Origin of the sequence: Streptomyces sp. NPDC057694, assembly GCF_042799415.1 — a bacterium.
Taxonomy (GTDB): Bacteria; Actinomycetota; Actinomycetes; order Streptomycetales; family Streptomycetaceae; genus Streptomyces.
The window spans coordinates 1-50,678 of the sequence record NZ_JBHVIX010000041.1 but is presented as its reverse complement, the minus strand read 5'-3'; the positions used below and the strand labels follow the sequence as shown (position 1 = coordinate 50,678).

Annotated in this window: 47 protein-coding genes and 1 riboswitch; of the genes, 22 read left to right on the top strand and 25 right to left on the bottom strand. The window is 71.4% G+C overall.

Annotation, left to right across the window (positions count from 1 at the left end; all coding sequences use genetic code 11):
• Positions 1–221: 221 nt before the first annotated feature.
• Entirely contained in the window at positions 222–1,172 is a 951-nt protein-coding gene (locus ACFVDP_RS42275; RefSeq protein WP_383502713.1) for a carbohydrate-binding protein, read from the top strand.
• 16 nt (positions 1,173–1,188) lie between these two features.
• On the opposite strand, the gene ACFVDP_RS42270 is transcribed toward ACFVDP_RS42275, so the two are convergent.
• From ACFVDP_RS42270 to ACFVDP_RS42260, 3 genes are all read right to left on the bottom strand, one after another.
• Positions 1,189–2,118 (bottom strand): 1-phosphofructokinase family hexose kinase, encoded by a 930-nt coding sequence (locus ACFVDP_RS42270; protein ID WP_383502710.1) that lies wholly within the window; start codon positions 2,116–2,118, stop codon positions 1,189–1,191.
• Between the two features lie 122 nt (positions 2,119–2,240).
• Positions 2,241–3,377: an N-acetylglucosamine-6-phosphate deacetylase gene (gene nagA, locus ACFVDP_RS42265; protein WP_383502707.1), complete on the bottom strand. Its 1,137-nt coding sequence runs from the start codon at positions 3,375–3,377 to the stop codon at positions 2,241–2,243.
• Positions 3,377–4,330, bottom strand: coding sequence for an ROK family protein (locus ACFVDP_RS42260; protein ID WP_383502704.1), 954 nt, complete (start codon positions 4,328–4,330; stop codon positions 3,377–3,379). The genes nagA and ACFVDP_RS42260 overlap by 1 nt, the downstream gene beginning before the upstream one ends.
• Before the next feature lie 218 nt (positions 4,331–4,548).
• Between ACFVDP_RS42260 and ACFVDP_RS42255 the strand changes: the two genes are divergently transcribed.
• From ACFVDP_RS42255 to otsB, 3 genes are read left to right on the top strand one after another with little or no spacing between them, the layout of a single operon-like run.
• On the top strand, positions 4,549–5,763 hold the full coding sequence (locus ACFVDP_RS42255; RefSeq protein WP_383502725.1) for an ABC transporter substrate-binding protein: 1,215 nt from the start codon (positions 4,549–4,551) through the stop codon (positions 5,761–5,763).
• Between the two features lie 10 nt (positions 5,764–5,773).
• Complete coding sequence (locus ACFVDP_RS42250; protein WP_383502701.1) at positions 5,774–6,010, top strand: DUF3263 domain-containing protein; 237 nt, start codon at positions 5,774–5,776, stop codon at positions 6,008–6,010.
• A 20-nt stretch (positions 6,011–6,030) separates the two neighbouring features.
• On the top strand, positions 6,031–6,858 hold the full coding sequence (otsB, locus tag ACFVDP_RS42245) for a trehalose-phosphatase (protein ID WP_383502698.1): 828 nt from the start codon (positions 6,031–6,033) through the stop codon (positions 6,856–6,858).
• Positions 6,859–7,096: 238 nt separating this feature from the next.
• On the opposite strand, the gene ACFVDP_RS42240 is transcribed toward otsB, so the two are convergent.
• The 3 genes from ACFVDP_RS42240 to ACFVDP_RS42230 form a co-directional block, all read right to left on the bottom strand.
• Positions 7,097–8,476, bottom strand: coding sequence for a trehalose-6-phosphate synthase (locus ACFVDP_RS42240; protein WP_383502696.1), 1,380 nt, complete (start codon positions 8,474–8,476; stop codon positions 7,097–7,099).
• Positions 8,477–8,565: 89 nt separating this feature from the next.
• Positions 8,566–10,575, bottom strand: a complete 2,010-nt coding sequence (locus tag ACFVDP_RS42235) for a hypothetical protein (RefSeq protein ID WP_383502693.1) — start codon at positions 10,573–10,575, stop codon at positions 8,566–8,568.
• 38 nt (positions 10,576–10,613) lie between these two features.
• Positions 10,614–11,561: a glucosyl-3-phosphoglycerate synthase gene (locus ACFVDP_RS42230; RefSeq protein WP_383502689.1), complete on the bottom strand. Its 948-nt coding sequence runs from the start codon at positions 11,559–11,561 to the stop codon at positions 10,614–10,616.
• 150 nt (positions 11,562–11,711) lie between these two features.
• Positions 11,712–11,867: riboswitch (SAM riboswitch) on the top strand.
• 18 nt (positions 11,868–11,885) lie between these two features.
• On the opposite strand from ACFVDP_RS42230, the gene thrC reads away from it, so the two are divergent.
• From thrC to groL, 4 genes are all read left to right on the top strand, one after another.
• Positions 11,886–13,181 carry a threonine synthase gene (thrC, locus tag ACFVDP_RS42225; RefSeq protein ID WP_383502686.1) on the top strand — a complete coding sequence of 432 codons (1,296 nt, stop codon included), beginning with the start codon at positions 11,886–11,888 and terminating at the stop codon, positions 13,179–13,181.
• Between the two features lie 95 nt (positions 13,182–13,276).
• Positions 13,277–13,552 (top strand): MoaD/ThiS family protein, encoded by a 276-nt coding sequence (locus ACFVDP_RS42220; protein WP_383502683.1) that lies wholly within the window; start codon positions 13,277–13,279, stop codon positions 13,550–13,552.
• A gap of 419 nt (positions 13,553–13,971) precedes the next feature.
• Positions 13,972–14,178 carry a cold-shock protein gene (locus tag ACFVDP_RS42215; protein WP_005486335.1) on the top strand — a complete coding sequence of 69 codons (207 nt, stop codon included), beginning with the start codon at positions 13,972–13,974 and terminating at the stop codon, positions 14,176–14,178.
• 317 nt (positions 14,179–14,495) lie between these two features.
• Positions 14,496–16,121, top strand: a complete 1,626-nt coding sequence (groL, locus tag ACFVDP_RS42210; protein WP_383502680.1) for a chaperonin GroEL — start codon at positions 14,496–14,498, stop codon at positions 16,119–16,121.
• A 129-nt stretch (positions 16,122–16,250) separates the two neighbouring features.
• Here groL and ACFVDP_RS42205 read toward each other — a convergent pair whose 3' ends face one another.
• The gene (locus ACFVDP_RS42205; RefSeq protein ID WP_383502678.1) at positions 16,251–16,502 is read right to left on the bottom strand and encodes a type II toxin-antitoxin system Phd/YefM family antitoxin; all 252 of its coding nucleotides are present in this window, start codon (positions 16,500–16,502) and stop codon (positions 16,251–16,253) included.
• Positions 16,503–16,609: 107 nt separating this feature from the next.
• On the opposite strand from ACFVDP_RS42205, the gene ACFVDP_RS42200 reads away from it, so the two are divergent.
• The gene (locus tag ACFVDP_RS42200) at positions 16,610–17,350 is read left to right on the top strand and encodes a DUF6215 domain-containing protein (RefSeq protein ID WP_383502675.1); all 741 of its coding nucleotides are present in this window, start codon (positions 16,610–16,612) and stop codon (positions 17,348–17,350) included.
• On the opposite strand, the gene ACFVDP_RS42195 is transcribed toward ACFVDP_RS42200, so the two are convergent.
• Positions 17,329–17,616: a hypothetical protein gene (locus ACFVDP_RS42195; RefSeq protein WP_383502672.1), complete on the bottom strand. Its 288-nt coding sequence runs from the start codon at positions 17,614–17,616 to the stop codon at positions 17,329–17,331. The genes ACFVDP_RS42200 and ACFVDP_RS42195 overlap by 22 nt on opposite strands.
• A gap of 82 nt (positions 17,617–17,698) precedes the next feature.
• On the bottom strand, positions 17,699–19,147 hold the full coding sequence (locus ACFVDP_RS42190) for an MFS transporter (protein WP_383502669.1): 1,449 nt from the start codon (positions 19,145–19,147) through the stop codon (positions 17,699–17,701).
• A gap of 204 nt (positions 19,148–19,351) precedes the next feature.
• Between ACFVDP_RS42190 and ACFVDP_RS42185 the strand changes: the two genes are divergently transcribed.
• On the top strand, positions 19,352–19,999 hold the full coding sequence (locus ACFVDP_RS42185) for a TetR/AcrR family transcriptional regulator (protein ID WP_383502722.1): 648 nt from the start codon (positions 19,352–19,354) through the stop codon (positions 19,997–19,999).
• Between the two features lie 22 nt (positions 20,000–20,021).
• On the opposite strand, the gene ACFVDP_RS42180 is transcribed toward ACFVDP_RS42185, so the two are convergent.
• Complete coding sequence (locus ACFVDP_RS42180) at positions 20,022–21,884, bottom strand: GAF domain-containing SpoIIE family protein phosphatase (protein WP_383502666.1); 1,863 nt, start codon at positions 21,882–21,884, stop codon at positions 20,022–20,024.
• Between the two features lie 404 nt (positions 21,885–22,288).
• Between ACFVDP_RS42180 and ACFVDP_RS42175 the strand changes: the two genes are divergently transcribed.
• Positions 22,289–23,215 (top strand): calcium-binding protein, encoded by a 927-nt coding sequence (locus ACFVDP_RS42175; RefSeq protein WP_383502664.1) that lies wholly within the window; start codon positions 22,289–22,291, stop codon positions 23,213–23,215.
• A 33-nt stretch (positions 23,216–23,248) separates the two neighbouring features.
• Here the strand turns inward: ACFVDP_RS42175 and ACFVDP_RS42170 are convergent, their stop codons facing one another.
• From ACFVDP_RS42170 to ACFVDP_RS42160, 3 genes are all read right to left on the bottom strand, one after another.
• The gene (locus tag ACFVDP_RS42170; protein WP_383502661.1) at positions 23,249–24,160 is read right to left on the bottom strand and encodes a hypothetical protein; all 912 of its coding nucleotides are present in this window, start codon (positions 24,158–24,160) and stop codon (positions 23,249–23,251) included.
• Between the two features lie 227 nt (positions 24,161–24,387).
• On the bottom strand, positions 24,388–24,600 hold the full coding sequence (locus ACFVDP_RS42165; RefSeq protein ID WP_383502659.1) for a DUF397 domain-containing protein: 213 nt from the start codon (positions 24,598–24,600) through the stop codon (positions 24,388–24,390).
• Positions 24,575–25,420 carry a helix-turn-helix domain-containing protein gene (locus ACFVDP_RS42160; protein WP_383502656.1) on the bottom strand — a complete coding sequence of 282 codons (846 nt, stop codon included), beginning with the start codon at positions 25,418–25,420 and terminating at the stop codon, positions 24,575–24,577. The genes ACFVDP_RS42165 and ACFVDP_RS42160 overlap by 26 nt, the downstream gene beginning before the upstream one ends.
• On the opposite strand from ACFVDP_RS42160, the gene ACFVDP_RS42155 reads away from it, so the two are divergent.
• Both ACFVDP_RS42155 and ACFVDP_RS42150 read left to right on the top strand, forming a co-directional pair.
• Complete coding sequence (locus ACFVDP_RS42155; RefSeq protein WP_383502653.1) at positions 25,419–25,760, top strand: hypothetical protein; 342 nt, start codon at positions 25,419–25,421, stop codon at positions 25,758–25,760. The two genes, ACFVDP_RS42160 and ACFVDP_RS42155, sit on opposite strands and share 2 nt — an antisense overlap.
• A complete protein-coding gene (locus ACFVDP_RS42150; RefSeq protein WP_383502650.1) occupies positions 25,757–25,963 on the top strand; it encodes a hypothetical protein in 207 nt (68 codons plus the stop codon). Before ACFVDP_RS42155 ends, ACFVDP_RS42150 begins: the two co-directional genes overlap by 4 nt.
• A 54-nt stretch (positions 25,964–26,017) precedes the next feature.
• On the opposite strand, the gene ACFVDP_RS42145 is transcribed toward ACFVDP_RS42150, so the two are convergent.
• On the bottom strand, positions 26,018–26,596 hold the full coding sequence (locus ACFVDP_RS42145; RefSeq protein WP_383502647.1) for a TetR/AcrR family transcriptional regulator: 579 nt from the start codon (positions 26,594–26,596) through the stop codon (positions 26,018–26,020).
• Between the two features lie 91 nt (positions 26,597–26,687).
• On the opposite strand from ACFVDP_RS42145, the gene ACFVDP_RS42140 reads away from it, so the two are divergent.
• Together ACFVDP_RS42140 and ACFVDP_RS42135 are read left to right on the top strand one after the other, a co-directional pair.
• Positions 26,688–27,134, top strand: a complete 447-nt coding sequence (locus tag ACFVDP_RS42140) for an anthrone oxygenase family protein (RefSeq protein ID WP_383502645.1) — start codon at positions 26,688–26,690, stop codon at positions 27,132–27,134.
• 45 nt (positions 27,135–27,179) lie between these two features.
• The gene (locus ACFVDP_RS42135; protein WP_383502642.1) at positions 27,180–27,617 is read left to right on the top strand and encodes a DUF4267 domain-containing protein; all 438 of its coding nucleotides are present in this window, start codon (positions 27,180–27,182) and stop codon (positions 27,615–27,617) included.
• A gap of 171 nt (positions 27,618–27,788) precedes the next feature.
• Here the strand turns inward: ACFVDP_RS42135 and ACFVDP_RS42130 are convergent, their stop codons facing one another.
• From ACFVDP_RS42130 to ACFVDP_RS42115, 4 genes are all read right to left on the bottom strand, one after another.
• Complete coding sequence (locus ACFVDP_RS42130) at positions 27,789–28,370, bottom strand: CGNR zinc finger domain-containing protein (protein WP_383502639.1); 582 nt, start codon at positions 28,368–28,370, stop codon at positions 27,789–27,791.
• Between the two features lie 235 nt (positions 28,371–28,605).
• A complete protein-coding gene (locus ACFVDP_RS42125; protein WP_383502636.1) occupies positions 28,606–30,096 on the bottom strand; it encodes a PTS transporter subunit EIIC in 1,491 nt (496 codons plus the stop codon).
• A gap of 48 nt (positions 30,097–30,144) precedes the next feature.
• Positions 30,145–31,089, bottom strand: a complete 945-nt coding sequence (gene murQ, locus ACFVDP_RS42120; RefSeq protein WP_383502633.1) for an N-acetylmuramic acid 6-phosphate etherase — start codon at positions 31,087–31,089, stop codon at positions 30,145–30,147.
• Positions 31,090–31,364: 275 nt separating this feature from the next.
• Positions 31,365–32,294, bottom strand: coding sequence for a MurR/RpiR family transcriptional regulator (locus ACFVDP_RS42115; protein WP_383502630.1), 930 nt, complete (start codon positions 32,292–32,294; stop codon positions 31,365–31,367).
• A 103-nt stretch (positions 32,295–32,397) separates the two neighbouring features.
• Here ACFVDP_RS42115 and ACFVDP_RS42110 point away from each other — a divergent pair, with 103 nt between their 5' ends.
• Together ACFVDP_RS42110 and ACFVDP_RS42105 are read left to right on the top strand one after the other, a co-directional pair.
• Positions 32,398–32,778 (top strand): hypothetical protein, encoded by a 381-nt coding sequence (locus tag ACFVDP_RS42110; RefSeq protein WP_383502627.1) that lies wholly within the window; start codon positions 32,398–32,400, stop codon positions 32,776–32,778.
• Positions 32,775–33,044, top strand: a complete 270-nt coding sequence (locus tag ACFVDP_RS42105; RefSeq protein ID WP_383502624.1) for a DUF4031 domain-containing protein — start codon at positions 32,775–32,777, stop codon at positions 33,042–33,044. Before ACFVDP_RS42110 ends, ACFVDP_RS42105 begins: the two co-directional genes overlap by 4 nt.
• Here ACFVDP_RS42105 and ACFVDP_RS42100 read toward each other — a convergent pair.
• Positions 32,998–34,266, bottom strand: a complete 1,269-nt coding sequence (locus ACFVDP_RS42100; RefSeq protein ID WP_383502719.1) for a Cmx/CmrA family chloramphenicol efflux MFS transporter — start codon at positions 34,264–34,266, stop codon at positions 32,998–33,000. The genes ACFVDP_RS42105 and ACFVDP_RS42100 overlap by 47 nt on opposite strands.
• Before the next feature lie 154 nt (positions 34,267–34,420).
• Positions 34,421–35,059, bottom strand: a complete 639-nt coding sequence (locus ACFVDP_RS42095; RefSeq protein ID WP_383502621.1) for a hypothetical protein — start codon at positions 35,057–35,059, stop codon at positions 34,421–34,423.
• A gap of 40 nt (positions 35,060–35,099) precedes the next feature.
• On the opposite strand from ACFVDP_RS42095, the gene ACFVDP_RS42090 reads away from it, so the two are divergent.
• Positions 35,100–35,774: a maleylpyruvate isomerase family mycothiol-dependent enzyme gene (locus tag ACFVDP_RS42090; protein ID WP_383502618.1), complete on the top strand. Its 675-nt coding sequence runs from the start codon at positions 35,100–35,102 to the stop codon at positions 35,772–35,774.
• Between the two features lie 17 nt (positions 35,775–35,791).
• Here ACFVDP_RS42090 and ACFVDP_RS42085 read toward each other — a convergent pair whose 3' ends face one another.
• On the bottom strand, positions 35,792–35,914 hold the full coding sequence (locus ACFVDP_RS42085) for a hypothetical protein (RefSeq protein WP_383502615.1): 123 nt from the start codon (positions 35,912–35,914) through the stop codon (positions 35,792–35,794).
• A gap of 341 nt (positions 35,915–36,255) precedes the next feature.
• Here ACFVDP_RS42085 and ACFVDP_RS42080 point away from each other — a divergent pair, with 341 nt between their 5' ends.
• Positions 36,256–38,229 carry a HelD family protein gene (locus ACFVDP_RS42080; protein ID WP_383502716.1) on the top strand — a complete coding sequence of 658 codons (1,974 nt, stop codon included), beginning with the start codon at positions 36,256–36,258 and terminating at the stop codon, positions 38,227–38,229.
• A gap of 696 nt (positions 38,230–38,925) precedes the next feature.
• On the opposite strand, the gene ACFVDP_RS42075 is transcribed toward ACFVDP_RS42080, so the two are convergent.
• On the bottom strand, positions 38,926–39,621 hold the full coding sequence (locus tag ACFVDP_RS42075; protein WP_383502612.1) for a copper homeostasis protein CutC: 696 nt from the start codon (positions 39,619–39,621) through the stop codon (positions 38,926–38,928).
• 230 nt (positions 39,622–39,851) lie between these two features.
• Here ACFVDP_RS42075 and ACFVDP_RS42070 point away from each other — a divergent pair, with 230 nt between their 5' ends.
• Entirely contained in the window at positions 39,852–42,104 is a 2,253-nt protein-coding gene (locus ACFVDP_RS42070; RefSeq protein WP_383502609.1) for a heavy metal translocating P-type ATPase, read from the top strand.
• Positions 42,105–42,645: 541 nt separating this feature from the next.
• Positions 42,646–43,788: a glycosyltransferase 87 family protein gene (locus ACFVDP_RS42065; RefSeq protein WP_383502606.1), complete on the top strand. Its 1,143-nt coding sequence runs from the start codon at positions 42,646–42,648 to the stop codon at positions 43,786–43,788.
• Here ACFVDP_RS42065 and ACFVDP_RS42060 read toward each other — a convergent pair.
• Together ACFVDP_RS42060 and ACFVDP_RS42055 are read right to left on the bottom strand one after the other, a co-directional pair.
• Positions 43,740–45,383: a DNA repair helicase XPB gene (locus ACFVDP_RS42060; protein WP_383502603.1), complete on the bottom strand. Its 1,644-nt coding sequence runs from the start codon at positions 45,381–45,383 to the stop codon at positions 43,740–43,742. The genes ACFVDP_RS42065 and ACFVDP_RS42060 overlap by 49 nt on opposite strands.
• 359 nt (positions 45,384–45,742) lie before the next feature.
• Complete coding sequence (locus ACFVDP_RS42055) at positions 45,743–48,193, bottom strand: helicase-associated domain-containing protein (protein ID WP_383502600.1); 2,451 nt, start codon at positions 48,191–48,193, stop codon at positions 45,743–45,745.
• Between the two features lie 167 nt (positions 48,194–48,360).
• Between ACFVDP_RS42055 and ACFVDP_RS42050 the strand changes: the two genes are divergently transcribed.
• Entirely contained in the window at positions 48,361–49,401 is a 1,041-nt protein-coding gene (locus tag ACFVDP_RS42050; RefSeq protein ID WP_383502597.1) for a hypothetical protein, read from the top strand.
• 3 nt (positions 49,402–49,404) lie between these two features.
• On the opposite strand, the gene ACFVDP_RS42045 is transcribed toward ACFVDP_RS42050, so the two are convergent.
• The gene (locus tag ACFVDP_RS42045; RefSeq protein WP_383502594.1) at positions 49,405–50,388 is read right to left on the bottom strand and encodes an ABC transporter substrate-binding protein; all 984 of its coding nucleotides are present in this window, start codon (positions 50,386–50,388) and stop codon (positions 49,405–49,407) included.
• Positions 50,389–50,678: the final 290 nt, after the last annotated feature.

The following is a 50,678-nucleotide window of genomic DNA, read 5'->3' as shown; positions in this document are numbered from 1 at the left end:
TCGGCTGGGCGCACTGCGGGATGACCGCCGAAGAAGTGCTGCAATCCGCTGACCAGCGGATGTACGTAGAGAAAAGATCACGTGCCAAGCAGCACCGGCGGGCGGGCTGAGCTGCACGACGCCCGAATTCTCATGTACCGGTGAGGTCAAGGCCACTCCTTGGGGTCACTCGCAGCGGGTACGCTCGCCCGGGTAAGCAAACGTGTAGGGAGTGATCTGGGATGGCGCCCGGCAACAACGGCGCGAGCACCACGCCCGAGGACGATGATCCGTTCGGCTATCTGTACGCCGACGGACAGGCGGCCGGGGCGACCCCGCCGAACGGCGGGGGCGGCTACGGCTACCCGAACTCCCGCTCCTTCCATCAGGTCCGCCCGGTCGGTGAGCGTCAGTACGGGCAGCAGCAGGTGCCGCCGCAGCAGACCCAGCCCACCCAGGCGTACCACCAGCCGAACACGCACTACCAGGCACCGGAGACGATGCCCGGCGGCGGCGCGCCCACGCAGCCGGGCCCGCCGCGCTCCTCGCGCGGCGGCGGTGGCGGCCGCGGTCCCAACACCAAGGCGCTGCTGATCGGCGCGGTCGCCGTCGTGGCCGCCGTGGTGATCGGCATCAGCGTCGCCATGCTGAGCAACGGCTCGGACGACGACAAGAACGCGGACGCGGGCAAGCCGTCCGGCGACTCCCAGACGGTGAAGCCCAGCGAGACGGCGTCGCCGTCCGCCTCGGCCTCCGAGGCCGCGGCCGACCTGCCGAAGACCGACGCGAAGTCCGTGACGCTGGGCGGCGGCACGGCCGTCGCCGCGGACGTGGACGGCGCGAAGGCCGCCGACGGCCAGTACGTCGCGGGCTTCAACAAGGTGGGCGCGACGATCACCTGGACCGTCAACAACATCCCGGACGACGGCGAGTACCGGCTGTATGTGAACTACGGCGTGCCCGGCAAGGCCCAGAACGCCACGATCGACGTCAACGGCAAGAAGCAGTCCCGCCCCCTGAACATGGGGAACTTCGCCAAGGCGAAGGAGGGCGACTGGGAGCACGGCTGGACGAACACCTGGGCGTCCGTCCAGCTCACCAAGGGGACGAACGCGATCACGGTGTCCTGCCAGGACGGCAACCAGTGCGACGCGAACTTCGACCAGTTCTGGCTGACCGGCAAGAACGGCTGACCCGCCCGGGGCGGTCCTAGGCCGCCCCGGCCCGCTGCGACACCGTCACCCGTCCCACCAGACGCTCGTACGTCGCCCGGTCGAACTCCCCGGCCACCGGGGCCACCACCGTCGCCGCCGACAGCGCCACGGCGCGGGCCAGGCGCTGGGGCCACGGCAGGTGCTCGGCCTGGGCCGAGAGCAGGCCCGCCACCGCCGAGTCGCCCGCGCCCGTGGGGTTGCCTGACAGGCGGTCGGGGGCCGGAGCACGCCAGGTGCCGTCCGGGGTGAGGGCGCACAGGCCCTCGGCGCCGAGTGAGGCGACCACGGCGTGGGCGCCGCGTCTGCGGGTGTCCTTCATGGCCTGCAACGGCTCGTGGGAGCCGGTGAGTTCGGCCAGCTCGTCCGCGTTCGGCTTGACGATGTCGGGGCGGGCGGCGACGCCCCTGCGCAGCGGTTCGCCGCTGGTGTCCAGGAGGACGGGGACGGAGGCGGCCCGCGCGGCGCGGACCAGGGTCGCGTAGGCGCCCACCGGGACGCCGGGCGGCAGGCTGCCGCACAGGGCCACCGCGGAGGCGGTGCCGAGCAGATCCTCGTACGCCTCCTGGAAGGCCGCCCACTCGGCGGGAGTGACCTGCGGGCCCGGTTCGTTCAGCTGCGTCGTGTCGCCCGTGGAGGCGTCCACGACGGCGATCGTGCGACGGGTCGAACCGCTGACGGGCACCAGGGCGTCACAAACCCCTTCCGCGTCCAGGAGTTGGTCCTGGAGCGTGCGTCCCGTCGCGCCGCCCGCGAAGCCCGTGACGGTCGCCTCGTGGCCGAGGGCGGCGAGCACCCGCGCCACGTTCAGCCCCTTGCCGCCGGGGCGTTCGGTGACCTCGGTGACCCGGTGCGAGGCGTGCGGGCGCAGGGAGCGCACCCGGTAGGTGATGTCGAGTGCGGTGTTCAGCGTGACCGTGAGGATCACAGGACCTCACCACCCCCCGATACGGCTGTGTGCGTACGTACTTTCAGTAACGGGGGTCGATCATGCCAAAGTCAAGGCGGTTGGCCCAGACCTCCGGCCAACCGCCTTGATCGTGCGACGAGTTACGGCGCGACGAGCCACTCGCCCTTGCGCATCACGCCCTTGACCTCGAACTCCTCGTCCAGGACCACGAGATCGGCGTCCTTGCCGGGCTCCAGCGAGCCGACCCTGTCGTAGACGCCGAGCAGGCGCGCCGGGTTGGCGGAGATGGCCCGTACGACGTCCTCGACCGGCAGCTTGTCGACGGTGACGGCCCGCTTGAACGCGCGGTCCAGGGTCAGCGTCGAGCCCGCGATGGAGCCGCCCTCCACCAGACGCGCGACCGAGTCCTTCACCTCGACCTCCATCGGGCCGAGCATGTAGCGCCCGTCGCCGAATCCGGCCGCGTCCATCGCGTCGGTGATGAACGCGACCTTGTCACCGCCCTTGTGGTGGAAGGCCAGTTCGAGGGCGGCGGGGTGCAGATGCGTGCCGTCGTTGATCAGCTCGACCGTGATGCGCTCGTCCTCCAGGAGCGCGGCGATCGGGCCCGGCGCGCGGTGGCCGAGCGTCGGCATCGCGTTGAACAGGTGGGTCGCGACCGTGGCGCCCGCGTCGATCGCCTCCACCGTCTGCTCGTACGTGGCGTCGGTGTGGCCGATCGCGGCGATCACCCCGTGCTCGGCCAGCAGGCGTACGGAGTCGACGCCGCCGGGCAGCTCGGTGGCGAGCGTGACCATCTTCGCGCGGCCGCGGGCGGCGTCGATCAGCTTGCGCACGTCGGCCGGGTCGGGGTCGCGCAGCAGCGTCTCGTCGTGGGCGCCCTTGCGGCACGGCGAGATGAACGGGCCCTCGAAGTGGATGCCCGCGATCTCGCCCTGTTCGGCGAGTTCGGAGAGCAGGCCCGCGCGCTGGACGAGGAAGTCCATGTCGCCGGTGACGAAGGACGGGACGACGGTCGTCGTGCCGTGCAGCCGGTGGGTGTGGATGCCCTTGAGGATCTCGTCGACCGTGCCGGACGTGAAGGACGCGCCGCCACCGCCGTGGTTGTGCATGTCGACGAAGCCGGGCACCACCCAGTGGCCGGTGAGGTCGAGGGCTTCCGCGTCCGCGGGAGCGCTCCCGGCGATCTGCGTGCCGTCGACGATGACGCGGCCGTCGGTGACGGTCCCGGTGGGCAGTACCACCCGGGCACCGGCGAGCACCTTTGCTGTGGCCATCAGGCGGTTACCTCCGAGGATCCAGTGGCTGCGGTGTGGTCGAGCAGGTCCCAGGCGAGCAGTCCCGCGCCCAGGCACCCGGCGCTGTCCCCGAGGACGGCCGGGACGATTTCGGGCAGCGACTGGAACGTCACGCGCTCGGCGACGGCCGCCCGCAGGGGTGTGAACAAGGTTTCCCCGGCCTCGGCCAGACCGCCACCGATGATCAGGGTGCGCGGGTCCAGCAGAGTGAGCGCCATGACCAGACCGTCGGCGAGCGCGTCCACCGCGTCCTGCCAGACCCGGACGGCCCGGGGGTCCCCGGCGTCGACGGCCTTCGCGCAGTCCGCGGCGGTCGCCGTGGCGTCGCCGGTGGCGTCCTGCCAGGCGAGGGTGACGGCGCTCGCGGACGCGTACCGCTCCAGGCAGCCGCGCTGGCCGCAGCCGCAGTCGATCCCGCCGGGCCGCACGACCACATGGCCGATCTCGCCCGCCGAGCCGTGCGCGCCGGGCTCGATGCGTCCGTCGATGCCGATGGCGCCGGCGATCCCGGTGCCCAGCGGCAGGAACAGGAAGCGGTCGGCGTCCTTGCCCGCGCCGAGCCGCCCCTCGCCGAGGCCGCCGGTGCGCACGTCGTGGCCGAGGGCGACGGGAACGGTGCCGAGCCGCTCGCTGAGCAGCGCCCGCATGGGCACGTCGCGCCAGCCCAGATTGGCGGCGAACAGCGCGATGCCGGCCGCTTCGTCGACGACGCCGGGGACGGCGACCCCGGCGGCCGCGGCGGGCTCCCCGAGGTGCTCCTCGCCCCAGGCCCGCAGCTCGGCGGCGAAGCCGAGTATCGACTCGACGACCGCGTCGGCGCCCCGCTCGCGCTCCGTCGCCCGGCGCGCCTGATGCAGCAGGGTGCCGTCCGCCCCGACCAGGGCGGCCTTCATTCCGGTGCCGCCCACGTCCAGGGCGATGACATGTCTCACGGGGCACAGTGTCGCGCGTCGACCCGCAACAGGTCTAGTCCACTTGCAGGGATCTTGTGACGCTGAACCCTTCTGGCCCCCCTGACCGGCCTTGTTGCCGATACGAGATCTAGGTGGTGTAGACCTTGTGTCCGACTAGCGGATTCCCGAGTGCGAGGGTGGGACACACGGTGCAGCGGCACATCACCGGTCTGATCGCGGCTGCTGCCGCACTGGGCATGGCGGGCACGCTCACCGCGTGCGGCGCCGGCGGATCGGACGACGTCACCCTCAAGCTCGTCGCCGCCGACTACGGCGACTCCGCGGCCAACAGCTCGCAGAAGTACTGGGACCAGCTGGCCGGCGCCTACGAGAAGGACCACCCGGGCGTCAAGGTGGACGTCGACGTCTACAACTGGAAGGTCGTCGACGCCAAGGTCAAGAAGCTCGTCGACTCCGGCCACGCCCCCGACATGGCGCAGATCGGCGCGTACGCCGACTACGCGGCCGCCGGGAAGCTCTACCCGGTCGGCAATCTGCTCAACGTGCCGACCCAGGCCGACTTCCTGCCGCAGCTCTCCGACGCCGGACAGGTCGACAGCGTTCAGTACGGCATGCCGTTCGCCGCCTCCACGCGTCTGCTCTTCTACAACAAGAAGCTCTTCAAGGACGCCGGTCTCACCCCGCCCACCACCTGGGCCGAGCTGGCCGCCGACGCGAGCGCGCTCAAGGCCAAGGGCGTGAAGATCCCGTACGCGCTGCCGCTCGGCCGGGAAGAGGCGCAGGCCGAGACCATGATCTGGATGCTCAGCGGCGGCGACGGCTACACCGACGACGTCGGCTCGTACACCCTCGACTCCAAGCAGAACATCACGACGTTCAACTGGCTGCGCGACGACCTCGTCGGCAAGGGCCTGACCGGTTCCACCGCGCCCGCGAAGCTCAACCGCGCCGACGCCTTCGCGGCCTTCGCCAAGGGCGACGTCGGCATGCTCAACGGCCACCCGACGCTGATGCAGATGGCCGCCGCCAAGGGCGTCGACTACGGCACCGTGCGGCTGCCGGGCCCGGACGGTCCCGCCAAGTCCACGATGGGCGTCGCCGACTGGATGATGGCGTTCAAGCAGAACGGGCACGCCAAGCAGACCGGCGAGTTCCTGAACTACGTGTACAGCGAGAAGAACGTGCTCGACTTCTCCCGCGAGTACGACCTGCTGCCCGTCACCAGCAGCGCCTCGGACACCATGGAGTCGGCCGGCGAGGACAAGAAGCTCTGGCCGTTCCTCAAGAGCCTGGGCGACTCGGAGTTGTATCCCGTCGGCAACACGTCCTGGGCGAGCGTCAGCGAGGGCATCAAGCAGGAGATCGGCTCCGCCGTCTCCCCGCACGGCAGCCCGGCCGCCGTGCTCGGCCGGCTCCAGAGCGAGGCGGCGGCCGCCGAGTCCGCCGAGTAGCGTGGCGGGCATGGACGCGCAGCCCCCTCTCGGTGACCGTGAACGTGCCGTGCTCGCCTTCGAGGGCCGTTCCTTCGCATCCCCCGGCGCCAAGGAGCGGGCCGTCCGCGAGGAGCTGGACATGGCGCCCGTGCGCTACTTCCAGCTCCTGAACGCGCTGATCGACGATCCCCGGGCGCTCGAAGCCGCACCGGTCACCGTGAACAGGCTGCGCAGGGTTCGCGAGGCCAAGCGCCGGGAGCACTGAGGATCGTTAAGGTCGGTCCTATGGACGCCATCAGGACCGCCGCCGGCCGGGACGGACTGGCCGCGATAGTCGCCCGTCCCTCCCGGGCCGTGATCGCCCTCGACTTCGACGGGACGCTCGCTCCGCTCGTCCCCGATCCTGAACAGGCCCGCGCGCATCCCGGCGCCGTACCGGCTCTCGCCGCGCTCGCGCCCGAGGTGGCCTCCGTCGCCGTGGTCACCGGGCGGCCCGCCGGGGTGGCCGTCCGGCTCGGTGGCTTCGCGGGGGTGGCCGGGCTCGAACATCTCGTCGTCCTCGGGCACTACGGGGCCGAGCGCTGGGACGCCGTCACCGGCACCGTGCACGCGCCCGCGCCGCATCCCGGGGTTGCCGCCGTGCGCTCCGCGTTGCCCGGGGTGCTTGCCGAGGTGGGGCTGTGGCACGACACGTACGTCGAGGAGAAGGGGCGCGCGGTCGCCGTGCACACCCGGCGGGCGACCGATCCTCAGGGGGCCTTCGAGGCGCTGAAGGGGCCGTTGAGCGACCTCGCCGCCCGGCACGGGCTGGTGGTCGAGCCCGGGCGGCTCGTGCTGGAACTGCGTCCGCCCGGGGTCGACAAGGGGGTGGCGCTCACCGAGTACCTCCGGGAGGTGGGTGCCGAGTCGGTTCTCTACGCAGGTGACGACCTCGGGGATCTTCCGGCGTTCGCCGCCGTGGAAAAGCTCCGCTCGGACGGGCTGGCCGGGATCCTGGTGTGCAGCGGCACCGGGGTCCCCGACCTCTCGTCCCGCGCCGACCTGACCCTCCCCGGCCCCGCCGAGGTGACCGCCTTCCTCTCGGACCTCTCCCACAAGGTGTCCACCACCTGACGCCCGGTGGGGGCTGGTCGCGCAGTTCCCCGCGCCCCTGGAGATGCGCACTTCGTGCGCTGTCTCCATCAAGGCGCGCCACCCACCCATGGCGGAGGCGCAGCCTCCGAGGGGAGGCGGCGCGAAGCGCCTGCCTCAGGGGCGCGGGGAACTGCGCGAGAAGCCCCACCGGGCCGCGGACGAAGGACTACCCTGCGCGATCAGCCACGACGAGAGTCGCGCGGGGAGGACGGCGCTCTCAGTCGTCGAGGGCCTGCAACTGGTCCAGGAACCAGGCGCCGGGCGGCAAGGCGGTGGCTGCTGCCGACAGGCGTTTGGTGCGTTCGGCGCGTTCGTCCGACGGCATCGTCAAGGCGTCCGCCAGCGCCGACGCCGTCGCGGAGATGTCGTACGGGTTCACCACAAGCGCGTCCTCGCCCAGCTCCTCGAAGGCCCCGGCCTCCCGCGAAAGCACCAGCACGCACCCGTCGTCGGAGACCACCGGCACCTCCTTCGCCACGAGGTTCATCCCGTCCCGGATCGGATTCACCAGCGCCACGTCGGCCAGACGGTACGCGGCGAGCGAGCGCGCGAAGTCGTCCTTCACGTGGAGGACCACCGGAGTCCAACCCTCGGTGCCGAAGCGCGCGTTCACGGCGTCGGCGACCCGCGAGACCTCGGCGGTGTAGTCGCGGTACACGGCCAGGTCCTGCCGCGAGGGGTAGGCGAACGCCACGTGGACCACCTTTTCGCGCCACTCGGGGTGCGTCTCCAGGAGGAGTTCGTACGCGCGCAGGCCCCGCACGATGTTCTTCGACAGCTCGGTGCGGTCCACCCGGACCACGGCCTTGCGCCCGGGGCCGATCTGCTCGCGCAGCGCGGCGAGGCGTTCCTCCACGTCCGCCCGGTGCGAGCGCTCGCGCAGGAAGTCGGCGTCGGCGCCGAGCCCGTGCACCCCGATCCGGGTCCCGGACGTGCCCCCGATGATCCGCGTACAGCACTCGGTGAACGCGTCCGCCCAGCGGCGCGTCAGGAAGGCCAGCCGGTCCGCGCCGAGCATCCCGCGCAGCAGCTGCTCGGCGATGTCGTCGGGCAGCATCCGGAAGTAGTCCACGGGCGCCCAGGGCGTGTGCGAGAAGTGCCCGATGCGCAGGTCCTCGCGCAGCTCGCGGAGCATCCCCGGGACCAGGGCGAGGTGGTAGTCCTGGACGATCACGGTGGCGTCCGGCGCGGCCTCCTCGGCCAGCGCCTCGGCGAAGGCCCGGTTGTACGCCTCGTAGGACGCCCACTGGCGGCGGAACTCCGGGCCGAACGACGGCTCCAGAGGCGTCTGGTAGAGCATGTGGTGCACGAACCACAGCACCGAGTTCGCGATCCCGTTGTACGCGTCGGCGTGGACGTCCGCGTCGATGTCGAGCATGCGCACGCCGGGTTCGGAGATCCCCTGGCGCACCGCCGCCCGGTCGCCGTCGTCGAGGGCCGCGCACACCCAGAGTTTGTCCTCGACGACGCTGAGCGCGGAGACGAGGCCGCCACCCCCGCGCTTCGTCTCGATCGAGCCGTCGTCCCCGACGACGTAACTGACCGGGCCGCGGTTGGACGCGACGAGAACCTCAGCAGCACCATGCGTGGAAGCCATAAGGCGAAACTAGCCCGCCCCCCGAACCCTCAAACGTACGGCCGGGCCCCAGCGGGGGCCCGGCCGTATACAACGCCCTCGGGGCTGGATCAGTCCTTGCTCCTGCGGACCGCCGAGAGGATCAGCGCGCCGAGCCCGCACAGGGCCAGGGCGAGCCCGCCGTAGAGCAGGACGGGCACGTCCGAGCCGGTCGCGGCCAGCTCGGGACCGTGCGGGTGGTGGGCGGGCGGGGGCGGCGGCGTGGGCCGGGCCTGGACGCGGCCCACGGTGAAGGTGATCGTGCACTGCGGGGCGGTGCTGCCCGCCGCGCAGACGCTGTGCGGGATCACCAGGTGGCGTACGACCTTCTGGCCCGGGGTGTGGGGCACCTTGATGCGCAGCGGCACCTTGATCTGACCGTGCGCCGGGACGGTCAGGCGGCTGACGGTGCCGTCCTCGTCCTTGATCTCGGTCTCCTGCGGGACGGACGCCGGGTTGCGGATGACGACGGGGACGACGACCTCGCCCGGCGGCGGGTTGTCCGGCAGGTCGGGGATCGTGACGACCAGCTGCGGCGGGGCCGGCGGCTTCTCGATCACCGGCGTGACGCCGCAGTTCGGGTCGTTCGAGTCCGTGTCGCAGTTGGTGCGCGGGGTGTCGGCGGTGACGTTGTTGGTGAGCTTGCCGTCGCCGTCGAGCGGGTCGTGCAGGGTGACGCTGTAGGTGATCGTCGCCGTCCCGCCCTCGGGCACCGTGCCGGTCCAGGAGAGTCTGGGGCGGCTGTAGGAGACCGTGCCGGTGCTCGCCTTCGCGTTGTTGTCGTACGTCGCGTCGTCGAGCACGTCGGACAGGTCGTCGGAGAGGCTCGCGTTCGGGTAGTCGACGCCGCCGATGTTCTTGGCGGTGATCGTGTACGTCACCTTGCCGCCCGGCTTCACCGTCTTCGGCGACGCGGTCTTGGTGACCTCCAGGTCGGGCACCGGCACCGAGAACGCCAGCGCGGACGGCACATAGGTGTCGCCGCGGGTGCGGAAGGTCAGGTCCGCGGAGGTCGCGCCCTCCGGGATGACGCCCGCCGGGATCGTCGCGGTCTTGGCGTCGATGCTGAAGTTGTTGCCCTCGCACGGGTCGAGGCAGCCCTCGGCGCGGCTGTTGAAGAAGTTGTTGGTGCCGGAGTCGCTGTCCGGATCGGCGATCCGGGTGCCGTTGACCAGGAACGCGTCACCCGCGACGTTCGCGTCGCCCTCGTACGCGGTGACGCTCGCCCGTACGTCCTTGGTGCCCGCGCGGTAGAAGCCGTCGATGCCGATCGTGGTGTCCGGGTCCTTGGACTGCTGCACCACGTGGCCGCCGTAGAGGTAGACGTGGCGGCGGGTCGGCGCGTACTGCGCGTTGGGGGAGTCGTACTTGTAGACGACGGTCAGCGACCAGCCGCCGACGCAGCCCTTGCCGGTCGGCGCCCACACGTTGCCGACGGCCACCGGCACCTGGGTCCCGGTGGCCACGCCGGAGAACAGCGAGGTGATGTCGGACTCGGCCGTGTAGTAGTGCGGGCCGCCGATCGGATTCGGCGTGGGCACCGCGTTCTGCACGGTCGCGCGGGTCTCGGGGCCGCCGCCGACCTTCACCACGGGCTGGGTGGTGAGCGGATCGCCGGGCGGCGTGGTGGCCAGGCCCGCGGTGTCGCACCGCGAGATCAGGTTGCGGCCCAGCCGGTACGTGCCGAGGTTGCCGCCCCAGAACAGCCGGGCGTACGCGACCGTGGCGCCGGGCGGGACCGTGACCTGCCCGGTCGAGGAGTTGATCACGGACGTGCCGAAGCCGGCCGTGTCCGTGTACTGCATGTCGAACTGGTTGTTGTTCTCGCTGGTCGTCCCGGCCTGCGCGGCCAGGCAGCGCGCCGCGTCGTCGGCGGGCGTGGTCGGGCACTTCATCACCGTGTTGCCCAGCGTGATGAAGTCGCCGTAGACGGCCTCGTCGTAGCGCTTGGCGAACGGATCGACCACCACCGCGGAAGCGGGAGTGGCCGCGGCGACGAGGGTCGCGGCGGCCACGCTTGCGGCGGCCAGCGCCGCCAGGGTGCTCTTCAGCTGTCCGAGCCAGACCTGTCTGTGCCACATAAAGGGCAATGTAGGGAGATCTGCCTACTATCCGGTGATTACGCCACGCGACGCTCCGCATACTCACTGATTTCGGTCATCGGAGGCCGTTCCTCGGTGTCCACGGGGTGCACCCGCGGTTCGAAGCCGTCCGGGCCCCGCTCGAACTGGGTGAGCACGGGCCGCACCAGGTGCCCGCGCGCGAGCCGCAGCTGGGCCGTGCGGTAGATCGCCGCCGCCATCCGGCCGAGCGCCTGCCCGTCCTGGTGCCGGTGCTTGCGGACGCCGACGTCGACCTGGGCGAGCGCGTCCAGGCCCACGGTGTGCAGCGCGTCGACCAGCAGCCCCAGCTCCACTCCGTAGCCGACCGGGAACGGCAGCTGTTCGAGCAGGCTTCTGCGGGCCGCGTACTCGCCGCCCAACGGCTGGACGAATCCGGCCAGTTGGGGCCAGTGCAGATTGAGCACCGGGCGGGCCATCAGCTCGGTGACACGGCCGCCCTGACCTGCCGCGTCACCGAGCGGGCGGTCGTACATCGCCTTGACGAAGTCCACCTCGGGGTCGGTGAGGAGCGGGCCGACGATGCCGGAGACGAAGTCCGCCGAGAACTCCTTCAGATCGGCGTCGACGAAGCACACGATGTCACCGGAAGTGACGAGCAGGGAACGCCACAGCACTTCACCCTTTCCGGGGCGGGCCGCGATCCGCGGCAGGATCGTGTCCCGGTGCTCGACGCGCGCCCCGGCCGCCGCCGCGACCTCGGAGGTGCGGTCCGAGGAGCCGGAGTCGACGACCACGACCTCGTCGACCAGCGGCACCGCCTCCGTCATCAGCTCACGCCGGATCACGGAGACGATCTCCCCGACCGTCTCCTCCTCGTTCAGCGCGGGCAGCACCACGCTCACGGTCCGGCCGGTGGCGCGTTTGGCGGCGATCAGCTGGTGCAGCGGGCGGTCGGCCACGGACCAGGAACGCCGCTTGAGCCAGCGCTCGACTTCTTCCAGCACGTCCAGGGCCCTCCCGTATGTGATCCATCTCGCGGTTCGGACGACTATCTCAAGGGTCCACCCCTTCAGTTACAGTCTTGAACAAGGTCCGTGACCATCGCATGTCGGGGTCGACGAGCCTTTGACAACTCAATCCACACAATCGAATACCGCTCATCCAGAGGGGCAGAGGGATACGGCCCGTTGAAGCCCCGGCAACCATCCAGCTGGTCTCGTCCGATCGTCATCGTCGACGTCGCGAGGCTCCCGGCTCGGGAAGGTGCCAATTCCGTCTCGTGGCGAGATGCGTCGCGAGGAAGATGAGGAGAAAGGGCCTCGCCTCTCATGGCTGTACAGACTGTCGCCACCGAAACCGCCACCACCGTGGACCTGGGACCGGCCTCCGGGCTCTCCTGCCGCGAGTGCGGCAACACCGTCCCCCTCGGACCGGTCTTCGCCTGCGTCGAGTGTTTCGGGCCTCTGGAAGTCGCGTACGACCTGCCGGTCGGTGACCCCGAGGCGCTCCGCAAGCAGATCGAGGCCGGGCCCGCCAACATCTGGCGCTACGCCCCCCTCCTGCCCGTCCCGGCCGACGTCGCCGAGAAGCCGAACCTGAACCCCGGCTGGACCAAGCTCGTCAAGGCCGACAATCTTGCCCGCGAACTGGGTGTCGCGGAAGGCAGGCTGTTCGTCAAGGACGACTCCGGCAACCCGACGCACTCCTTCAAGGACCGGGTCGTCGCCCAGGCCATCGAGGCCGCACGGGCATTTGGTTTCACCACCCTTTCCTGCTCCTCGACGGGCAACCTGGCGGGCGCCGTCGGCGCCGCCGCCGCCCGCGCCGGCTTCCGCTCCTGCGTCTTCATCCCGCACGACCTGGAGCAGGGCAAGGTCGTCATGGCCGGTGTCTACGGCGGTGACCTCGTCGCCATCGAGGGCAACTACGACGACGTGAACCGTTTCTGCTCCGAGCTGATCGGCGACCCGCTCGGCGAGGGCTGGGGCTTCGTCAACGTCAACCTGCGGCCGTACTACGGCGAGGGCTCCAAGACGCTGGCCTACGAGATCTGCGAGCAGCTCGGCTGGCAGCTCCCCGACCAGCTGGTCATCCCGATCGCGTCCGGCTCCCAGTTCACGAAGATCGACAAGGGCCTGAAGGAGCTGATCAAGCTCGGGCTCGTCGAGGACAAGCCCTACAAGCTCTTCGGCGCCCAGGCCGAGGGCTGCTCGCCGGTGTCGGTCGCGTACAAGGGCGGCCACGACGTCGTCCGGCCGCAGAAGCCGAACACGATCGCCAAGTCCCTCGCCATCGGCAACCCGGCCGACGGGCCCTACGTCCTCGACATCGCGCGCCGTACCGGTGGTGCCGTGGAGGACGTCAACGACGAGCAGGTCGTCGAGGCCATCAAGCTGCTCGCGCAGACCGAGGGGATCTTCGCCGAGACCGCCGGTGGCGTGACGGTCGGTGTCACCAAGAAGCTCATCGAGGCCGGGCTCATCGATCCTTCGCTCACCACCGTCGTGCTGAACACCGGGGACGGGCTCAAGACGCTGGACGCCGTCGCGGAGTCTTCGCAGGCCACCGCCACTATTCGGCCTTCTCTTGAGGCGTTTCGTGACGCTGGGCTCGCTGCCGAGTAGAGCTCCCCGCCCCGCCCCTTCCCGAAACTGGGGGCTCCGCCCCCAGACCCCCGCTCCTCAAACGCCGGAGGGGCTAGATCAGCCGAGGTGAATCCATGAGTGTTTCCGTCCGCATCCCCACCATTCTCCGTACCTACACCGGCGGGGCCGCCGAGGTCAGCGCCGAGGGTGCCACGCTCGCCGATGTCATCTCCGACCTGGAGAAGAACCACACGGGGATCGCCGCCCGCGTCCTCGACGACCAGGGCAAGCTGCGCCGGTTCGTCAACGTGTACGTCAATGACGACGACGTCCGCTTCGAGCAGGGCCTGGAGACCGCCACGCCCGACGGCGCCGGCATCTCGATCATTCCGGCCGTCGCCGGCGGCTGACACGCAGAGTCACCGGAATTGCCCCCTTCGCGAGGAAAGCGGAGGGGGCAATTCTGTATGGTTGAGCGCGGTACAGTTGGGGAAGCTGGTTCGATTCCGAACGTGGTGCATGACGGGCGCATATGAGTTCTCGCCCGAAGCCCGACAAGAAGCAGCCAATGTGTCCCGCCCATTCAGGCCTTTTATGGCATTTGTGTGGCCCGACTTGCCCTGAGATCCGTCCAGTTGGACCGTTTTCCGCGATCACGCGTGCCCAGAATTCTCGTCCGACTGACCTGTTGCAGACGGCAGTTGGGCAGATACATTCAGCCGCGGTCGACGCGTTCCGGCGCACACCCCCAAACCCTTTGGGGCGTGAGGTCTGACCCGGGTCCGCGAAGTGCGGACTCGCGCAAGGGCCAGTAATAGGGGAGTTAGGCATGGCTCAGGGCACCGTCAAGTGGTTCAACGCGGAGAAGGGGTACGGCTTCATCGCGGTCGACGGTGGTGCGGATGTTTTCGTCCACTACAGCGCGATTCAGATGGACGGCTACCGCACCCTCGAAGAGGGTCAGCGAGTGGAATTCGAGATCTCGCAGGGCCAGAAGGGGCCGCAGGCCGACATGGTCCGCCTGGCCGCCGGCTGAGCGCGCGACCGACTGCAGCACGCAAGCTTCGTACGGTCCATGAAGGGCCCGCCCCCGGTTCGCCGGGGCGGGCCCTTCGTGCTGCCCGCGCGTGGGTGCGCAGCACGGCCGGATCTGTGATAGCCGCTTGCACTCGCATGGGTCGAGTGCTAATCATTGGGCTTAGCACTCTCCCAGTGAGAGTGACAGAACTTGGATCGGGTCGGTGAGGCCCGCAGGCCGGGTGGGGCAAGGAACCACAAGGGCTGCAGGCCGTCCGTCGCGGGCACCAGCACGGTCCGTTTGCGTTTCCACCCCGTCCGGGAGGACCACTTCACATGGCCAAGATCATCGCGTTCGACGAGGAGGCACGGCGCGGCCTCGAGCGCGGCATGAACCAGCTCGCCGACGCCGTCAAGGTGACCCTGGGCCCCAAGGGTCGCAACGTCGTCCTCGAGAAGAAGTGGGGCGCCCCCACGATCACCAACGATGGTGTGTCCATCGCCAAGGAGATCGAGCTCGAGGACCCGTACGAGAAGATCGGCGCCGAGCTGGTCAAGGAGGTCGCGAAGAAGACGGACGACGTCGCCGGTGACGGCACGACGACCGCGACCGTCCTGGCCCAGGCCCTGGTGCGCGAGGGTCTGCGCAACGTGGCCGCCGGTGCCAACCCCATGGCCCTCAAGCGCGGTATCGAGAAGGCCGTCGAGGCCGTCTCCGGTGCCCTGCTCGAGCAGGCCAAGGAGGTCGAGACCAAGGAGCAGATCGCTTCGACGGCCTCCATCTCCGCCGCCGACACCCAGATCGGCGAGCTCATCGCCGAGGCGATGGACAAGGTCGGCAAGGAAGGCGTCATCACCGTCGAGGAGTCGCAGACCTTCGGTCTCGAGCTTGAGCTCACCGAGGGCATGCGCTTCGACAAGGGCTACATCTCGGCGTACTTCGCCACCGACATGGAGCGTATGGAGGCCTCGCTGGAGGACCCGTACATCCTCATCGTCAACTCGAAGATCGGCAACGTGAAGGACCTCCTTCCGCTGCTGGAGAAGGTCATGCAGTCGGGCAAGCCCCTGCTGATCATCGCCGAGGACGTCGAGGGCGAGGCCCTGTCGACCCTGGTCGTCAACAAGATCCGTGGCACCTTCAAGTCCGTCGCCGTCAAGGCCCCGGGCTTCGGTGACCGCCGCAAGGCCATGCTCGGCGACATCGCCATCCTCACCGGTGGCACCGTCATCTCCGAGGAGGTCGGCCTCAAGCTGGAGAACGCCGGTCTCGACCTGCTCGGCCGCGCCCGCAAGGTCGTCATCACCAAGGACGAGACGACGATCGTCGACGGTTCGGGTGAGAGCGACCAGGTCCAGGGTCGTGTCAACCAGATCCGCGCCGAGATCGAGAACTCGGACAGCGACTACGACCGCGAGAAGCTGCAGGAGCGCCTGGCGAAGCTCGCCGGCGGTGTTGCGGTCATCAAGGCCGGTGCCGCGACCGAGGTCGAGCTCAAGGAGCGCAAGCACCGCATCGAGGACGCCGTTCGCAACGCGAAGGCGGCCGTCGAAGAGGGCATCGTCGCCGGTGGTGGCGTGGCCCTCCTCCAGGCCTCCGCGGTGTTCGAGAAGCTGGAGCTCGAGGGTGACGAGGCGACCGGCGCCAACGCCGTGAAGCTCGCCCTGGAGGCCCCGCTCAAGCAGATCGCCGTCAACGGTGGCCTTGAGGGTGGCGTCGTCGTGGAGAAGGTGCGCAACCTTCCCATCGGTCACGGTCTGAACGCCGCGACCGGCGACTACGTCGACATGATCGCCGAGGGCATCCTCGACCCGGCCAAGGTGACGCGCTCCGCGCTCCAGAACGCCGCGTCGATCGCCGCGCTGTTCCTCACCACCGAGGCCGTCATCGCCGACAAGCCGGAGAAGGCGGGCGCTGCCCCGGCCGGCGGCGGCATGCCGGGCGGTGACATGGACTTCTGATCGACCTCTGGTTGATCGACCGTCCAGCAGTACGCACCGAGGGCGGCACCTTCTCTTCACGGAGAGGGTGCCGCCCTCGGGCGTTGTCGCGCTTCAGCACCTCGCGGTCCTGCTCCTGTCTCGCGAGCCTCAGGCGAGCAGTTCCCTGACCGTGCCGCCGCCGGTCTCCAGGTTTTCGATGGCGTCCAGGATGCGCCGCGCGTTCTCCGGGCTGCGCAGCAGGTATGCCGTCTCCTTCAGGGACTCGTACTCGGCGAGCGCCACGATCACGACGGGCTCGCGGCCCGCGCGGGTCACGATCACTTCCTCCCGGTCGTCGACGACCGCGTCGAGTGTCTCCGCGTACTTCGCCCGGCATTCCGTGTCGGTCATGGTGCGCATCGTGGCCTCTTCCGTGGGCGACAAGTCCCTTGTACCGATGATCACCGCGGGTTACATTCCCTCGTCACGTATGGGGGCATCACGTGGGATCACGGTAGGTGGGGGACATGGTAGACAGCAGCGATCCGCGTACGGACGAGCAGCGGGTCACCAACGCATGGGGGCAGGCGATCGCCGCCTTCGCGCTCGTGGGGGCGCTCGGCGTCGGGTTCTGGGCGTTGGCTCAGCAGCCGGAGGACGGGCGCAGTGCCGCGGAGGATGCCGCCACGTGCTCGGGCGGGGAGCCGACGAAGAAGGACAAGGCCGCCGGGCGGGTGTCCGGGGCGCAGTTGTGCAGTGCGCTGAACCAGCGCCAGCTGGCGGACTGGCTCGGGATACCGGGGGAGAAACCCAAGAGCGCGTTCGGCAACGGCGGGTCCGTCGAGTTCGGGAAGCAGAAGACCCCGACGCCCTCGGCGCGGATCGAGTTCGAGACCTACACCGTCGAGCTGACCGCGTCCTACGACGAGTATCGCGTGGACAAGGACACCGCCGCGTTCATCGGCCGCGACGTGCACTTCCAGAAGGTGCTGCGCCGTCCCGCGGTCTTCTACACGACCCAGACCATGGGCATCAGCTTCCGGCTCGACGGCTCGGACGCCAAGAGCACGGAGGGGGTGCCCGCCGAGGCGCTCAGCGTCGCGCTCGACGCGAAGAACCGCGGCGGCTCCTACGAGCTGGTGATGTGGCGCAACAGCGGCGGCTACCCGGACCGGACCGCCCTGTTGGAGATCGCGAAGCACGTGCTCCCGGTCGTCCCGGGCTTCGACTCAGGGTCGACGCTGCCTCAGGACGCGCCCTCTTCGTAGGTGGTCCACGCGTCGCGGCCCGCCTTGGTCGCCGTCTGGGCGGCGGTCTGGGCCTGGCGCAGGGCCCGGGAGGCCAGTTCGGTGGGGGGTACTTCCCAGCTGCCGGTCCAGGAGCGGCCCGCGCGGGCCAGTTCGTAGACGAGGACGCCGACGCCCGCCGCGGCGACGAGCATGCCGACGCCGGTCAGGCCCGCGCCGACGGAGAGCCTCCGCTGATCGGGGCGGAACTCGGTCCAGGAGATCTTGGAAAAGGTGCTGTCAGCCATGGGGCCAGGATGCGGCGAAGCGCGCGGGGCCGCATGTCGAGCGGTCCCGCGCGCTTCGCCTCCCGCGAGGGGCGTACGAGGGTCAGACGAGTTCCTCGACCGGGGCCTCCTCCACGCTGTGGGAGTTGGTGAGGCTCAGGGCGCCGCCGGCCGCGATCACGCCGACCACGATGGCGAGCACGGCGTAGGTGATCCGTTCGCCGTGGAAGAAGGAGGCGACGAGGTCGCTGCTCCAGATGCCGGTGGGGAGCGTGGTGGTGACCAGGGCGGCGATCAGGGTGCCGACCATGGCGGTGCCGATGCTGGAGCCGACCTCCTGCGCGGTGTCGTTGAGGGCGGCGCCGATCGAGGTGCGGTTGGCGGGCATGGCGTCGACGAGGGCGACGGCGCAGATCGTCATGACGGTGCGCAGTCCTACGGTCATGAGGACCATGCAGACGGCGATGACGGCGTAGCCGTGCGAGACGCCCCAGGACAGACCTGCCAGTGATCCGGCGAGGCAGGCCGCGCCGACCAGGCAGGCGATGCGGTGGCCGAAGCGGCGGCCGAGCCATTCGGACAGCGGCGTCGCGGCGATCATCGTGATGATGATCGGCAGGTTGGCGAGGCCGGCCCGCACCGGGCTCCACCCGTAGGCGTACTGGAAGTGCAGGATCAGCCCGAACATCACGCTGGCCATCGCGATCGAGGTGCCGATCTGGGCGAGGGCGGCGCCGCGCACGGTGCCGTTGCGGAAGAGGTTCAGGTCGAGCATCGGGGCCTTGCTGCTGCGCTCGTGCAGGACGAAGGCGATACCGGCGACGACGGCGCCGACGATCGAGGCGAGGGTGGCCGCGGAGAGCCAGCCGTGCTCGACGCCGCTGGTCAGCGAGTAGCAGGCGAGGCCGATGGTGGCGACGCTGAGCACGGCGCCGGGGACGTCGAGGCGGTCCTTGGTCAGGTCCTCGGGCCGGTCGGCCGGGACGCCGAGCCGGACGCCGATGCAGGCGAGCAGGGCGATCGGGGCGTTGACGACGAGCAGCCACTCCCAGCGGACGTGGGCGAGCGCGGTGCCGCCGAGCAGCGGGCCGAGGACGAAGCCGGACATGCCGACGACGATCATCAGCGTCATGGCGCGCATGCGCAGCGCCTTGTCGTCGAAGAGCCGGAAGACCAGTGAGTTGGTGATCGGGGCCATCGCGGCGGCGGCCACGCCGAGCGCGGCGCGCAGGGCGATCAGCTCGCCCGCGGTGGTCACCCAGACCACGCACAGGCTCAGCGCGCCGAACACGGCGAGCCCGATGAGGAGCACTCTGCGGCGGCCGAGCCGGTCGGCCATGGAGCCCGCGGTGAGCAGCAGGCCGCCGAAGGTCAGGGAGTAGGCGCCGGTGACCCATTGCAGCGCGGTGGTCCCGCTGCCGAGGTCCCGGCCGATGGTGGGCAGTGCGATCGACAGCAGCGTGTTGTCGACCATCTCGACGAAGAAGGCCAGGCAGAGCGCTGCCAGGGGGATCCACGCCGCGCGCAGCGACGGATAAGTGCGAGTAGTCATGGCAGCGGTCCTTTCTGTCCCGTTCGCGAACGATTTCTCAAGGGGGGTATCGAACGCCGTCCGGTCATCGAACCGCGTTCGATAAGTTACGATAGAACAGCGTTCGATGGAATGCAAAACCGAAGCTGGAAGTGAGGAGCAGACGCCATGCCGCGCACGCAGAACCGCGCCGCCGCCGGGGGCCGCCGGCGGGCTTCGCACTCGATGGAGTCCGTGCTCACCGAGGCGGTGGCGCTGCTCGACGAGGCGGGACCCTCGGCACTGACGTTCCGGGCGCTCGCGCAGCGCCTGGGCGGCGGGGTCGCCAGCATCTACTGGTACGTGGCGAACAAGGACGAGCTGCTCGACCGCGCCACCGACCACGTGATCGGCATGGTCCTCGCGGACATCGAGGCGCTGCCGGAGCAGGACGATCCGATCGACGCGCTGCGCGAGATGGCGCTCACGCTGTTCGACGCGATCGTGCAGCGCCCCTGGCTGGGCAGCTACTTCATGCGCAACACCGACCTCCAGAACAACTCCCTGCGCCTGTGGGAGAAGCTGGGCCAGCAGTCGCTGCGCATGAACCTCACCCCCCGCCAGCGCTTCCACGCCGTGTCGGCGGTCACGGGCGTCGTCGTCGGTTCAGCCGTCGACCTGGGGCAGGAGCCGCCCGCGGAGGTCCTCGACGGGGCCGTCAGCCGCGACGAGTTCCTGGGCCGCTTCGTCGCCACCTGGCGGGAGCTGGACCCGGCGGAGTTCCCGTTCGTGCACGAGATCGCCGACGAGTTCGAGGGCCACGACGACGTCGACCAGTTCCGCACCGCTCTCGACCTGACCCTGGCGGGGCTGCGGTTGATGGCGGCCGGCTGAGCGACCGCAGGCCCGGTGGCTGTCAGAGGCCGGGCACGCGCAGGGCGAGCAGGGCGATGTCGTCGTGGGCGACGGGTCCCGCGACGTGGTCGGCGAGCCGGTCGAGCAGGCCGGGGAGCGGGTCGTGGCGGTGGTCGGCGAGGAACCGGCCGGCCTTGTCCGTCGCGGTGTCGATGTCCCCGCGCTGTTCCTCGACGAGGCCGTCGGTGTAGAGCAGCAGGAGGCTGCCCGGCGCCAGGCGCAGGGTGTGGTCCGCGCGAGGAGCCCTGGCGGGCAGTCCGGGGAAGACGAGGGCCCCGCGGTGGTCCAGGCGGTGCACGGTGCCGTCGGGGTCGACGACGAGCGGGGCGGGGTGCCCGGCGATGGTGTAGGTGAGTTCCCAGATGCCGGTGCCGGGCCACGGGCGCAGGTGTGCGTGGACCAGGGTGCCGCTGGCGTTGAGGCCGAGGTGCTGATTGGCGTGCTCGAAGGCGGCGACGGAGCGGGCCGGGCCCTGGCCGGCGTGGTCCAGGTCGGCCTGGCGGAGCATGCTGCGGGCCTGTCCCATGAGGGTGGCCGCGGTCAGGTTGTGGCCGGTGATGTCGCCGACCGAGACGGCCAGGGCGGCGGGCCGGGTGGAGTCCTCGCCGCCCTGGGCGGCTGTGGGCAGCCGGTAGGCGTCGTACCAGTCGCCGCCGACCAGTTCGCCGTCCGACGCGGGACGGTAGAGGGCGGCCAGTTCGAGCCCGGGGACGGTGGGCAGGTCGGTGAGCATGGCTTGCTGCATCTGCCGTGCCGCTTCGATGCGGCTGTCCACGAACAGGGCACGTTCCACGGCGCGGGCGGTGTATCCGGCCAGGGAGGCGAGCAGGGCCTGTTCCAGGACGTCGATCTCGTGGGGCCGGTCCCAGCCGAGCACGAGGGTGCCCAGCGGGATGACGGTGCCGGGCAGGGGGACGCAGACCGCGCTGCTCAGGCCCAGGCTCGTGAACGCCGCCACGGCGTCCGCGGCGTAGTCGCGGGCCAGATCCTCGACGCTGTGGACGGTGATGGTGCGGTTCTCGCGTGCCGCGCGAGCGGTGGGCCAGGCGGCGTCGAGCCGGTAGGTCTCGAACCGCTCCTCCATCGGCGCGCTGCCGGTGGCGTCGACCAGGCGGCGCAGCCGGTCCTCGTCCTCGACCAGGACCAGGCCGACGTAGACCGGTTTCAGGTCGCTGGTGACCAGGTCGCGGACCTGCTGGCGGACCTCGGCCAGGCCGGTGGTGTCGGCGAGCGCGTCGGTGGCCCGCAGCAGCAGTTGTGAGCGTTCCAGGGCGATGCGCAGTCTGCCCGCCAGTTCACCCGCCTCGCCGCGCGCGGCCTCGCGCTGGCGTGAGGCCGCGCGCAGGCGCAGCTCCGCGGAGCAGGCCGCCGCGAGGTCCTCCAGGGCGCCCAGTTCGCGCTCGGTCCACCGGCGGGGGCGGGTGTCGATGGCGCACAGCGCGCCCAGTACCTGTCCGTCGGTGTCGGTCAGGGGCACGCCCGCGTAGCCCTTGACGTCCAGGTCCTCGATGGCCGGGCTGTCCTGGGTGCGGGGGGTGGCGCGGGTGTCGTCGACGACGAGCGGGGCCGCGTCGGCCACTACGTGGCGGCACACCGAGTGCGACAGCGGAGTGCGCCGGGCCGTGGCCCACGGTTCGTCGAGTCCGATCATGCCGGGGAAGAACTGCCCCTCGTCGGTCACGATCGACACCAGGGCCACGGGGACGTTCAGAAGGTCGGCCACCAGGCGGGCGAAGCGGTCCATGCCCGGGTCGGCCGCCGCCGACAGTCCGGTCTCGTGCACCGCGGCCACCCGCTCCGGACGGCGGACCTCCGCCGACTCCGCCCCCGGCGCACGCGACTCCTCCGCGCCCGAACCACCCACGGCCTCTCCCGAATACGTCGCACGCGTATGGCGTCAGAACAGTTTACGTGCGGCAACGATAGTGCCTCGGGGTTCGGCGTGCGACAGCGGCAACAGGCCGCTTTCTCATGCGAGTTGACCGGCGTGAGGCGCTTCTCGGCAGGTCAGGGCGTGTGCGCCGGCAGGGCGGGCGTGGCGATGATCTGTTTGCCGGGACGGTCTCCAGGCCGTGCCTTCCCAGGAGCCGGGCCAGGGGCTCGACACCGCCGGGTGACGCACCTCATACGGCTCAACTGACGCGCGCGTACAACCCTTTCACCTCATCGCCGATCAAGACTGTGCGGCCGTTGTGGCCGTGCGTGATCCGGGTCCTGTCGTCCGCGACCTGCGTCCGCCCGTCGTTCAGTCGATATCGGAGCCGTCTCATGTCCCAGCACTCGCGCACCAAGATGACGTCCGGCAAGAAGGTGACCCTGGGCGTCGGCGCGCTGGCCGCCTCCGGGCTCGCCGTCGGTCTGCTCGTCACCCCGTCCGCGTCGGCGGGCGGGACCAGTGCGGCCGACGCGCTGAAGGAGAGCAAGGCGGCGGCCGCCGACGCGTCGGCGGCGAAGAAGGCCGCCGCGCCCAAGGCCCGCGTCGCGCGCGCCGCCGACTCCGCCGTCGTCTCCGGCGTCAGCGTCGACGGCGGCAACAGCGCCCGCGTCGGGACGACGAACACGCAGACGATCACCGTGAAGTGGACGATCAGCGGCGGGTCGACGCTCTACGGCAGCAACGCGTCGCTCTGGCGCGGGACCGACCTCGACACCGGGGCGGAGCAGTTCTTGACCTCCGAGGAGTTCAACGCGGGCGCCGACATGTGCGTTCAGTCCGGCGACGCCAAGTACAGCTGCACGGCCACCTACAAGATCGACCCCCAGAGCTACCTGACGAACGAGGACGCCGGCGCCTGGAAGATCTCCCTCTGGGCGGTCACCGACGCGGTCACCGACGTGGACACCGACAACGCCCTGACCTGGTACCTCAAGCGCTGGTCCCGGCTGAGCAACAACGCGGCCCCCGAGCCCATCGCCAAGGGCAAGAAGATCACCATCACCGGCAAGCTGGAGCGCGCCAACTGGGACACCCACAAGTACGCGGGCTACACCCAGCAGACCGTCCGCCTCCAGGAGCGTTCGCTGACCGGCTCGTACGCCACCACCAGCAGCCACATCACCGGCACCGGCAGCCAGGCGGGCGTCGAGAAGCAGACCCGCACCGCCACCACCGACCGCTGCTACCGCTACAAGTTCGAGGGCACCTCGACCACGCCGCCGGTCACCGCCACCGGTGACTGCGTGGACGTGCGCTGATCCCTGCCTGACCTGGAGGGGCCGGGGCGGCTGTCAGGAGTACGCGTGACGCGGGTCGTACGGGGCCCGGCTGCGGGGCGGGGTTCCGGGGATCTCCGCGCGCATCGCCGTGCGGATCCGGTCCGCGCGGGCACGGACCGTGTCGGCGGTGAGGGCCGGTGGGAGCGCGGGGTTCGCCGGGGGGTGGGTCGTGCCCCGGCACATGCCGCAGCGGCCCCCTCGGATGTCCTCCGGGCGGCCCGGGTCCCCGCACGTCGTGCACTCCACGACGCGCAGCGGCGGGCGCGGGGCCGGTTCCGGCGGGAGTTTCGACGTCAGGCGGCTGCGGACCAGTGCCGCCGGGCTGTGGACCGGGGTGGGCAGGCCCGTCGTCAGGGCGTGGAGGACCGTCGACTCGTCGGCGCCCCGCGCGAACCAGGCCTCCGTCAGCGGCGCGAGCGTCGTGCACTCCGTCGCCGACAGCGCCAGCGTCGGCGCCGTCCGGCCCAGCGCCGCCAGCAGGATGTACGCCCTGTTGCGGGTGGGGCCTTCGCCCCGTGCGCACGGAGGTTCGTCCTCCGGCACGTCTCCGCGCAGGAACTTCGTCCACCAGGCATCGTCCCGCGCCGTCCGCGAGAACCACGTACGCGTCACCCAGCGCGCGCTCCCCGAGCCCACCACGTGTTCCCTGCCGCGCCTCAAGTGGCCTGCTGCCTGAAGGTTGTTCAGCGCTGTGCGCATCGCCTGTTGGCCGTACGGGAGACAGGACGCGAGCAGCTTCACCGAGATGTCCGCGCCGTCGTGCAGGCGGTCGATGAACCCGGCGATGTGCGCTTCGCGGGGCGGGAGGTGGGTGAAGTCGGCGCTTGTGCGCGGGGCTTGGTCCGGTGCCGAGCGTTTGCCGTAGCCGGGGCGGGCGGCGGGATGCGCGGGCATGTCGGCAGCACTAAAGTAGGCGTCAGCCATGGATCGACTCATTTCGATCTCGATGGATAGGCCCTCGTTCGGTGTTGGCGCACCGACGGGGGCCGTTCGTTATTCGGGCACGCTAGAGCGTCGTCACCCTGCGTGGCAAGTCGGTGCCGGAAAGTGTCGGGATTTCCAACTCGCAGGGCGGGAGGGTGGGTTGAGACCCACCTCCCCATCCCTAAAAGCGCAGCTCGGGGCTCGGGGCTTGAGCTTCGGGCGCTGCGTCAGCCGTTCCGGCGCAGGTCGTCGATGAACGCCGTCCAGGCTGCCGCCCGGAGGACGAGCTTCGGGCCGGAGGGGTTCTTCGAGTCGCGGACCGGGATCAGTCCAGGGTGGTCGTGGCTGACCTCCAGGCAGTTGCCGCCTTCGCCCCCGCTGTAAGAGGACTTGTGCCACGTGGCCGAGGTCAGGTCAGGCTTGGTGGTCGCGATCTTCATGTGCGTAATCCTCTGCCACTGACGAGATCAGGGCCAGGGAATGTGTGGGGGTGAGTGCGTTGGCCCTGAGCAGATCGTAGGACAGCTGGTGGCGGGCGACCGTTGCGGGATCGTCCATCAACTGCCCGGTGCTGGGTGCCTCGATGAAGGCGAGTGGGGGTGCGTCGTCGAAGTGCATGAGCTTGAGTGAGCCGGTCATGGAGGCGTGTGCCCCCGCCGTGAAGGGCAGCACCTGCACGATTACGCGGCGGGTGCGTGCCAGGGCGGCCACATGACGCAGGGCCTCGGCCATCACTGCTGGGCTGCCGACTTCCCGGCGTAGAGCCGCCTCGTCCAAAACCGCCCACAACAACGGCCTTGTTGGGTCGTCGAGGAGCTGGGCACGCTCTGTCCGGTCGGCCACCAGCTTGTCGATTGTCTTTTCTTGGGCGGTGGGCTGATAGGCCAGAAAGACGGCTCGGGCGTAGGCGGGGGTCTGGAGCAGGCCGGGGATCAGCTGTGACTCGTACTCCCTGATCTCGATGGCCAGCGCCTCCGCCTCGGCGGCCTCGGCGAAGTGTTCCGGGTGCTTCGACTTGTTGGCCTTCGTGCAGTGCCGGACGAAGAAGCCGCCGGTCTCCAGGATCTCGTCGAGGCGGACGGCCATGTCGGGCAGGATGCGTCGCGTCCCGGCTTCCATCTGGCCGACGTACGAACCGCTGACGAACAGCTGCACGCCCAGGGCCTGTTGGGTGAGGGGCGCTCTTTCGCGGGCGTGGCGGAGTTCTTCGCCGATCATGACGCGGCGCGACGAGGGGTCGAGGTCCTTCGGTCCGGACATGTGCATCAACTCCCGCTTGCAGCAATGCCCTTTGTTGGGCCGGCGCTCTGGAAAGCGTAGAGCCGATGCGGTCACGCTGGGTGAGGAATGCGGAACACTCGGTGGAAGAAGGGTGCTGGTCGGGATGGTCGTGCGGGACGCGGAGCGGATTCGGGTGGGCGAGGAGGTCATCGCGCAACTCAGGGCGGAGCTGCTGGCGTTGGGGGTGCTGCTGCCGTCGGCGCGGGTGGATTCGGTGTCGGCGGCGAGCGAGGCGCCGTATCCGCTGGTGGACCTGGGGTGCGTGAACCTGGATACGGCGATGCGGCTGGCGGCCGTACTGCACGGGGCGCGAGGGTGAGCGCGGTCGGGGAGTACGTGATCGACGTACGGGACGGGCGCGTCGGGCAGGTCATGGGGCACGAGTGCGGATACGTGCAGCTCAGGCCGCCGGGCGGGGGAGTCGAGTGGGACTGCCCGCCGGAGGCCGTGGCGCCCGCGCCGGTGTCGGAGGAACTGCGGGCGCGCGTGCGGGAGGTCAACCGGGAGGGGCGGATGCCCTAGGGTCCGGGACCTGATGGCCGCCCCGGCGGGACACGGTCCCGCCGGGGCGGCGGGTCAGTACGCGGCGAGCCGGTCCACCAGCAGATCCACCCTCGACTCGGCGTCCCCCGGCGGGAGCCGGCCCGCGCGGGTCAGGGTGGCGAGGCCGTGCAGGGCGGCCCAGAACGTCTCGGTGAACAGGCCCGGGTGGACGCCGTCCCCCGCGACCTCGCCCAGACTCTCCACCAGCGCGGCGAAGGCGTCCTTCAGCGGTTCCGGAGTGTCCTCCTGCGCGTACGGCAGACCGCCGTCGAGCTGGAAGATCGCGTCGTAGACCGCCGGGTTGCCCTCGGCGAAGTCGAGGTAGGCGTGGGCGAGCGCGGCGACGCGGGCGCGCGGGCCGTCCGCCTCGGCGGTCGCGGTCCGCAGCGCCGCGGCCAGCGCGGAGGCGCCCTCCAGGGCCACCGCGCCGATGATCTCGCGCTTGCCGCGGAAGTGGCTGTAGAGGACGGGCTGGCTGTACTCGATGCTCTCGGCGAGCCGGCGGGTGGTGACCGCGTCCCAGCCCTGCCGCTCGGCGAGTTCGCGGGCCGTCTTCACGATGAGGCGCTCGCGGGCCGCCCTCTCGCGCTCCTTGCGTTCCTGTACCGACATGATTCGATCCTAGCACCGCTAGACAACGGAGCGGCAGTAGGTCTAGCGTTGCGTCATCGTCTAGCAGCGCTAGATCCCAGGAGGGGTCATCATGCTCAATGCACTCGAGGTCGTCACCATCGTGGTTGTCGGCGTGATGGTGGGGGTGGAGTTCTCCGTCCCCTTCTTCAGCAACCCGGTCCTCAACGCACTCCCCGGCGACAACGGCCTGCGCGCCCGCGTCCACGGGGCTCGATTGGGCGGCGCCGTGATGCCGTTCTGGTACATCGGCTCGCTCGTCCTCGTCGGGGTCTGGGCCGTCGCCGGATGGGGCGACGACGGCACCGGCCTCGTCGTGACCGCCGCCGCGCTGCTGATCGTCAGCGTGCTCATGTCGATCCTGGTGCTCGTCCCGATCAACAACCGGGTCAAGACGTGGACCGCCGGCAGCCGGCCGGCCGACTGGAAGGAGCAGATGAACCGCTGGGACCGCTGGCACTACGTCCGCGTCGCCGTCATCGTCGCCGCCTTCGCCCTGCTGGTCACGGCCCTCGTCTGACGCACGATCCCCCTTCCAGGCTCAAGGTTCGCAAGGAGAAGAAGCATGTCGCTGAAGAAGATCAACACCGTTCTCGCCGCCGCCTTCATCCTCTTCATCCTGTGGTTCGGGACGGAGTTCATCCTGAATCCGGCGGCCACGGCGCCGGGCTACGGCCTGCCGCACGTGCCGTCGGGCGACGGCGGTGGCTTCCTGGTCGTCAAAGGGATACGCGATGTCGTCATGGCGCTGGTCCTGGCCGTGCTGCTGGTGACGGGGCATCGCCGGGCCCTGGGCTGGGCGTTGACGGTGGAGGCGCTCGCCGCGTACGGGGACATGGCCAATGTGCTGGGCCACCACGGTTCCGTGGGCGCCGCGCTCGGTGTGCACTGCCTGACGGCGACACTGATGGTGGTCAACGGGCTGCTGTTCCTGCGGGAGACCCGCGAGGTCGCTGCGCGGGGCGGGGTCCGTCCCGATGGGCGGCAGCGGGCCCTCGTCTAGGGCCTGTCTTCAAACTCCCCTCGTCGCCCGGAGGGCGGCCCCGCGGCGTCTGGTGCGTGCTCTCGGTGCGCCGGGTGCACGGCCTCGTACTGGACGTACTTGGCCTTGTGCCCGGTGCGGCGAGAGTGCGTGCCAGGCGTCGCGGGGCAGAGGGGAGTTTGAAGACAGGCCCTAGACGCCCTGTGTCTTGCGGGCCCGGTACCCGGCCATCTTGGACCGGGCCCCGCACGCGTCCATCGAGCACCAGCGGCGGCGGCCCGGGCGGCTGACGTCGACGAAGAGCAGGGTGCAGTCGGGTGCGGCGCACTCGCGGATGCGGTGGCTGTGGGGGCCGGTGAGCAGGTCGACGCCGTCGCGGGCGATCAGGGTCAACAGGTCGCCGGTGAGGTGGAGTTGGGGGCGGCGCAGGACCGGGGCGTCGTTCGGGCCCGTGGCGATGCGGGGGCCCGGCAGGGAGCGGGCCGACCAGGTGCTGATGGTGTCGAGGTCGTCCGGGTCGGGCTTCGCCGCGTGCAGGAACGTACGGTGCAGGGCTTCTCGCAGGTGGTGGGCCTGGGTGAGGGCGCGGGGGGTCGCGTCGGGGAGCGGGGCGTCGGAGAGGTGTGCGGCGCGGGACCAGTGGGAGAGGTCGGTGGGGGTGCGCAGCTGTTCTACGGCGGAGGGGCCGTGGCCGGTCAGGGTGGCCGTGAAGTCGACCGAGATCCTTCCGCCGTACCAGCGGAAGGGTGCGGGGTCGGTACGGGTGTCCGCCATGCCGGGCACGCTAGCAGTCTTCGCCTGCGGGTCGGTGGGGCTTCTGTTGGGCCGTCGTCGGGTGCCGGCCGGTGGGGGCTGGTCGCGCAGTTCCCCGCGCCCCTGGAGCGTGCGCTTCGCGCTGCTCTTCCCGTTGTTGGGCGCGGGCCGGTGGCCGCTTCTCGCGCAGTTCCCCGCGCCCCTGAAGCGAGCTTCGCTCGCCCAGGGGCGCGGGGAACTGCGCGACCAGCCACACTCAGCGTGCAGACGCGAACTCGGATGGGGTGGGGGCCAGGGGTTCCGGGGTGGCTGTGTCCGTGTTCAGGTCCAGGAGCATTTGCTTGCTGAAGCCGAAGAAGTACGTGGCCACGAAGCCGACGACGTAGCCGATCAGGAGGCCGCCGAGGTAGATCAGGGCCGTGGAGCCCCAGCCGTGGTTGCCGTCCAGGAGGGGGAACAGGGCCCAGCCGGACGGGCCGATGGCCGTCGAGCCGACCTTGTCGCCGAGCATCGAGAACAGGCCGACGAACGCGCCGCCCGCCGCCCCGCCCACGCACGCCGTGATGAACGGACGGCCCAGGGGGAGCGAGACACCGTAGATCAGGGGCTCGCCCACGCCCAGGAAGCCCGCGGGGAGCGCCGACTTGATGGTCTTGCGGATCGACGCGTTGTGCTTGAGGCGCTTGAACACCGCGATCGCACAGCCGACCTGGCCCGCGCCCGCCATCGCCAGGATGGGGAGCAGGACCGTGTAGCCCTGCTGCTCGATGAGGGTGGTGTGGATGGGGATGAGGGCCTGGTGCAGGCCCAGCATGACCAGCGGGAGGAACAGACCGCCGAGGACCAGGCCCGCGAAGGCGCCGGTGTTGTCCAGCAGCCAGTTCGCCGCCGTACCGATCCCGGTGGACACCTCACCGGCCACGTACATCAGGCCGAAGATCGTGACCAGGCCGGAGATGAGGACCGTGAGGGTGGGGGTGACCAGGACGTCGACCGCCTCCGGGACCCACTTGCGGCACCACTTCTCCACGTACACGGCGAGGACCGCCGCGCCCAGCGCGCCGAGCACACCGCCCTGGCCGGGGGAGAGCTTCTGGCCGAACGCCTCGATGTTGGCGACGCCCGCGTACACGATGATCGCCGCGACCGCGCCGCCCAGGATCGGGGTGCCGCCGAACTCCTTCGCCGTGTTGTAGCCGACGAACACCGCGATCAGCGACATGAAGCCGGAGGCGATGGCGGCGAGGGCGGGGGTGACGGAGGGCAGCCACTCCAGGTTGATGAGCAGGCCGTTGATGCCCGCGACGATGCCGCAGCCGATCAGGGCCGGGATCAGCGGCACGAAGATGTTGGCGATCTTGCGCAGGAACAGCTTGAACGGGGTGGCGTTCTTCGCCTTCCGCGCTGCCCGCATCTCGGCGCCCTGGGCGGCCAGTTCGTCGGCCGTCGCCGGGTGCGGAGCGGAGGCCGACGCGGGTGCGGCTGCCTTGCCCTCCTCGACGAGCGCCTCGAACTCGGGGGTGACCCGGGCGACCTTTCCGGGGCCGAGGACGATCTGGTACGTCTCGTCCTCGACCACGCCCATGACATCGGGCAGCGCCTTCAGCGCCTCGTCCTGGACCAGCGAACGGTCGGCCAGACCCAGCCGGAGCCGGGTCATGCAGTGGACTACCGAGGTGACGTTCTCTGCGCCGCCGACGAGCGGGAGGATCGAGGCCGCCACGTCGCGGTTCTTGTTCTCAGCCATGGTGCGTGCTGCCTTGCTGTGCGGGTGGTGCTGGGGATGTACGGGGGGTCAGGTGGTGCTCGGGGCCGCGGCGAGCGCGTCGCGCAGGTGGCCCTTGGAGTCGGTCAGGAGACGGGCCGCCGTCGGGCCGTCGACCTCGCCGAGGACGACGAGGATCGCGTTCTTCACCTCGCCGTCGGTGGCGGCGAGCGCCGCCTCGATGACGGCGTCCTCGGCGCCCGTGGCCAGCGAGACGATGCGGCGGGAGCGGGCCCGCAGCTTCTCGTTCGACGCGCGTACGTCGACCATGAGGTTTCCGTACGTCTTGCCGAGCCGGATCATGGTGATCGTCGACAGCATGTTCAGTACGAGCTTCTGGGCCGTGCCCGCCTTCAGGCGGGTCGAGCCGGTGAGCAGCTCGGGGCCGACGACGACCTCGATGCCGTGGTCGGCGGCCGCCGCGAGGGCGCTGTCCGCGTTGCAGGACAGGCCGATGGTGAGGGCGCCGTAGCGGGCCCTCGCGTGCTCGACCGCGCCGATCGCGTACGGGGTGCGGCCCGAGGCGGAGATGCCGACGACGACGTCGTTCTCCGTCAGGTTCAGGGCGTCGAGGTCCTCGGCGGCCAGTTCCTTGGAGTCCTCGGCGCCTTCGACCGCGGTGACCATCGCGGAGGGGCCGCCCGCGATCAGGCCGACGACCTCGGCCGGGTCGGTGTTGAAGGTGGGCGGGCACTCGGACGCGTCCAGGACACCGAGACGGCCTGCCGTGCCGGCGCCCGCGTAGATCAGGCGGCCGCCGCGGGACATGCGGGCGGCGGTGCCGTCGATCGCGGCCGCGATCTGGGGGAGTTGGGCCGCTACGGCGGTGGGGACCGTGGCGTCCTCGCCGTTCATGATGCGGGCGATTTCCTGGGTGGGGAGCTGGTCGATCTCGGCGAGTTCCGGGCGGAAGGCTTCGGTGGTGAGGGTGGCCAGCTGGGCGCGGAGTTCTGTGTACGTGGCGTCGGTGGACATCGTCGTCTCGGGGGCTTTCTGTGCGGGTGCGGTGGCGTCTGCCTGGTGCTGTCTCGTCGCGGCTCACGGCGGGTGGGGGGCTGGTCGCGCAGTTCCCCGCGCCCCTGGGAGCGTCGCCGGGTGCGGGCCGGTGGCCGCTTCTCGCGCAGTTCCCCGCGCCCCTGAGATGCGCACTTCGTGCGGCATCTCATCGGGGGAAGGCGCGCGAAGCGCGGCCTTCAGGGGCGCGGGGAACTGCGCGAGAAGCCCCACCGGGCCGCGGACGGGTACGGGTGTCATGATCTGCCGCCTCGGGGAGCGGCTCGGTGGCGGTGGGCCAGGGCCTCGTAGGAGGCGGAGAGGGCCGGGGCGGCCGTTTCGTAGTTGCGTTGGGCCACGCCCACGAAGAGGCAGTCGACCACCAAGAGCTGGCTGGTCCGGGAGGACATCGCGGCGGGGCGGAGTTCGCTCTCGCGGGCGATCGAGGTGGTCAGGATGTGGTCCGCGTACTGGGAGACCGGGGCGTCCGGGCGGCCCGTGATCGCGATCGTCGTGGCGCCGTGCTCGAAGGCGACCCGGAGAGGCTCGATGACGTCGCTGGTGGCGCCGGAGTGGGTGATGGCGACGGCCACGTCTCCGGAGCGCAGGCTCACCGCGTTGGTGACGGCGAGGTGCGGGTCCGAGTGCGCGTACGCGACGTGGCCGATGCGCAGCAGCTTCTGCGCCAGGTCCTGGGCGACAAGCCCCGACGCGGCCATGCCGTAGATCTCGACGCGCCCCGCAGCCGCGAGCGCGCCCACGGCGGCGCCGAGCTGCACGGTGTCGAGCCCGGCGGCGGTGTCGGCGAGGGTCTGCTGCTCGTCGTAGGCCAGCTTCGCGACCACGTCGGCGATCGGGTCGTCGACCGCGATGTCGGCGGTGACGGCGGGCGCCCGGCCCGACTGCTGCTGGGCGGCGAGCCCGGCGAGGGCCAGGCGCAGATCGCGGTAGCCGGGATAGCCGAGGATGCGGGCCGTGCGGACCACCGTCGCCTCGCTCGTGCCGGTGAGCTCGGCGAGGCCGGTGACGGTCAGGGCGGCGCAGCCGGCGGGGTCACCGGCGACGGCCTCCGCGACCCGCTGCATGGATCGCGTCATCGACGGCGCCAGCGTGCGCACCTTGGCCGCGAGGGCGGCAGGGGCGGGCGGCGCGTCGTTCGCGAAACTTTCCTTCACGTCATTGCTCACATATTGAAAGATATTTTCGGGACGGGTGAGGGTCAAGGGGCGAAGGACCGGGACCTGCGTCACATCCCCGCCGGGTGCGACGGCCGCGCGGGACAATGGGGGGATGAACACCATCAGCCCCTTGGAACAGGCCCTGCACGCGGCCCGCGCGCTGATCCTCGCGGACCTGAAGGCCGTCGACGTCGCCGACGCCGACGTGGTCTCACTGGTCGAGGACTCGATCACGCAGCGCCGCTGGTGGGTGGAGCAGTGGCCGGAGGGCGTCGAGTTCGTCACCGGTCTCGTGGCGCAGGACGTACAGGACGGCATCCTGGAGCGGCACGGCCGCTGGCCGGTGTGCCCGGTGTGCGGTCCGGGCTCGGGCAGCGACGGCCCGCACGCGCTCGACGTCGAGCCGGAGCTGGGCGCCGACCCGCACTGGGTGTGCTCGGAGGCCGGGGTCGTCGTCGCGCCCGTCGGCTCGCTCGGAGCCGTGGCCGGGTGACCGTCTACATCGACCCGCCGACCTGGCCCGGCCACGGCCGCTTGTGGTCACATCTCGTGAGCGACGTGTCGTTCGACGAACTGCACGTGTTCGCCGGTGAGTTGGGGGTGCCGGAGCGCGCCTTCGAGCGCGACCACTACGACATCCCGGCGCACCGCTACGAGGACGCGGTGCGGGCCGGTGCCGTGACGATCGGCTCGAAGGAACTGGTGCGCAGGCTCACGGACGCGGGGCTGCGGCGTCCGAAGGGGCGGCCTGCGGCGTAGCGGCGCTGCCCGCGGCCGTGCTGCCCGTGGCCGTGCTGTTGGCGGCCGTGCTGCCGGTGACGATCCGGGACGGCGCGGTGCGCCGGTGCAGCCGCAGCGACACCGCCGTCAGGGCCAGCGCGAGCACCGTCATCGCGGCGCCCGCCCAGGCGACCGCCGGATAGCCGAGGTCGGCGTCGATGACCGTGCCGCCGAGCCAGGGGCCGCCCGTGTTGCCGAGGTTGAACGCGGCCGTCGTGGTGGCGCCCGCCAGGGTGGGGGCCGCGCCCGCCACGTTGAACATCCGGGCGTTGAGCGCCGGGGCCGTGTAGAACGCCGACAGGCCGAGCAGGAACGCCAGGACCACCGCCGCGATCTCCACGTGCCCGAGCAGGGCCAGCGCGGTGAGGAACACGGTGGACAGCGCGGTGCCGGTCAGCAGCACCCCGAAGAGGTGCGCGTCCGCGACCCGGCCGCCGACCGTCGTGCCGACCAGCGCGCCGACGCCGAACAGCGCGAGCACCGCCGGGACCCAGCCCTCGTCCAGGCCCGCCACGTCCGTCAGGAACGGGGACAGGTAGCTGAACGCGCAGAAGACACCGCCCGCCGCCAGCGCCGTGACCGCGATCGACAGCCACACCTGCCGGTCCGCGTAGATCGACAACTCGCGCTTCAGGCGCGGGCGTTCGGCCGGGCGCGGGATGTGCGGGACGAGCGTGACGATGCCGACCAGCGCGATCGCCGAGGCCGCGCCGACCGCCCAGAACGCGGAGCGCCAGCCGAGCCCGTCGCCCAGGAAGGCGCCGGCCGGGACGCCCAGCACGTTCGCGATCGACAGGCCGCCGATCATCACCGCCATGGCGCGGGCCCGCTGGTTCATGGGCACCATCGCGATGGCGACGGCCGCGCCGACCGCCCAGAATCCGGCGCAGGCCAGCGCGGAGACGACGCGGGACGCGAAGAGGATGCCGTACGTGGGGGCGAGGGCGCCCGCGATCTGGCCCAGGCCGAAGGTCGTGATCAGGGCGATGAGGGTGGTGCGGCGGGGCAGGCGCAGGGTCGCCACCGCGAGCAGCGGGGCGCCGACCACCATTCCTATCGCGAACGCCGAGATCAGCAGGCCCGCCTGCGGGATCGTGACGTTCATGTCGTCCGCCACGGCCGGGAGCAGGCCGGAGAGCATGAACTCGCTCGTGCCGAGAGCGAAGACGCTCAGGCCGAGTATGTAGACGGCCAGGGGCATCTTGGTGGTGGCGGCGGTGGTCGTCGTGGGGTGGGTGGAATTTGGCGGCATGTACGGGGCAACCGGGGGTGCCGGGGGTGGCATTCCCGGCTGCCCGGTTCGGTTTGATCGCCACTTTCCCGCCGTGGGGCTTCTCGCGCAGTTCCCCGCGCCCCTAAAGGGGCGCCAGTAGGTCCAGCTCTGTTGTCAGGTTGTCCCGGGCCGGAGCTGTCCAGTGCTGTTTGCCGTACGGGGTTCTGAAGAGCTCTGGCAGATCCAGGAGTTGGCGGAGGATTGTTGCTCGGCCCTCTCTGAACGCCTCGTCGGGGACGAAGGCGTACTCCTTGCGGACCGCCCTCGTGTAGGCCGCGTACGTTTCCGGGGCCGCCGCCAGGATCGCCAGGTCGGCGTCGCAGAGGGTTTCGCCGTCGGTGTCGGCCTCGGCCGGGTCGTGGGTGATCGTGAGGCGGACCAGGCGGGCCACCTCGGCCACCTTCGGCTCCGGCAGGCCGGCCTCGGTGAGGGCGCGCTCGGCGAGGGCGGCCGAGCGCTCCTCGTTCTCGGAGCGGTCCGGGCGGTACACCGCGTCGTGGAACCACGCCGCGAGCCGCACCAGCTCGGCGTCCGCCGCGTGCTCCGCCAGTACGTCGACGTGGTCGAGGACCGCGGTGAGGTGGGCCTGCGTGTGGTAGCTGCGGTGGGGTTCCGACCAGCGGGCGAGGAGGTTGTCGGCGTACGGGTACGGGTCGATGCCCGGGTTCTCCGTGGTCGCCCGCAGTGTGCGGGCCCAGCGCTCGCGCAGGTGCTCGGTCATGCGGCGAGCCTAGGACACGCCCTGGCCCTACCGTGAGGCCATGACTTCAGACGTCGTACGGGACAACGCGCGTGACCCCGAGCTGCCCGGGCGGCTCCTGGCGGCCGAACGGGACGCCCTGATACCGCTGTTGAGGGCGCGGCCCGACGCGGATTTCGAGCTGCGGACCGCGTGTCCGGGGTGGACGGTGCGGGCCGTTCTCGCGCACTGTTCGGCCGCGCTCGCGCGGGTGGTCGAGGGCCGCTTCGAGCGGGGCGTGTTCAGCCCCGAGTGCAACGACCGGGACATCGCGGAGCGCGCGGGCCTCTCGCACCAGGAGGTCGTGGACGAGCTGGAGCGGGGGATGACCGGGGCGGGCGCCGCCATCGCCGGGGCCGGCGGGGTGCTCGACGGCGTCGCTCTGGGGGAGTGGGTGCACGCCGGGGACGTACGGGACGCCTTCGGTGAACCGGGGGCGTACGCGGGGGACCGGCTGCCGATGGCGCTCGCACTGCTGGCGCGGATCAGCCGGGAGCGGGGGCACGCGGCGCTGCACGCCGACGTGGACGGACTGGACGAGCCGCTCGTGCTCGGGGCCGGCGACGGGAAGAAGCCGCCCGCTCGCTATATCGGGGACGCGGCGACGCTCGTGCGGCTGTACGCGGGGCGGCCCCTGGTGGGGGTGCGGTACGAACTGGCCGGGGTCCGCGAGGCCGAGCTGAATCTGTTCGCGTGAACAGGATCCCGCCCGTGTCAGTGACGGTGGACGACCCCGGCGTCGCGGTACAGGGAACCGTCGGAGTCGCCCATCACGACCACGCTGAACGCCGCCGTCGCGAAGGCCCGGATTGCTCGTGCGAAGGTTGAAGTAGTCATAGGTCCAGGATGCGATCGCGGCGTCGCGCGCACATCAGTCCCGCGAGGTAATCGGGACGGCCGCGGTACGACTTTCGGTGGACGCCGACCCTGAGACCCCCCGGAGCACCGGGGGCAGGGGCACCGGCGCGGGGAAATCGTTGGCCCGGCCACGGGCCCGTCCCGTACACTCGCGCGTCTTGCCCGCCTCCCCTCGCAGGAGCGCCGCCGCCCGGTCGGAAACCGGCCGGCCCGTGTCGTCGTCATACCGTGAGCCGGAGGCAGAACCCGTGAGTCAGTCAGCGTCGCCGCTCGACCGTGAGCGTGCGCATCTCTCCTCGTCCCGTGCCGCCCTGCGGGCCATGCGCGAGGACGCCGAGGCCCTGGACATCCGCGACGTCACCGCGAACTGGGTGAACGCCGAGGTGCTCCAGCGCCAGATCGACGAGCGGATCAAGGCGCTCGCCGACCTGAGCCACACCCCGCTCTTCTTCGGGCGCCTCGACTACCTCCACGCACCCGGCGCCGAGCAGGCCGAGGGCGCGGCGGGCGAACAGTTCTACATCGGGCGGCGCCATGTGCACGACGCCGAGGGCGACCCGATGGTCATCGACTGGCGCGCGCCGGTCTCCCAGCCGTTCTACCGGGCCTCGAAGAAGGACCCGATGGACGTGGCGCTGCGCCGCAGGTTCGGTTACACGGGCGGCGAGCTGACCGCGTACGAGGACGAGAACCTGACCGACCCGGCCGAGGCCGAGCGCACCAGCCAACTCCTCCAGCAGGAGATCGAGCGGCCGCGCGTCGGCCCCATGCGCGACATCGTCGCCACCATCCAGCCCGAGCAGGACGAGATCGTCCGCAGCGGGCTCGCCGGGTCGGTGTGCGTGCAGGGAGGACCGGGGACCGGAAAGACCGCCGTCGGCCTGCACCGTGTCGCGTACCTGCTGTACGCGCACCGCGAGCGGCTCGCCCGCACCGGCACCCTCGTCATCGGGCCGAACAAGTCCTTCCTCCACTACATCGAGCAAGTGCTGCCCGCGCTCGGCGAGTTGGAGGTCAAGCAGGCGACCGTCGACGACCTCGTCGCCGGGCCGGTCGAGGTGCGCGGCGTCGACGAGGCGCCCGCCGCGCTGATCAAGGGCGACGCCCGGATGGCCGAGGTGCTGCGGCGCGCGCTGCGCTCGCACATCACCCTGCCCAGCGAGGGCATCGTGGTCGTGCGCGGGTCCCGGCGGTGGCGCGTGGCGTCGTACGAACTCGAAGAGATGGTACGGGAGTTGATGGCCCGCGACATGCGCTACGGCGCCGCGCGTGAGGCGCTGCCGCAGCGGATCGCGCACGCCGTCCTCGTCCAGATGGAGCGGGCCGGTGAGGCGCCGGACGACCGGGTGCAGAACGCCGTCGCGCGCAACGCCGCCGTGAAGGCCGCCGTCAAGGAGATCTGGCCGCCCGTCGACCCCGCCAAGCTGGTGCTGCGGCTGCTGTCCGACGCCGCCTTCCTCGCCGAGCACGCCGACGGGCTGCTCGACGACGACGAGCAGAAGACGGTGCTGTGGGCCAAGCCCGCGCGCAGCGTGAAGTCGGTGAAGTGGTCGCTCGCCGACGCCGTGCTGATCGACGAGGCCGGTGACCTCGTCGAGCGGACGCATTCGCTCGGGCATGTCGTGCTCGACGAGGCGCAGGATCTCTCGCCGATGCAGTACCGGGCCGTCGGGCGGCGGGCCACGACCGGTTCCGTGACCGTGCTCGGTGACCTCGCGCAGGGGACCACGCCGTGGGCCACGCAGAGCTGGGGCGAGGCGCTGGGGCACCTCGGGAAGCCGGACGCCGTGGTGGAGGAACTGACGGCCGGTTTCCGCGTGCCGACCGACGTCATCACGTACGCCTCGCGGCTGCTTCCGTACATCGCGCCGGGGCTCGCGCCTGTGGCGTCCGTGCGGGAGAACCCCGGGGTGTTCGAGGTGCGGGGGGTTTCCGGGGACGGGGATGTGGTCGCCGCCTGTCGCGAGGCGCTGGCCTTCGAGGGGTCGATCGGGCTCATCGCGGCCGATGCGCGGTGCGGGGTGCTGGGGGAGTTGCTCGCCGCGGCGGGGATGGCGTTTTTGGCGCCGGGTGAGGAGACGACTGCCGAGTCGCGGTTGACGTTGGTGCCGGCGTCGTTGGCCAAGGGTCTTGAGTACGACTACGTGGTCCTTGACGAGCCGGCTGCCGTGGTGAGCGGCGAGCCCGACGAACGCACGGGGCTGCGCCGCCTGTACGTAGCTCTGACCCGAGCCGTGTCGGGCCTCATCGTCGTGCACTCCGCACCACTACCGGCCGAACTGGCTTCCACCTGACGGTGCCGGTCCGGTGGGGGCGGGTTGAGGTTGCCGGTCGGGTGCGGCCCGGTGGGGGCTGGTCGCGCAGTTCCCCGCGCCCCTTGTGGGGTTGTCGGTCGTGCGCGCGCCGGTGGCCGCTTCTCGCGCAGTTCCCCGCGCCCCTGAAAGCGAGCTGCGCTCGCCCTTGTTGTCGGGTGCGGGTTGCGTCGTGGCTGGTCGCGCAGTTCCCCGCGCCCCTTATCGGGCTGTCGTTTGTCTGCGGGCCGGTGGGGGCTGGTCGCGCAGTTCCCCGCGCCCCTGGAGATGCGCACTTCGTGCGCCATCTCCATCAAGGCGCGCCACCCACCCAAGGTGGAGGTGCGGCCCCTGCCTCAGGTGGAGGCACGCCCCTTGCCCCGGGTGGAGGGGCGCCCCTAGTCCCGATGGGAGGCGCGCCCCGCTGCCCCGTGTGGAGGCGCGCGGAGCGCAGCCTCTGAGGGGAGGCGGCGCGAAGCGCCTGCCTCAGGGGCGCGGGGAACTGCGCGAGAAGCGGCCACCGGCCGTCAGTCGAACGACAACCCGATAAGGGGCGCGGGGAACTGCGCGAGAAGCGGCCACCGGCCGTCAGTCGAACGACAACCCGATAAGGGGCGCGGGGAACTGCGCGAGAAGTCCCGCCGGGCCGCACCCGACCGACAACCTAGGGGCGCGGGGGACCTCGACGGGTCGGGGTGATCAAGCGTCCAGGGCCTCGCGCCATACGCGTACCGCCTCCGACGACACCGGCCCCGCCCACCCCGCAGGGCGAGACGCGCCGCCGATGTGGAACGCCGAGACCCCGGCCCCGCGCAACCCGGCGACATGCTCCAGGCGGAGCCCCCCGCCGACCAGGATCTGCTGCTCGTAACCGGGCTCCCCGGCAGCCGACCGAGCCGCCTCCGCGACGAGGACGTCGAGCCCCGAGTCCACCCCGTCCGCCGACCCCGCCGTCAGATACGTGTCGAGACCCGGAAGATCCGCGAGCTGCTTGCGCAGGGCGTCCCGGTCCGCGGCCCGGTCGACAGCCCGGTGGAACGTCCACCGGCACCCGTCCAGCTCACCCACCACCCGCTCGACGGCGCCCACATCGGGCCCCCCGTGCTCGTCGAGGAACCCGAGCACGAACTCGTCGGCCCCGGCCGCCCGCAACGCCCGCGCCCGCGCCACCAGCTCCGAGACATCCCCCGCGGCGAACCCGTCCGCGAGCCGCAGCATCACGCGCAGCGAGATGTCCACGGCCCCGCGGATCGCCGCGAACGTCTCCACCGACGGCGTCAGCCCGTCCGCGGCCATGTCGGTGACCAGCTCAAGGCGGTCCGCGCCACCGGCCTGCGCGGCGACGGCGTCCTCGGCGTCGAGAGCGATCACCTCCAGGACTGCACGCTTGCTCATGACGCTCCCGATAGGTCTAGTCCAATGTCCCGCTCAGCCTACGCTGCGTGCACCCTGAACGCAGCTGTCCCGGCCGTGCCGCCGCACCCGAAATCGAGGATTTTCCCGGCTATACCCATGGGGGGTATGGTTCGAGGGTCGGTCCAGCCTTGTGTCTGGTACCCCCTAGGGGTATAAATGGATCACAGTGCGGGGTACCCGTCCGGGTGCCCCGACCGAAGGAGGCAGCAATGTCGGCGCACACCGTCGCCCCGCCCGAGCGGGTGGAACTCGCCATCGGTGGCATGACCTGCGCGTCGTGCGCCGCCCGCATCGAGAAGAAGCTGAACCGGATGGACGGCGTCGAGGCGACCGTCAATTACGCGACCGAGAAGGCGCAGGTCAGCTATGCGGACGGAGTGTCGGTCGCCGATCTGATCGCGAAGGTCGAGGCCACCGGCTACACGGCGCACGAGCCCGAACCGCCCGCCGCCGAGGAGGCGGAAGAGGCCGACGACGAGTTGCTGTCGCTGCGGCAGCGGCTGATCACCGCCGTCGTGCTCGCCGCCCCCGTCGTCGCGATGGCGATGATCCCGCCGCTCCAGTTCGAGTACTGGCAGTGGCTGTCCCTGACCCTGGCCGCGCCCGTCGTGACGTACGCGGCCTGGCCCTTCCACCGGGCGGCTTTCACGAACGCGCGGCACGGCGCCGCGACGATGGACACGCTGATCTCGCTGGGCACCTCGGCCGCGTTTCTGTGGTCGGTGTGGGCCCTGTTCTTCGGCACCGCGGGCATGCCCGGCATGACACACCCCTTCGAACTGACCATCGGGCGCAGCGACGGTGCGGGCAACATCTATCTGGAGGCCGCCGCCGGAGTCACCGCGTTCATCCTCGCGGGCCGGTACTTCGAGGCCCGCTCCAAGCGGAAGGCGGGCGCCGCGCTCAGGGCGCTGCTCGAACTGGGCGCCAAGGACGTCACCGTCCTGCGGGACGGCGGGCGTGAAGTGACCGTTCCGATCGGCGAGCTGAAGGCCGGGGACCGGTTCCTGGTGCGGCCCGGCGAGAAGATCGCCACCGACGGCACCGTCGTCGAGGGCTCCTCCGCCGTCGACGCCTCCATGCTCACCGGCGAGTCCGTACCGGTCGAGGTCGCGGTCGGCGACACCGTCACCGGCGCCACGCTCAACGCCGGGGGCCGCCTCGTCGTCGAGGCCACCCGCGTCGGCTCCGACACCCAGCTCGCCCGGATGGCCCGCCTCGTCGAGGACGCGCAGAACGGCAAGGCCGCCGCCCAGCGGCTCGCCGACCGGATCTCCGGGGTCTTCGTCCCCGTCGTCATCGTCCTCGCGCTCGCCACGCTCGGCTTCTGGGTCGGCAGCGGCGAGGGGTGGACGGCCGCCTTCACCGCCGCCGTCTCGGTCCTGATCATCGCCTGCCCGTGCGCGCTCGGGCTCGCCACCCCGACCGCGCTCATGGTCGGCACCGGGCGCGGCGCCCAGCTCGGCATCCTCATCAAGGGCCCCGAGGTCCTGGAGACGACCCGCCGCGTCGACACGATCGTCCTCGACAAGACCGGCACCGTGACCACGGGCCGGATGACGCTGCTGGCCACGCATGTCGCCGACGGTGAGTCGGAGGACGAGGTGCTGCGGCTCGCGGGCGCCCTTGAGCACAGCTCCGAGCACCCGATCGCGCGCGCCGTGGCCGCCGGGGCCGCCGAGCGCGTGGGCCGGCTCCCCGTTCCCGAGGACTTCGCCAACGTCGCCGGGCTCGGGGTGCAGGGCGTCGTCGACGGGCATGCGGTGCTCGTCGGCCGTGAGCAGTTGCTGGCTCAGTGGGAGATCCGGCTGCCCGACGATCTGGCACGCGCCAAGGCGGCGGCCGAGGGGGCCGGGCGGACCGTGATCGCGGTGGCCTGGGACGGGGCCGCGCGGGCGGTCCTCGACGTCGCCGACGCCGTCAAGGAGACCAGCGCCGACGCCGTCCGGCGGTTGCGGGGGCTCGGGCTGCGGCCCGTTCTGCTGACCGGCGACAACGCCGCCGTCGCCCGGGCCGTCGCCGCCGAGGTCGGCATCACCGATCCCGCCGATGTCATCGCCGAGGTGCTGCCCGAGGACAAGGTCGATGTCGTCAAGCGGCTCCAGGGGGAGGGGCGGTCCGTGGCCATGGTGGGGGACGGGGTCAATGACGCGGCGGCGCTGGCGCAGGCCGATCTGGGGCTTGCGATGGGGACGGGTACGGATGCGGCGATCGAGGCCGGGGATCTGACGCTGGTCCGGGGTGACCTGCGGGCGGCGGCCGACGCGATTCGCCTCTCCCGTCGGACGCTGGGCACGATCCGGTCGAACCTGTTCTGGGCGTTCGCCTACAACGTGGCTGCGTTGCCGCTCGCCGCGGCGGGCCTTCTGAACCCCATGATCGCCGGGGCGGCCATGGCCTTCTCCTCAGTCTTCGTGGTCGCCAACAGCCTGCGGCTCCGTAGCTTCAAGGCCGGTTTCTAGCCCGCGCCCCGGTGGCCGCTTCTCGCGCAGTTCCCCGCCGTCGGTCGGGTGCGGGTTGCGTCGTGGCTGGTCGCGCAGTTCCCCGCGCCCCTGGAGATGCGCACTTCGTGCGCTTTCTCCATCAAGGCGCGCCCCCCACCCAAGGTGGAGGTGCGGCTCCTGTCTCGGGTGGTGGCGCGTCCCTTGCCCCGGGTGGAGGGGCGCCCCTAGCCCCGTGTGGAGGCGCGCGCAGCGCAGCCTCCGAGGGGAGGCGGCGCGAAGCGCCTGCCTCAGGGGCGCGGGGAACTGCGCGAGAAGCGGCCACCGTCCCGCGCGCGACCGACGACCCGGTAAGGGGCGCGGGGAACGGCGCGAGAAGCGGCCACCGTCCCGCACCCGACCGACGACCCGATAAGGGGCGCGGGGAACTGCGCGAGAAGCGGCCACCGGACCGCACCCGACCGACAACCCGATCAGGGGCGCGGGGAACTGCGCGACCAGGCCCCACCGGGCCGCGGGCGAAGGGCTGCCCAGGGGGGCGGGGAAACTAGGGTCGCTCACTGTGAGACTCCGCACACTTAAAGTGGCCCCCTGCCTGCTCCCCGCCACCTCAGCAGCCGCGCTGATCATCCTCTGCGTCACCCAGCACACCCCGATGTCCGACGTCCTGGTCTACCGAGCGGAGGGCGCCGCCGCGGCGGACGGTGGGGGGCATCTGTACGACTTCACCGTCACCGAGTGGCAACTCCCGGCCACCTACCCCCCGTTCGCGGCGCTGCTCTTCATCCCCACCACCTGGCTCCCGCTCCCCGCGCTGAAGGCCGCCTTCCTCCTCGGCAACATCGCGCTCACCGCGCTCCTCGTCCACCTCTCCTGGCACCGGCTGGCCGGCCTCCCCGCCCGCACCACGACCCTGTGCACGGTGACCGCGCTCGCCCTCTGGCTCGAACCCGTCTTCCAGACCGTCGTGTTCGGCCAGATCAATCTCGCCCTGGCCTGCCTGATCCTCTGGGACCTCACCCGGAGGGACCCGGCACCCGGCAAGGGACTCGCGCTCGGCGTCGCGGCCGGGATCAAGCTGACGCCGGCCGTCTTCATCGCGTACCTGTTCCTGACGGGAAAGCGTCGCGAAGCCGCGTACGCGAGCGCCGGATTCGTCGGGACGGCGGCCGTCGGCGGGCTCGTGCTGCCGTACGCCAGCGGGGAGTTCTGGACCCGGCGGCTCTACGAGACCGGGCGCGTCGGCAAGGCGTGGATCGTCGACAACCAGTCGCTCCAGGGGCTCGTGGCCCGCACCCTGCACACCACCGAACCGGGCCTGCTCTGGGCGGTCCCGGCGGTCCTCGTCGGGATCGCCGGACTGTACGCGGCGACCCGGCTGCCCGCCCCGTACGGCATCGTCGTCACGGCCGTCACCGCGCTCCTCGTCTCCCCGATCAGCTGGTCGCACCACTGGGTGTGGTGCGTGCCGCTGCTCGCGCTGGTGTGGGCGCGCGGACAACGTCGTACGGCGATGGCGGTGGCCGTGGTCTTCACCGCCCGCACCATGTGGCTGCTGCCGCACCAGGGCGACCTGGACCTCCGGCTCCCGTGGTGGCAGCAGCCGCTCGCAGCGCCGTACCCACTGCTCGGGCTCGTCCTGATCGCCGCCTGGGGTCAGCTCTCGGCGAGGAGTTCGTCCGCGTCGACGATCCGGTACGCGTAACCCTGTTCGGCCAGGAACCGCTGGCGGTGCGCGGCGAAGTCCTGGTCGATGGTGTCGCGGGCGACGACCGAGTAGAAGCGGGCCTCGTGCCCGTCCGCCTTCGGACGCAGCACGCGGCCCAGGCGCTGGGCCTCCTCCTGGCGCGAGCCGAACGTGCCCGACACCTGGATCGCGACCGTCGCCTCCGGCAGGTCGATGGAGAAGTTCGCGACCTTCGACACGACGAGGACGGAGATCTCGCCCTCCCGGAACGCGTCGAACAGCTTCTCGCGCACCGCGTTCGTCGTCTCGCCCTTGATGACCGGGGCGTCGAGGTGGGCGCCGAGTTCGTCGAGCTGGTCGATGTACTGGCCGATGACGAGGGTCTGCTCACCGGCGTGCTTCTTCACCAGCGCCTCGGTCACCTTGCGCTTCGTCGCCGTCGTCGCGCAGAAGCGGTACTTCTCCTCCTGCTCCGCGGTGGCGTACGCGAGCCGCTCGGAGTCCGTGAGGTTCACGCGGACCTCGACGCAGTCGGCCGGGGCGATGTACCCCTGCGCCTCGATCTCCTTCCACGGCGCGTCGAACCGCTTGGGCCCGATGAGCGAGAAGACGTCCGACTCGCGGCCGTCCTCCCGTACGAGGGTGGCCGTGAGGCCGAGACGGCGGCGGGCCTGGAGGTCGGCGGTGAACTTGAAGACCGGCGCGGGCAGCAGGTGCACCTCGTCGTAGATCACGAGCCCCCAGTCCCGGGAGTCGAACAGCTCCAGGTGCGGGTACACACCCTTCCGCTTGGTGGTGAGCACCTGGTACGTGGCGATGGTGACCGGGCGGATCTCCTTGCGCGTACCGCTGTACTCGCCGATCTCGTCCTCGGTCAGCGACGTCCGCTTCACCAGCTCGTGCTTCCACTGGCGGGCCGACACGGTGTTCGTGACCAGGATCAGCGTGGTCGCCTTCGCCTCGGCCATCGCGCCCGCGCCGACGAGCGTCTTGCCCGCGCCGCAGGGGAGCACGACGACGCCGCTGCCGCCGTGCCAGAAGCCCTCCACGGCCTGCTTCTGGTACGGGCGCAGGGACCAGCCGTCCTCGGCCAGCTCGATCGCGTGCGCCTCGCCGTCGACGTAACCGGCGAGGTCCTCGGCCGGCCAGCCCAGCTTCAGCAGCGTCTGCTTGATCTGACCGCGCTCGGAGGGGTGCACGGCCACGGTGTCGGCGTCGATGCGGTTGCCGACCAGCGGCTGGATCCGCTTCGAGCGCAGGATCTCCTCCAGGACCGGGCGGTCGGTGCAGGTGAGGACGAGGCCGTGGGCCGGGTGCTTGGACAGGGTGAGGCGGCCGTAGCGGTCCATCGTCTCGGCGATGTCGACGAGCAGCGCGTGGGGTACCGGGTAGCGGCTGAACTGGACCAGGGCGTCCACTACCTGTTCGGCGTCGTGGCCTGCGGCGCGCGCGTTCCACAGGCCGAGGGGGGTCAGCCGGTAGGTGTGGATGTGCTCCGGCGCCCGCTCCAGTTCCGCGAACGGGGCGATCGCTCGGCGGCAGGCGTCGGCCTGCTCGTGGTCGACCTCGAGGAGCAGGGTCTTGTCCGACTGGACAATGAGTGGACCGTTCACGCGCGGCACCCTTTCCGTAGGCCAAACGTCCAGTGTGCCTCATGGGCTGCGCGGCGTGTGATCGTCTTCGCCCGGGGTGCCCTGCGGTGCCCTCCGGGGGTTGTGCAGCGGGGTTGTCGGTCGGGTGCGGGCCGGTGGCCGCTTCTCGCGCCGTTCCCCGCGCCCCTGAGATGCGCACTTCGTGCGGCATCTCATCAGAGGCGCGCCACCTGCCCCAGGTGGAGGCGGCGCGGAGCGCCTGCCTCAGGGGCGCGGGGAACGGCGCGAGAAGCGGCCACCGGCCCGCAGGTGAACGACAACCCGAAAAGGGGCGCGGGGAACTGCGCACACCAGCCCCCACGCGCCCGCAGACGGCGACGTCAGCCCACGTCCGGCTCCAGCTCCGCGACCCCCGTCACCCGGTGGAGCGGATAGGTGCGGACCTCGTCGGCCGTGTGGTCGTAGGCCGTGACGAAGCCGCCCTCGACCCGGATGGGAGCGATGACGCGCTGACTCGCGGAGCCCTCGGCGTTGACGTACCCGATCCACAGCGTGTCCCCGGTGAGCACCGCGGCCTGCATCGTGGCGAGGGTGTCGGCGGGCGTGGTCCGGGGGAGTTCGCCGTTGGCGGCCGGCGCCTGCTTGCGCGGGGTCGTCGCCGCGGTGTCCCCCGCGCGGATGGCGCGGATCGCGGCGCCGAGCAGCGTCCCGTCGGGCAGCGGAGGCCCGTCCGGAACCGGCTCCGGGGCCGTGCGCGGCGGCGTGCGGTGGGCGTGCGCGCGGGTGATCAGGACATCGCCCTCGGCGGTCTCGGCGGCCGGCGCGAACCCCATCGCGCGGAGCCCTTCGAGCAGCGTGCCGGGATCGGCCTGCGTGGCCAGGACCGTGGGCGCGAGGCGCCGAAGCCGCAGGCCCGCCGACCGCTTGTCGGCGAGGATCTCGCCGAGCACGGCGTCGTCGTCGCAGCGCACGTACGCCGACGCCGCCCCGATCCGCAGATGCCCGTGGCGCCGGGCCACGTCGTCGATCAGATAGGCGAGCGGCTGCGGGACGGGCGTACGGGAGTGGGCGGTCAGGAACGCGTGCAGGTCGGAGGCGGTGCGGCCCGCGTCGAGCGCCCGCCGCACGGAGCCAGGCGTGAACCGGTAGACGGTCGCGCCGCCCTTGGACTCCACATCGGCCAGCACGGCCAGCGACTCGGCGAGCGGCCGCAGCAGCGGGCCGGGGGCGACCGCCGTCAGGTCGGCCTGGAGCAGCACATGGTCCAGCGGCTCGGGCAGCAGCGGCCCCAGCAGCTTCTCGGCACGGGCCACCGCGACGGACGCCTCGGCGGCCCCGTCCGCCGGGGCCTCATCCGGCGCCTTCGGGTGCGCGGAGAGCAGCGCCCGGCCGTGCGCGGACAGCGCCCCGCGCCCGGTGAACCCGAGCAGTTCGGCCTCCGCGAGCGTCCAGCGGGCCAGCCGGGTACGCAGGTCGAGGGTGGCGGGCGACGGGCGCTCCCAGGTCAGCCGGGCCGTCACCGACTCGGGGTCCGGCTCGGCGCCCTCCGGCAGCGAGGCGAGCAGTCCGAGGACATGACGGCGCACGTCGGGCGCGGACGACCGGTCCAGGTGCGGGCCGAGCGCGGACAGGGTCCGGTCCTTGCCGTCCCGGCCGCCCACCAGCCCCGACGTGCGGGTCGCCGCCAGCCACGCCGTGGTGAGCCGCGTCCACCGCTCGGCCGGGGGCCGCTCCAGCCACTCGTCGTACGCCGGGGTCGCCGCGTACCGCTCGTCGGCCTCGCCGTCCGACGCGAGGAGACCCGCGGCGTAGGCGAGTTCGACCCAGAACGCGGCCGTCGGCTCGCCGGTGTCGAGGGCGGCCGCGGTGCGCTTGAGGTCGCGCACACTCAGGCCGCCCGCGCGCAGCACGGCCGGACCCCCCTCGTCCCAGTCCTTCAGCAGTTCCCCGACGGTGTCGAGGGCGGTGTACGCCTGCGCCGCCGCCGTCGCGTCCACAACCTGTGGACGGTGCTCGGCGCGCGCCACGACCTCGGGCGGCAGCGGCTCCAGGGTGCGGTGCGCCCGCCCGCCGCGCAGGTGCAGCGCCGCCTCCCGGGGCAGCACGACGGTGCCGGGCGTCGTCGGCACCAGCAGCGCCCGGTCGAGCAGCCAGCGCAGATGGGCCGCGGGACGGGCCGTCACCTGCCCGTACGGAGGTCCCCACAGCAGCCGGTTCAGTACGTCGATGGATTCGGCCGGCGCCTCGTCGAGCAGCGACGACATCCGCTCGGGGTCCGTGAACAGGCCGGTGAGCGAGGCGAGCGCCGACACCGGGTCGTAGGTGCTCGGCAGCCCGGCCGCCGCCACGATCTCCTGGATGCGGCCCGGCGACATCCCGGCGGTGGCCTCGGCGACGGTCGGCCCGAGCCCGGTGGGGGAGGGGTGCTGCGGGGTCGGCACGAGCAGCTCGCGGGCCGTGCGCACCAGCCGCAACTGGTCGTCGCCGCCCCAGATGAGCGCCTGCTCGCGCAGGGTGGCCACGGCGCGCGGCAGCGCCTGCTCGGTGTCCGGCCCCGGCAGCAGGGCCGCCAGCGCCTCGTACGTCGCCGGTTCCGGGGCGACCGCGAGGGCCTGCGCCACCTGCTGGGTGAAGCGGTCCAGACGGTCCAGGGCGCGGACCACCGAGGCGCGGGTGCCGGCCCGGGTGGCGAGCTGCGTCAGGTCGTTCGGCACCGGGCTGAGCAGGTCGGGGCGGGCGCGCAGGAGGCGGGCCAGGGATGTGTCGTCCCGAGATCGGAGGGCCTCCGCCAAGGAGCGGGGTGCCGCCGGGGTCTGCTCGTTGGGGCTCATCTGACCCACGGTAGCGGTGATTCAAGCCCCCTCGGGGGTCCCCCCGGACGGAGTCCGGGAGAGATTGAGGAGCGGGGTCCGCGACGGCGCCCCTGACCCATGCCCGACCGGGCGGGACATTCGCGATACCGTCGAGCCACCAACTGCTGCACCCCGGAGGGGACTTCGTGGGGATCGAGAGTGATCAGCTCGTCTTCGACTATCTGAGCCGGGTCGGAGACCTGGCTCAGCAGCGCCAGCTGCCGTCCGGGACACGGATGCGCCTGGTCACGGAGTTGCGGGGGGAGATCGACCGCTGCCGCGCGAAGACGACCGTCGACAGCCCGGCCGCCGTGCGCCGCATCCTCGAACGCCTCGGCACCCCGGACCGGATAGTGGCCGGCGCCCAAGAAGGAGGGGCGGCCCAGGCCGATCCGGCGGCGCCCCTCATCCGCCCGCTGCCGGAACAGCCCACCGGCAAGACCGACCGGACCGGCGCCCTGCGCCGGAAGGTGCCGAGGCCCCGCCGCGCGCCCGCGCCCCAGCGGCCCGCCGCCGACGACCGGCCCGCGCCCCCGCACCTGGCCGGCACCGACGAACTGGGCGTGTCCGGCGACGTGGCCGACTGGTGGCGGATGGGCGACGGCCCCGTCGGCGGCCCCACCGGTGCGCTCACCGACATGGACAGCGTGCCCGGATTCGTCGGCGGGGTGGAGATCCCCGACATACTCAAGCCGCCGAAGAAGCGCGACGGCCCGGACCTGCGCAAACGCCCGACGGTGCCGGTCGAGGACGACGAGCTGGAGGACGACCCGGAGGACGCGCAGGAGGCGGACGGGGACGCCCCGGCGAAGGGGACGCGACGGCTGCGGCGTGTCGTCCCCGCCGGCGGCCTGGGCAACCCGTTCCTGCTGCTGGCCGCCGCCGCCCTCGTCGTCGGCGCGGTCCTCGGCAACATTCTCGTGCTGCTCGTCGGCTGGGCCGTCGTCTTCCTCTCCCGCCGGCTGACCGACTTCCAGAAGAAGGTGGCGGTGTTCTGGCTGCCCGGCCTGGCCGTCGCGGGCGGTGCCGTCTGGCTGTGGGGGCGCAGTGCCGGGAAATGGGGCGCGGGCATCGCCGAGGGGCAGATGAGCGGCGCGTTCCAGGAGACCTGGCCGTGGGTGCTGCGGTGCGCCGCGATCGCCTCCGCGCTGTATCTGCTGTGGCGATCGCAGCGCCCTCGCTTCTAGGCCTTAGCCGGCGAGGTCGGACCGCAGCTCGCCGAGGATCTGGTTCGCGGCCGTGTATCCGATGCCCTGGATCCACAACTCGTCGTCCACCTGGAACACCTTGCCGTCCCGTACGGCCTTCAGGTTCCGCCACAGGCCGCTCGTGGTGGTCTCGGTGACCTTCGCCTTGCCCGGACTGCCGTACGTGGACGTGAAGATGACGTCCGCGTCGGCCTTGTCGATCTGCTCGGGGCTGACGTCGTAGGAGAACCCGTCCTTGGCCTTGTCGGTGATCGCGGGGCGGCCGATGCCGACGTCGGCGAGGATCGTGCCGATGTAGTTCTGCTTGCCGTATATACGGATGTCGGCGCCCTCGACGAACCGTACGACGTTGACGTCCACGGCCGCCGCCTTCTTCTTGCCGCCCAGGGACTTGGTGACGGCGGCCACGTGCTCCTCGTACGTCGCGACGGCCGCGCGGGCCTGCTTCTTCCTGCCCAGGGCGTCGGCGTGCACCAGGAAGTTCTGCTTCCAGGGGTAGCCGGTGGTCTCCGTGAGCACGGTCGGGGCGATGGCGCTGAGCTGCTGGTAACGCCCGCCGTCGCGGACCTTGTTGCTGAGGATCAGGTCCGGCTTCAGCGCGGCGATCTTCTCCAGGCTGGGGCTGGCGATCTCGCCGACCTCGGTGATGCCGGTGGTTCTGTTCCTGGGGAGGTACGAGAGGAAGGCGGATGCGGCGCCGGCGCGGGTGGCTCCCACGGGTTTGATGCCGAGGGTGATCGCGGAGTCGAGTTCGGCGGTGTCCAGGACGACGACGCGGCGGGGGTGGTCCTTGACCTTTACGTCTCCCATGGCGGTCTGGACGGTGTGGGTGCTGCCTGAACCGGTTCCGGCGGAGGCGGAGTTGTCCTTCTCGGAGCCGGAGGAGGTGCAGGCTGCTGTGAGGCCCAGGGTCAGGGTGAGGGTGACGAGGGTGAGGGTGCCGTGGCGGGGGCGCGGGGTGGTCACGGGGTGCCTTTCTGTCGTCGGATCAGCGCCCTAGAGTCTGGCCGGTCGCGCAGTTCCCCGCGCCCCTAAACGAGCTTCGCTCGCCTTTGTCTCCGTCCGCGGCCCGGTGGCCTCTTCCCGCGCAGTTCCCCGCGCCCCTGAAGCGAGCTCCGCTCGCCTCTTGTGGTCGGGTGCGGGTCTCGTCGTGGCTGGTCGCGCAGTTCCCCGCGCCCCTGAGATGCGCACTTCGTGCGGCATCTCATCACCGGCCCGCCCCTGGAGACAGCGCACGAAGTGCGCATCTCCAGGGG

What these genes read in the sequence shown, in the direction of transcription:
- ACFVDP_RS42275 (WP_383502713.1), top strand. Translation starts at nt 222, where the DNA reads ATGGCGCCCGGCAACAACGGCGCGAGCACCACGCCCGAGGACGATGAT.
- nagA (WP_383502707.1), bottom strand. Translation starts at nt 3,377, where the DNA reads ATGGCCACAGCAAAGGTGCTCGCCGGTGCCCGGGTGGTACTGCCCACC.
- ACFVDP_RS42255 (WP_383502725.1), top strand. Translation starts at nt 4,549, where the DNA reads ATGGCGGGCACGCTCACCGCGTGCGGCGCCGGCGGATCGGACGACGTC.
- ACFVDP_RS42250 (WP_383502701.1), top strand. Translation starts at nt 5,774, where the DNA reads ATGGACGCGCAGCCCCCTCTCGGTGACCGTGAACGTGCCGTGCTCGCC.
- otsB (WP_383502698.1), top strand. Translation starts at nt 6,031, where the DNA reads ATGGACGCCATCAGGACCGCCGCCGGCCGGGACGGACTGGCCGCGATA.
- ACFVDP_RS42240 (WP_383502696.1), bottom strand. Translation starts at nt 8,476, where the DNA reads ATGGCTTCCACGCATGGTGCTGCTGAGGTTCTCGTCGCGTCCAACCGC.
- ACFVDP_RS42235 (WP_383502693.1), bottom strand. Translation starts at nt 10,575, where the DNA reads ATGTGGCACAGACAGGTCTGGCTCGGACAGCTGAAGAGCACCCTGGCG.
- thrC (WP_383502686.1), top strand. Translation starts at nt 11,886, where the DNA reads ATGGCTGTACAGACTGTCGCCACCGAAACCGCCACCACCGTGGACCTG.
- ACFVDP_RS42220 (WP_383502683.1), top strand. Translation starts at nt 13,277, where the DNA reads ATGAGTGTTTCCGTCCGCATCCCCACCATTCTCCGTACCTACACCGGC.
- ACFVDP_RS42215 (WP_005486335.1), top strand. Translation starts at nt 13,972, where the DNA reads ATGGCTCAGGGCACCGTCAAGTGGTTCAACGCGGAGAAGGGGTACGGC.
- groL (WP_383502680.1), top strand. Translation starts at nt 14,496, where the DNA reads ATGGCCAAGATCATCGCGTTCGACGAGGAGGCACGGCGCGGCCTCGAG.
- ACFVDP_RS42205 (WP_383502678.1), bottom strand. Translation starts at nt 16,502, where the DNA reads ATGCGCACCATGACCGACACGGAATGCCGGGCGAAGTACGCGGAGACA.
- ACFVDP_RS42200 (WP_383502675.1), top strand. Translation starts at nt 16,610, where the DNA reads ATGGTAGACAGCAGCGATCCGCGTACGGACGAGCAGCGGGTCACCAAC.
- ACFVDP_RS42195 (WP_383502672.1), bottom strand. Translation starts at nt 17,616, where the DNA reads ATGGCTGACAGCACCTTTTCCAAGATCTCCTGGACCGAGTTCCGCCCC.
- ACFVDP_RS42190 (WP_383502669.1), bottom strand. Translation starts at nt 19,147, where the DNA reads ATGACTACTCGCACTTATCCGTCGCTGCGCGCGGCGTGGATCCCCCTG.
- ACFVDP_RS42185 (WP_383502722.1), top strand. Translation starts at nt 19,352, where the DNA reads ATGGAGTCCGTGCTCACCGAGGCGGTGGCGCTGCTCGACGAGGCGGGA.
- ACFVDP_RS42175 (WP_383502664.1), top strand. Translation starts at nt 22,289, where the DNA reads ATGTCCCAGCACTCGCGCACCAAGATGACGTCCGGCAAGAAGGTGACC.
- ACFVDP_RS42170 (WP_383502661.1), bottom strand. Translation starts at nt 24,160, where the DNA reads ATGGCTGACGCCTACTTTAGTGCTGCCGACATGCCCGCGCATCCCGCC.
- ACFVDP_RS42165 (WP_383502659.1), bottom strand. Translation starts at nt 24,600, where the DNA reads ATGAAGATCGCGACCACCAAGCCTGACCTGACCTCGGCCACGTGGCAC.
- ACFVDP_RS42155 (WP_383502653.1), top strand. Translation starts at nt 25,419, where the DNA reads ATGTGCATCAACTCCCGCTTGCAGCAATGCCCTTTGTTGGGCCGGCGC.
- ACFVDP_RS42160 (WP_383502656.1), bottom strand. Translation starts at nt 25,420, where the DNA reads ATGTCCGGACCGAAGGACCTCGACCCCTCGTCGCGCCGCGTCATGATC.
- ACFVDP_RS42145 (WP_383502647.1), bottom strand. Translation starts at nt 26,596, where the DNA reads ATGTCGGTACAGGAACGCAAGGAGCGCGAGAGGGCGGCCCGCGAGCGC.
- ACFVDP_RS42140 (WP_383502645.1), top strand. Translation starts at nt 26,688, where the DNA reads ATGCTCAATGCACTCGAGGTCGTCACCATCGTGGTTGTCGGCGTGATG.
- ACFVDP_RS42135 (WP_383502642.1), top strand. Translation starts at nt 27,180, where the DNA reads ATGTCGCTGAAGAAGATCAACACCGTTCTCGCCGCCGCCTTCATCCTC.
- ACFVDP_RS42130 (WP_383502639.1), bottom strand. Translation starts at nt 28,370, where the DNA reads ATGGCGGACACCCGTACCGACCCCGCACCCTTCCGCTGGTACGGCGGA.
- ACFVDP_RS42125 (WP_383502636.1), bottom strand. Translation starts at nt 30,096, where the DNA reads ATGGCTGAGAACAAGAACCGCGACGTGGCGGCCTCGATCCTCCCGCTC.
- murQ (WP_383502633.1), bottom strand. Translation starts at nt 31,089, where the DNA reads ATGTCCACCGACGCCACGTACACAGAACTCCGCGCCCAGCTGGCCACC.
- ACFVDP_RS42110 (WP_383502627.1), top strand. Translation starts at nt 32,398, where the DNA reads ATGAACACCATCAGCCCCTTGGAACAGGCCCTGCACGCGGCCCGCGCG.
- ACFVDP_RS42100 (WP_383502719.1), bottom strand. Translation starts at nt 34,266, where the DNA reads ATGCCCCTGGCCGTCTACATACTCGGCCTGAGCGTCTTCGCTCTCGGC.
- ACFVDP_RS42095 (WP_383502621.1), bottom strand. Translation starts at nt 35,059, where the DNA reads ATGACCGAGCACCTGCGCGAGCGCTGGGCCCGCACACTGCGGGCGACC.
- ACFVDP_RS42090 (WP_383502618.1), top strand. Translation starts at nt 35,100, where the DNA reads ATGACTTCAGACGTCGTACGGGACAACGCGCGTGACCCCGAGCTGCCC.
- ACFVDP_RS42085 (WP_383502615.1), bottom strand. Translation starts at nt 35,914, where the DNA reads ATGACTACTTCAACCTTCGCACGAGCAATCCGGGCCTTCGCGACGGCG.
- ACFVDP_RS42080 (WP_383502716.1), top strand. Translation starts at nt 36,256, where the DNA reads ATGCGCGAGGACGCCGAGGCCCTGGACATCCGCGACGTCACCGCGAAC.
- ACFVDP_RS42075 (WP_383502612.1), bottom strand. Translation starts at nt 39,621, where the DNA reads ATGAGCAAGCGTGCAGTCCTGGAGGTGATCGCTCTCGACGCCGAGGAC.
- ACFVDP_RS42070 (WP_383502609.1), top strand. Translation starts at nt 39,852, where the DNA reads ATGTCGGCGCACACCGTCGCCCCGCCCGAGCGGGTGGAACTCGCCATC.
- ACFVDP_RS42055 (WP_383502600.1), bottom strand. Translation starts at nt 48,193, where the DNA reads ATGAGCCCCAACGAGCAGACCCCGGCGGCACCCCGCTCCTTGGCGGAG.